The organism is Saccharothrix obliqua (genome assembly GCF_019375475.1).
Taxonomy (GTDB): Bacteria; Actinomycetota; Actinomycetes; order Mycobacteriales; family Pseudonocardiaceae; genus Actinosynnema; species Actinosynnema obliqua.
This window is the reverse complement of record NZ_JAHXGQ010000022.1, coordinates 1-41,798: the sequence shown is the minus strand read 5'-3', so window position 1 is coordinate 41,798 and position 41,798 is coordinate 1. Positions and strand designations below refer to the sequence as shown.

43 protein-coding genes are annotated in these 41,798 nt (G+C 70.3%); 21 read left to right on the top strand and 22 right to left on the bottom strand.

The window, feature by feature from the left end; genetic code table 11:
* The first annotated feature begins 87 nt into the window (after positions 1–87).
* The 6 genes from KZQ38_RS35325 to KZQ38_RS35300 all read left to right on the top strand — a co-directional run bounded on the left by KZQ38_RS35325 (position 88) and on the right by KZQ38_RS35300 (position 2,786).
* Positions 88–360: a lyase family protein gene (locus KZQ38_RS35325; RefSeq protein WP_219448389.1), complete on the top strand. Its 273-nt coding sequence runs from the start codon at positions 88–90 to the stop codon at positions 358–360.
* Positions 361–463: 103 nt separating this feature from the next.
* Positions 464–799: a hypothetical protein gene (locus KZQ38_RS35320; RefSeq protein ID WP_219448388.1), complete on the top strand. Its 336-nt coding sequence runs from the start codon at positions 464–466 to the stop codon at positions 797–799.
* Positions 765–1,199 (top strand): RRQRL motif-containing zinc-binding protein, encoded by a 435-nt coding sequence (locus KZQ38_RS35315; RefSeq protein WP_219448387.1) that lies wholly within the window; start codon positions 765–767, stop codon positions 1,197–1,199. Before KZQ38_RS35320 ends, KZQ38_RS35315 begins: the two co-directional genes overlap by 35 nt.
* A 122-nt stretch (positions 1,200–1,321) precedes the next feature.
* Entirely contained in the window at positions 1,322–1,612 is a 291-nt protein-coding gene (locus KZQ38_RS35310; RefSeq protein WP_219448386.1) for a hypothetical protein, read from the top strand.
* A 359-nt stretch (positions 1,613–1,971) separates the two neighbouring features.
* A complete protein-coding gene (locus KZQ38_RS35305) occupies positions 1,972–2,307 on the top strand; it encodes a hypothetical protein (protein WP_219448385.1) in 336 nt (111 codons plus the stop codon).
* 56 nt (positions 2,308–2,363) lie between these two features.
* Positions 2,364–2,786, top strand: coding sequence for a DUF6292 family protein (locus KZQ38_RS35300; RefSeq protein WP_219448384.1), 423 nt, complete (start codon positions 2,364–2,366; stop codon positions 2,784–2,786).
* Positions 2,787–2,856: 70 nt separating this feature from the next.
* On the opposite strand, the gene KZQ38_RS35295 is transcribed toward KZQ38_RS35300, so the two are convergent.
* Positions 2,857–3,501, bottom strand: coding sequence for a hypothetical protein (locus tag KZQ38_RS35295; RefSeq protein WP_219448383.1), 645 nt, complete (start codon positions 3,499–3,501; stop codon positions 2,857–2,859).
* 289 nt (positions 3,502–3,790) lie between these two features.
* Between KZQ38_RS35295 and mobF the strand changes: the two genes are divergently transcribed.
* Together mobF and KZQ38_RS35285 are read left to right on the top strand one after the other, a co-directional pair.
* Positions 3,791–8,278, top strand: a complete 4,488-nt coding sequence (mobF, locus tag KZQ38_RS35290) for a MobF family relaxase (RefSeq protein ID WP_219448382.1) — start codon at positions 3,791–3,793, stop codon at positions 8,276–8,278.
* A 123-nt stretch (positions 8,279–8,401) separates the two neighbouring features.
* On the top strand, positions 8,402–8,872 hold the full coding sequence (locus KZQ38_RS35285) for a hypothetical protein (RefSeq protein ID WP_219448381.1): 471 nt from the start codon (positions 8,402–8,404) through the stop codon (positions 8,870–8,872).
* A gap of 221 nt (positions 8,873–9,093) precedes the next feature.
* Here the strand turns inward: KZQ38_RS35285 and KZQ38_RS35280 are convergent, their stop codons facing one another.
* From KZQ38_RS35280 to KZQ38_RS35270, 3 genes are all read right to left on the bottom strand, one after another.
* Positions 9,094–9,519, bottom strand: coding sequence for a hypothetical protein (locus KZQ38_RS35280; protein ID WP_219448380.1), 426 nt, complete (start codon positions 9,517–9,519; stop codon positions 9,094–9,096).
* On the bottom strand, positions 9,516–10,421 hold the full coding sequence (locus tag KZQ38_RS35275; protein ID WP_219448379.1) for a ParA family protein: 906 nt from the start codon (positions 10,419–10,421) through the stop codon (positions 9,516–9,518). Before KZQ38_RS35275 ends, KZQ38_RS35280 begins: the two co-directional genes overlap by 4 nt.
* A gap of 85 nt (positions 10,422–10,506) precedes the next feature.
* Positions 10,507–10,827, bottom strand: a complete 321-nt coding sequence (locus KZQ38_RS35270) for a hypothetical protein (protein ID WP_219448378.1) — start codon at positions 10,825–10,827, stop codon at positions 10,507–10,509.
* A 308-nt stretch (positions 10,828–11,135) separates the two neighbouring features.
* Between KZQ38_RS35270 and KZQ38_RS35265 the strand changes: the two genes are divergently transcribed.
* Positions 11,136–11,750, top strand: a complete 615-nt coding sequence (locus tag KZQ38_RS35265; RefSeq protein WP_219448377.1) for an ATP-binding protein — start codon at positions 11,136–11,138, stop codon at positions 11,748–11,750.
* 452 nt (positions 11,751–12,202) lie between these two features.
* On the opposite strand, the gene KZQ38_RS35260 is transcribed toward KZQ38_RS35265, so the two are convergent.
* From KZQ38_RS35260 to KZQ38_RS35250, 3 genes are all read right to left on the bottom strand, one after another.
* Positions 12,203–12,961 carry a hypothetical protein gene (locus tag KZQ38_RS35260; RefSeq protein WP_219448376.1) on the bottom strand — a complete coding sequence of 253 codons (759 nt, stop codon included), beginning with the start codon at positions 12,959–12,961 and terminating at the stop codon, positions 12,203–12,205.
* A 207-nt stretch (positions 12,962–13,168) separates the two neighbouring features.
* On the bottom strand, positions 13,169–13,330 hold the full coding sequence (locus KZQ38_RS35255; protein ID WP_219448375.1) for a hypothetical protein: 162 nt from the start codon (positions 13,328–13,330) through the stop codon (positions 13,169–13,171).
* Between the two features lie 427 nt (positions 13,331–13,757).
* Positions 13,758–14,687, bottom strand: coding sequence for a tyrosine-type recombinase/integrase (locus tag KZQ38_RS35250; protein WP_219448374.1), 930 nt, complete (start codon positions 14,685–14,687; stop codon positions 13,758–13,760).
* A gap of 254 nt (positions 14,688–14,941) precedes the next feature.
* Here KZQ38_RS35250 and KZQ38_RS35245 point away from each other — a divergent pair, with 254 nt between their 5' ends.
* Together KZQ38_RS35245 and KZQ38_RS35240 are read left to right on the top strand one after the other, a co-directional pair.
* Positions 14,942–15,664 carry a hypothetical protein gene (locus tag KZQ38_RS35245; protein ID WP_219448373.1) on the top strand — a complete coding sequence of 241 codons (723 nt, stop codon included), beginning with the start codon at positions 14,942–14,944 and terminating at the stop codon, positions 15,662–15,664.
* 412 nt (positions 15,665–16,076) lie between these two features.
* Positions 16,077–17,258 (top strand): AAA family ATPase, encoded by a 1,182-nt coding sequence (locus KZQ38_RS35240; protein ID WP_219448372.1) that lies wholly within the window; start codon positions 16,077–16,079, stop codon positions 17,256–17,258.
* On the opposite strand, the gene KZQ38_RS35235 is transcribed toward KZQ38_RS35240, so the two are convergent.
* The gene (locus tag KZQ38_RS35235; RefSeq protein ID WP_219448371.1) at positions 17,259–17,480 is read right to left on the bottom strand and encodes a hypothetical protein; all 222 of its coding nucleotides are present in this window, start codon (positions 17,478–17,480) and stop codon (positions 17,259–17,261) included.
* 49 nt (positions 17,481–17,529) lie between these two features.
* On the opposite strand from KZQ38_RS35235, the gene KZQ38_RS35230 reads away from it, so the two are divergent.
* Together KZQ38_RS35230 and KZQ38_RS35225 are read left to right on the top strand one after the other, a co-directional pair.
* Positions 17,530–18,936: a VWA domain-containing protein gene (locus KZQ38_RS35230; RefSeq protein WP_219448370.1), complete on the top strand. Its 1,407-nt coding sequence runs from the start codon at positions 17,530–17,532 to the stop codon at positions 18,934–18,936.
* A gap of 145 nt (positions 18,937–19,081) precedes the next feature.
* Positions 19,082–20,146, top strand: coding sequence for a DUF6744 family protein (locus tag KZQ38_RS35225; protein WP_219448369.1), 1,065 nt, complete (start codon positions 19,082–19,084; stop codon positions 20,144–20,146).
* Between the two features lie 274 nt (positions 20,147–20,420).
* Here KZQ38_RS35225 and KZQ38_RS35220 read toward each other — a convergent pair whose 3' ends face one another.
* Both KZQ38_RS35220 and KZQ38_RS35215 read right to left on the bottom strand, forming a co-directional pair.
* The gene (locus KZQ38_RS35220) at positions 20,421–20,702 is read right to left on the bottom strand and encodes a hypothetical protein (protein WP_219448368.1); all 282 of its coding nucleotides are present in this window, start codon (positions 20,700–20,702) and stop codon (positions 20,421–20,423) included.
* A 22-nt stretch (positions 20,703–20,724) separates the two neighbouring features.
* Positions 20,725–21,102, bottom strand: coding sequence for a DUF6247 family protein (locus KZQ38_RS35215; RefSeq protein WP_219448367.1), 378 nt, complete (start codon positions 21,100–21,102; stop codon positions 20,725–20,727).
* A 134-nt stretch (positions 21,103–21,236) separates the two neighbouring features.
* Here KZQ38_RS35215 and KZQ38_RS36815 point away from each other — a divergent pair, with 134 nt between their 5' ends.
* On the top strand, positions 21,237–21,359 hold the full coding sequence (locus KZQ38_RS36815; RefSeq protein ID WP_257902960.1) for a hypothetical protein: 123 nt from the start codon (positions 21,237–21,239) through the stop codon (positions 21,357–21,359).
* Positions 21,360–21,602: 243 nt separating this feature from the next.
* Here KZQ38_RS36815 and KZQ38_RS35210 read toward each other — a convergent pair whose 3' ends face one another.
* The 10 genes from KZQ38_RS35210 to KZQ38_RS35165 form a co-directional block, all read right to left on the bottom strand.
* Complete coding sequence (locus KZQ38_RS35210; protein ID WP_219448366.1) at positions 21,603–22,058, bottom strand: hypothetical protein; 456 nt, start codon at positions 22,056–22,058, stop codon at positions 21,603–21,605.
* A 232-nt stretch (positions 22,059–22,290) separates the two neighbouring features.
* On the bottom strand, positions 22,291–23,445 hold the full coding sequence (locus KZQ38_RS35205; protein ID WP_219448365.1) for a helix-turn-helix domain-containing protein: 1,155 nt from the start codon (positions 23,443–23,445) through the stop codon (positions 22,291–22,293).
* A gap of 626 nt (positions 23,446–24,071) precedes the next feature.
* Complete coding sequence (locus KZQ38_RS35200; protein WP_219448364.1) at positions 24,072–25,295, bottom strand: hypothetical protein; 1,224 nt, start codon at positions 25,293–25,295, stop codon at positions 24,072–24,074.
* Between the two features lie 106 nt (positions 25,296–25,401).
* Positions 25,402–28,032 carry a hypothetical protein gene (locus KZQ38_RS35195; protein ID WP_219448363.1) on the bottom strand — a complete coding sequence of 877 codons (2,631 nt, stop codon included), beginning with the start codon at positions 28,030–28,032 and terminating at the stop codon, positions 25,402–25,404.
* Positions 28,033–28,114: 82 nt separating this feature from the next.
* Positions 28,115–29,386, bottom strand: a complete 1,272-nt coding sequence (locus KZQ38_RS35190) for a hypothetical protein (RefSeq protein WP_219448362.1) — start codon at positions 29,384–29,386, stop codon at positions 28,115–28,117.
* 44 nt (positions 29,387–29,430) lie between these two features.
* Positions 29,431–29,757 (bottom strand): hypothetical protein, encoded by a 327-nt coding sequence (locus tag KZQ38_RS35185; protein WP_219448361.1) that lies wholly within the window; start codon positions 29,755–29,757, stop codon positions 29,431–29,433.
* 27 nt (positions 29,758–29,784) lie between these two features.
* The gene (locus tag KZQ38_RS35180) at positions 29,785–30,858 is read right to left on the bottom strand and encodes a hypothetical protein (RefSeq protein ID WP_219448360.1); all 1,074 of its coding nucleotides are present in this window, start codon (positions 30,856–30,858) and stop codon (positions 29,785–29,787) included.
* Entirely contained in the window at positions 30,855–31,061 is a 207-nt protein-coding gene (locus KZQ38_RS35175; protein ID WP_219448359.1) for a hypothetical protein, read from the bottom strand. The genes KZQ38_RS35180 and KZQ38_RS35175 overlap by 4 nt, the downstream gene beginning before the upstream one ends.
* Entirely contained in the window at positions 31,058–31,300 is a 243-nt protein-coding gene (locus KZQ38_RS35170; protein ID WP_219448358.1) for a hypothetical protein, read from the bottom strand. Before KZQ38_RS35170 ends, KZQ38_RS35175 begins: the two co-directional genes overlap by 4 nt.
* 41 nt (positions 31,301–31,341) lie before the next feature.
* On the bottom strand, positions 31,342–31,638 hold the full coding sequence (locus tag KZQ38_RS35165; RefSeq protein WP_219448357.1) for a hypothetical protein: 297 nt from the start codon (positions 31,636–31,638) through the stop codon (positions 31,342–31,344).
* Between the two features lie 286 nt (positions 31,639–31,924).
* Between KZQ38_RS35165 and KZQ38_RS35160 the strand changes: the two genes are divergently transcribed.
* From KZQ38_RS35160 to KZQ38_RS35140, 5 genes are all read left to right on the top strand, one after another.
* A complete protein-coding gene (locus tag KZQ38_RS35160) occupies positions 31,925–32,707 on the top strand; it encodes a GntR family transcriptional regulator (protein WP_219448356.1) in 783 nt (260 codons plus the stop codon).
* Complete coding sequence (locus tag KZQ38_RS35155) at positions 32,704–33,552, top strand: GNAT family N-acetyltransferase (RefSeq protein ID WP_219448355.1); 849 nt, start codon at positions 32,704–32,706, stop codon at positions 33,550–33,552. The genes KZQ38_RS35160 and KZQ38_RS35155 overlap by 4 nt, the downstream gene beginning before the upstream one ends.
* 195 nt (positions 33,553–33,747) lie before the next feature.
* Positions 33,748–34,137 carry a hypothetical protein gene (locus KZQ38_RS35150; protein ID WP_219448354.1) on the top strand — a complete coding sequence of 130 codons (390 nt, stop codon included), beginning with the start codon at positions 33,748–33,750 and terminating at the stop codon, positions 34,135–34,137.
* Positions 34,138–34,515: 378 nt separating this feature from the next.
* Entirely contained in the window at positions 34,516–36,306 is a 1,791-nt protein-coding gene (locus KZQ38_RS35145) for a helix-turn-helix domain-containing protein (RefSeq protein WP_219448353.1), read from the top strand.
* Positions 36,307–36,417: 111 nt separating this feature from the next.
* Positions 36,418–37,392 carry a hypothetical protein gene (locus tag KZQ38_RS35140; RefSeq protein WP_219448352.1) on the top strand — a complete coding sequence of 325 codons (975 nt, stop codon included), beginning with the start codon at positions 36,418–36,420 and terminating at the stop codon, positions 37,390–37,392.
* An 18-nt stretch (positions 37,393–37,410) separates the two neighbouring features.
* Here KZQ38_RS35140 and KZQ38_RS35135 read toward each other — a convergent pair whose 3' ends face one another.
* Positions 37,411–37,752: a hypothetical protein gene (locus KZQ38_RS35135; protein ID WP_219448351.1), complete on the bottom strand. Its 342-nt coding sequence runs from the start codon at positions 37,750–37,752 to the stop codon at positions 37,411–37,413.
* A 725-nt stretch (positions 37,753–38,477) separates the two neighbouring features.
* Between KZQ38_RS35135 and KZQ38_RS35130 the strand changes: the two genes are divergently transcribed.
* Together KZQ38_RS35130 and KZQ38_RS35125 are read left to right on the top strand one after the other, a co-directional pair.
* A complete protein-coding gene (locus tag KZQ38_RS35130) occupies positions 38,478–38,645 on the top strand; it encodes a hypothetical protein (RefSeq protein ID WP_219448350.1) in 168 nt (55 codons plus the stop codon).
* A 401-nt stretch (positions 38,646–39,046) separates the two neighbouring features.
* Positions 39,047–39,706, top strand: coding sequence for a hypothetical protein (locus tag KZQ38_RS35125; RefSeq protein WP_219448349.1), 660 nt, complete (start codon positions 39,047–39,049; stop codon positions 39,704–39,706).
* 323 nt (positions 39,707–40,029) lie between these two features.
* Here KZQ38_RS35125 and KZQ38_RS35120 read toward each other — a convergent pair whose 3' ends face one another.
* On the bottom strand, positions 40,030–41,277 hold the full coding sequence (locus KZQ38_RS35120) for a coiled-coil domain-containing protein (protein WP_219448348.1): 1,248 nt from the start codon (positions 41,275–41,277) through the stop codon (positions 40,030–40,032).
* Positions 41,278–41,798: the final 521 nt, after the last annotated feature.

Below are 41,798 nucleotides of genomic sequence, written 5' to 3'. Positions count from 1 at the left end.
AGGTTCACCGTAAAGGGCTATGGTGACTCAAACTCACCACATGTCAGCATGGTGACACCGCAAGCGAGGACACCGAGGGGTGAACGAATGCGCAGGCAGCAACTGCACGAGTACGTGACCGATCTGGTCCGCCAGACCTGGAGCGGCGTGGACGCCGACGTCGCGGAGGCCGTGGCCGACGACGAGGCGTTCGGCGCGCTGGCGTACCGGCTCAACGAGGCCGGCGGCGGCGAGGCGGCCGGGATCACCGAGGCGTGGAACGAGCTGATCGACTCGCTGTCCGACAACGACCTGGACTGGCTGGCCGACCGCTCCGAGAACCCCGCGGCCTGGCTCTGCAACCGCCTCTCGCCCGCCTGATCAGGGCCGATGATCCCCAGGCGGGGCGTGGACGACCTTCCACAGCACGACCCGCGCCCCGCCTGGTTCCACCACCCCACCTCACGATGGAGCGGAGCCAGCAGTGTCCCACCAGCTCGCCGTGTCCGACGCCCAGCGCGTCCACCTGGCCGTCGCCGAAGCCGACGCCGCCAAACTCACCCGCGCCCTGCGGTCGCGGCGCACCCGGCCGTTCACCACCGCCCAGTGGCTGGCCGTCGCGTCGCTGGCGGCCGCCGTCGCCGACCAGCTCGACCGGGTCGCCGACCTGGCCGCCCGCGAGAACGACCGCCGGATCTGGTCGACCAGCGCCCGGCTGGTCCGCGACACCGGCGTCCGCTTCGAGCTGTGGGCCTCCCTCGCCGACTCCGACCAGGCCGACGGCCATGCCACGCCGAGCCCCGCGCGCGAAGTGGCGTGAGGTCGAGCTGTGGAACGGCCGGTGGGTGCTGTGCCGGGGACTGCGCGACGGCCTGCCCGTGTTCGGCTGGGGCGACGCCCCGGCCGGGCTGGTCACCCGCTCCCAGCTCGCCGAGCAACGACTGCGCCGTCGCCGCGGCCAGGACCCCGTGGCCCTGCTGGTCTTCCGCAAGCGCGGCTGCGGCGAACAGGTCGCCGAGCTGTTCCGCGTCGACCAGGCCGTGCCGTCCCGCACCCGGACACCGGCCCTGCTCGCCAGCGTCGCGGCCATGAACAAGGCCCACCGGACCTGCCGCCGCTGCGGCCACGAGTTCGACCGCTACCTGCCCACCAGCACCTGGAAGTGCTGGCCGTGCATGGAGGCCACCGGCGACTTCGGCACCCCCGACCACGCCGCCTGACCGCGCTGATCAGGCACGACACCCGCGCGACTGACCGTGCCGGACGGGCATCGGCCATCCCCCACGCCGGTGCCCCTCACGGGGCGCACCAGCCCGCACCACGACCCGGAAGGAAGCACCAGGTGGACACCACCCACAACGCGACCGAGGCCGCCCAGGCCGTCGACGCCCGGCAGGACGCCATCGCGCGCGCCCAAGCCCTCCTCGGCGCCGACGCGCCGTTCGCGCAGATCCTGCGCACCGCCGAGTTCCTGCTCAACGGCCCCGTCGCCCTCGACCCCGACCGTCTCGAACACGCCGCCCGCTCGCTGGCCAGGTCGCGCGGCATGGCCTGGCCGGTCACCGAACCCAAGGCTCACAACGAGCTGCTCGGCGCGGCCCTCAACGCGGTCACCGCCTACCACCGGGGCTGACGCTCCCCCTCGTCCCGGAACAGGGGTGCTCCGGGACGTCGGGGTCCGCCAGGACCGACCCGTACACAAAGCCGGCCAGCGGCTCCGGCAAAGAACCCGCTGGCCGGCGAACTCCCGAAGGAGCGCAAGCCCATGTCTACCACCGCCATGCTCTCCACCGCACTGCCCGCCAACAACACCGGCGACGACAGCGACATCGAGGCCCTGGCCGAGTCCGTCGGCGTCCTGCGCCGCTGACCGGGCCACCGCCGCCGCGCCCGCCCCTCCCCGGCGGACGCGGCCCGCCCCTCAGAGACAAAAACGGCCGTTTTAGCAGCCGTCCGCCGACGGCGCGGCCGTAACCAGGGCAGGAGCTGACGATGGACACCACACCCGAACCCGCCACCACGTCCGAAGCCACGGCGCACGGCGTCGTCGTCGAGCTGGCCGCCGCAGCCGCGGCCGCCGCCATCGCCTCGGACCCGACCCTGCTGCCCACCTCGTTCACCAACGACGAGCTGGCCACCCTGCTCGCCGCCATCGAGGCCTTCGGCACCGCCGCGGCGAACGTGCTCAACCACCTCGTCCACTACCCGCTGCCCGGTGCCCACCCGGAGAGGGCCGCGCGGTCGATCGGCCTGGCCCGTGACACGGCACGCTGGATGGTCAACGACGCCCACCAGGCCGCCCTCGGGCTGGACGGCAAGACGCTGTGATCAGGCACGACCCGCTCCCCCACGTCCGACACGACCCCGGAGAGGACCACCGCTCGATGAGCGAGGACGACGACTTCTACACCGCCCACGAGCCCTACATGCAGGCCGTGGCCGACGCGATCGTGGCCGAGAACATCGCCGTGGCCGACGTCGTGGTCAACGCCGACGACCCGCGCAACGGCTGGATCGTGGTCGGCCTCGGCGAGGCCGAGCTGGCCGAGACCGACGAGCAGGTCACCTTCCTGCTCTGGCACGAGGAGCGCGGCTGGCAGCGCGCGGTCGGCTTCTACGGCGAGCAGCTCGACCAGGTCCGCGACAGCCTGTTCGAGGTGCTGCCCACCCCGGTCGCCGTCGCCGCCTGGTGCCGGCGGGTGCTCACCGGCTCGGCCGAGGAGGACCCGTGGTCCTCGCCTTCGGCGGTCTTCCGCGACGCCGACGGCGACGACCGGTTCGAGCGGCAGTTGCGCGCCTACGGGTGACTGGCCGCGTCCTGATCAGCACGTTCCCGTCCCGCGGCCCCGGCAGCTTCCCGCCGGGGCCGCGTCGCGTTCACCGCCGCCGCAGCAGCATCTCGGCCAGGCGCTGTCCGAGGCCGACGCCTACTCCGGCCAGCACCGCCGTCAACACCAGCCGGGCGTCGCCGCCGCGCACGATCCGACCCACCGGCGGCACGGCCGGTCCGTTTCCCACGCTCGTGTCGGGCAGGCCCGCGCCGCCCTCCTCGACCGCCTCGCCCGCCACGGCGGCACCGCCGGTCGGCCGGGGAACCCGGCACACCCGGTGTGCCGCCTGCTCGAGTCGCGCGGCGACCGGCTGGCCCTCCCATGCCACGAGTTCCAGCCGGCCCAGCTCGGCCAGCTCGGCGAAGCGTCGGTCGGCCGAAGCCAGCACGAAGGCCCGGCACCCGAGCGAGGCGTGCACACGGCGGGCGTGCGCGAGCAGCACCTCCTCCGCCGCGTCCGGCGCCGGTGCCACCCGCAGCGCGGCCACGCCCAATTCGGCCAGCGTCGAGGCCGTCGGATCGTCGGCCAGGTCCGCCCCGCCGTACCCGGCGACCGCGTGGTGCACCGGCCCGGCCGCGGCCAGCAGCGCCTCGACGCGGGCGAGCGGAACGCGCCGTCGCGGCCGCACCGCGCCGACGCTGTTCTCCAAGTCGATCAACAGGACACGGGGCTCGACGTCTGCGTCAGTCACGCCAGCGAGCCTGACGCAGACCTCCCGAGCAACGACACCCGAAGCAACCAGTACGCTGCTGCCCGTAGGCGCATACGCCCTGATCAGCGTGACACGCGCACCTTCATCGAGATCATTCTCAATGACTGACCTACCTGTCAGGCATCTCCCCCTCCGGGGAGATGTGGGCGGGGCCTGCGGGCGTTTGCGGATGCATCCGCCGTTTGCGGCGACATAGCCTGTTCCGGTGAACGCAGGGGCGTTCACCGGACCTCCGGGGGGAGGCCGCGCAGGAGGTCCAGGGGGACCGGTGGCGTACGTGACGCCGCTCTACAGCGGCACCGACGCCCAGATCGACTACAGGCTCGGTCTGGTGCAGGCGGGCTGCGTGTCGGACACGCAGTTCGCCTACCACGCCGACGCGCGCGAACGCCCGCTGCGCTGGGTCGGCCAGGGCCTGACCGCGTTCGGTCTCGTGGACCAGGGCGTCGTCGCCGGCGCGGAACTCACCCCTGATCAGTACGACATGGCGCGTGCTCTGGTGCGCGGGTTCCACCCCGGAACCGGCGAGCAACTCGTCGTCGGCAAGGTCGCCGTGCCGCCTGCGGCGAAGGTCTCCAGCAGCGCCCTGGTGGACGCCGTGACCGCCGAAGCGCAGCGGCTGGGCGTGGCCCCGGAGGAGCTGTTCGAGGGCAAGAAGGCCCGCGCCGCCTACGCCACCGCGGCCCGCGAAGTCGCCCGCCGCCCGGCCCGCGCCGCGCTCAAGGTGACCGACGCCGAGCGCCTGGCGCGAACCGCCGGACTCGATCCGGAGCAGGTCTGGGCGCCGGAGAAACTGGCCGCCGCGCGTGACGCGCTCTACGAGCAGCGGCCCGTCCTGGACGACGACGGCAACCCCACGTTCACCCGCGCCGGGCACCCGGTGACCCAGCGGGTCGAGCGCCGCGACAGCGTCCGCATCCACGCCTTCGACGTCGGCATCGGCGTGCCGAAATGGGCCAGCGTCTTCCTCGCGTTCGCCCCCGACGCCCTGGTCGACCGGGTCGAAGACGCCTACGCCACCGCCACCGACACCACGTACCGGTGGCTGGAGGGACGCACCGGCTACGTTCGGATCGGCACCGAGGGACGCGGTCAGCAGGCGCGGTTCGCGCCCTCCTCGGGCATGGCCGGCTGGGTCATGACCCACCGCGCCGCCCGGCCCGTCGGCGACGCCGAGGTGGGCGACCCGCACTGGCACGTGCACATCACCGTGGCCAACCTGGCCCAAGGCCCGGACGGCAAGTGGCGCGGCATCGCCGCCGGCGGACGCGACCTCATGCGCCACACCCACGCCATCGACGCGGTCACCCAGGCCCAGATCCGGCACGAACTCCACGCCGCCTACGGCGTGGAGTTCACCCGCTCCGAACGCACCGGACAGTGGGCGCTGGCCCACGTCCCCGACGCGGTGATCAGCCAGTTCTCCAAGCGCCACGACCAAGTCATGGCCGCGTTGAAGAAGCTCGGCTACGACGGCAACACCGGCGTCTCCGCCGCCGAAGCCCGGTGGCGCACCCGAGCCTCCCGCTCGTCCAAGACCGAGGTCACCGCCGCCTCCGACACGACGCTGCGCGAGCACTGGCGGGCCGAAGCGGTGGCCGCCGACCTCGACCCGGACGAGTGGATGCCGCGCGTGCTGGCCGCCTACAACGCCGGGCACACCCGCGTCGCCCCGGACGTCAACGCCTCGGCGAAGGCCCGGCTCGGCATCGACGTCGACGAGCTGGTCGACGCGCTCACCCACCCCGAGACCGGTCTCACCGCGCACCAGCGCCGGTTCGACCACCTGGAGGCCCTGGTCGCCGTCGCCGAGGCCCTGCCCCATGGCGCCGCGATCAGCGAGGTCGAACAGCTCACCGCCGTGGTGTTGGCCCACCCGGCGTTCCTGGCCATCGACGGACCGACCGCGCTGCAGGGCCAGAAGCTCGCCGGTGCCGAGCGGATGCGCAGCGGCCAGGCGTTCACCACCGCCGACGTCCCCGCCCTCGAACGCGACATCATCACCGCCGTCCAGGCGTCGCGGCCGGAGCAGAACAAGGCCGTCGTCGCCGCCGACACCGCGGCGGTGGCCGCCTCGGTCGCCGAGGCCGGCCAGGGCTTCCCGCTGTCGGCCGAGCAGCACCAGGTGCTGCGCCAGGTGATCACCAACGGCCGCCAGTTCGAGGCGATCGAAGGCCCGCCCGGCACCGGCAAGACCACGCTGATGCGAGCCGCCCGGCTGGCCTGGGAAGCCCAGGGCTACACCGTCGCCGGTGCCGCGACGGCCGCCGTCGCGGCGCAGAACCTGGCCGCCGAGTCCGGCATCCAGGCGCGCACCGTGGCCCAGTGGCGCTGGCGCATCGGCCACCGGAGCGGCCTGGACGGCGTCGACGTCCTGGTGCTGGACGAGGCCAACCTGACCAGCGACCGCGACCGCGCCGCCCTCTACGCCGAAGCCCTGCGCACCGGCACCAAGGTCGTCGAGGTCGGCGACCCGCGCCAGCTCCGGGGCGTCGGCGTCGGCTCGATGTTCGGCTACCTGCACGCCACGCTCACCGGGCCGCGGCTGACCGAGAACCGCCGCCAGCAGCAGGAGGACGAACGCCGCGCGCTGGCCGCGTTCCGCAACGGCGACCACCTCGACGCCCTGCGCACCTGGGAACGCCTCGGCGGCGTGGTGGCCACCGAGACCGCCGACGAGGCCGTGGCGGCGATGGTCAGCCGGTGGATGGCCGCCCGCGCCGGTGCCCCGGACCCGCACACCGAAGCCCGCGGCGTGCTCATGCTCGCCGCCACCAACGAGCAGGTGTCCCGGCTCAACACCACCGCCCAGGCCGTGCGCCTGGCCGAAGGCGAACTCGCCGGCCCCGGTGTCACCTACGACGTCGGCGACGACCGCAGGGCCACCTTCCACGTCGGCGACCAGGTCCTGATCAGGCGTAACGACCGCACCGGTGAGCAGGTCGACGGCGACGGCGTCCTCAACGGCTACCGCGGCGTGGTCACCACCCTGCACGACGGCAGCGGCGAACGCCCCGAAGGCGTCGAGGTCGCCTGGTACCCGCCGGGCGCGTCGCTGGGCGGCGAGCCCAGCAGCGCCGTGCTCACCCCCGCCTACATCGCCGACGGCGGCCTCGACCTCGGCTACGCCCTGACCGCCCACAAGGCCGAGGGCCTGACCGTCTCCGCGTCCTGGGACCGCCCCGACAGCACCCGGAACCTGGGCACCGTGCTCACCTACGGACCTGGTCAGGGCGCCCCCGGCCTCTACGTCGGCCTCTCGCGCGACCGCGGCCAGGCGCTGCTGTTCGCCGCCCGCCAGGACCTCGAGGGCCCACGCGAAGACGCCCTCTACGGCCCGCCCCGCGACCACGCCGAACTCACCGACCGTGTCCTGGCCGCGCTGGCCGAGCGCGCCACAGCCACCGCCGAGACCGCCAACGACCGCCCCGTCATGGTCGACCTGGGCCAGACCCCGCCGCTGGACCAACTGCCCGACCAGCCCGCCGCCGCCCCCGTCGCCAGCCACGTCCCGGCCGTCGACCCCGGCCCGGAGCAGGCCGACGAACACCGGCAGAACCTGGACCCCTCCCCCGCCGTCGTGGCCGAGCGGACGACCCGCTGGCGGCGCGAGCAGGACGCTGATCAGGGCGAACCCGCCGCCGAGCAGCCAGCCGAGCGTGTCCCCGCAGCTGCCGAGACGCCGCCCGCACTGGACGACGAGCAGCGCCGAGGCTGGCGCGACCTCAACCTGCGGATCGCGCTCGCACCCGACGTCGACGCCCGCGACGAGGTGCTGGCCGAACGCGCCGCGTTCCTCGAACGCCTCGGTCCCGAACGTGCCCAGATCCTGCGCCAGGAAGCCCAAGACGCCCGCGAGAAGGCCCAGGCCCGCGCCGCCGCCCGCGAGGAGGAGTTCGGCGAGGCATGGTGGGCCCGCCCACTCGGCGGACTGACCGACACGCAACTCGTCGAGGCGCTGGCCCAAGCCGCCGCCGACCGCGCCGAACACCTGTCCACCGCCGAACGTGCGCAAGCCCAGCTCGCCGAACTCGAACCCGACGTCGCCGCCGGACGCGGCCCCCGCGTGGTCGCCCTCGACGAGCGGATCGCCGAACTTCGTCGCCGGCTCGACCTGCATACCCGCGCCGACGACGCCGCCAAGGCCCGCGCCACCGCCCGCGGCGAAGCCGAACACCTCGCCCGCCAGGCCCGCCGCACCGAGACCGAGGCCGAGCGGGTGCCCTGGTACCGGCCCGGCCGCCGCAACCAGATCCTCCGCGACGCCTCCGACCTGCACACCCAAGCCCGCAAAGCCCAGGCCCGCGCCGCCGAGCACGCCCGCGCGCTGCGCGAGCTGCTGCCCCAGTTCGGCGACGAGCGGCCCAACCCGTTCCTCGCCCGCGCCGCCCTCCAGCGCGCCGAGGCCGGCTACGCCGCCGACCGCGCCCGCGCCGAGCAGAACGACCGCGCCGACGTCGACGGGCTGCGCCGGCGGATCACCACCAACCGAGCCGCAGCCGCGGACCTCGACATCCGCCGCGACGACCTGGTCACCGAGCAGCGCGTCCGCGAAGCCATGCCACCCGCACAGCGCAGCGCCGAGAACTCCCTGCGGCTCCAGGCCACCGCCGCCGCGCTCCGGGAACGCCTCGCCCAGCAGCGCGCCGCCGAACAACGCGCCACCCGGACCCGCTCCACCACGCCCAGGCACGATCCCTACTACGACCCCGGCCCGGACCAGACGCTCCATCGCGGCATGGGGCTGGGCCGGTAACGTTCGCCCTGATCAAGCCGCTACAGCTCTGCGAACACTCGCAGGCTTGGTAGCCCTGCTACGCTCCCACCTCGAATCAAAAACGCCCGTTTTTGTTACTACGTTTCTGATACCGCCCACCCGGTGAAGGAGAGGCTCGCCATGATGCTCCCGTTGGACGACACCGTGATCAGCGAACTGCTGCGACGCATCGCCGCGGTCGCCGTGACCGACTCGAAGGCGGCCGACGACCTGTTATGGGAGTGGATCGGCCGCACGCCCACCCCGGACGGCGAGGAACGGATGAAGCGGCTGGCCAAGCTCGCCCCGCGTCTGGTGGCCGAGGAGGTCACCCGCGACGGATGGGGCGGGGAGTCCGGGATGTGGGCGCTGGACCGGCCCACCGGCAAGGAGCTGTCCCCGGACGAGTCGGTCGCCGCCCAGGCCGTCGTCCGGCACCTCAACGGCGAGGCCGGAACAGCCGACGAGATCATCGACGCCCACGTCGGCCCGCATGGGATCCAAGGGCTGTGGGGCGTGGGAACGGCGGCCTTGCGGCTGTTGGCCGCCGAGCTGCGCGACCAGCGCGCCGACGAGCAGAGCGACCGCACGTAATAAAGCGGCGGGCGAGGCGTGAGAGGGAAGTCGAGGCGGCCGCAGACCTATCGGAAGATTCTGCCGACTGGCCGTCGGCAGTATATCCGCCGAGTCGGTCCGCACCGGTGGGTGAGTACGCACGCCAGTCCCTCTAAGCCCTGATCAGCGCTTCGGAAACTGCGAAGGCTCGCAGTGTTCGTACCTCTGCGAACGCTGCGAGCCTTGCGACCCATGAGAGGTCAGTTCGACGACGGCGGCAACCCGAACTTCTTGCGGACGCGATCGACGTTGTTCAGGCCCACGCGGATCAGGGCACCCAGGATCTCGGACTTGTCCTGGCGGCCGCGCAGGTCGTGGTAGATCTCGTCGCACGTCTCCGACAGGTCCTCGGCGACGTCGTGCGGCAGGTACCAGGAACGGGTCGTGCCATTGGCGCGACGACTGGACTTCGGCTTCGCCGGCTTCTCCGCCACCGGTGCCGCCGCAGGCTCGGAGACCGGCGCGGCCGCGGGCTCCGGAGCCGGCTTCTCGACGGGCTTCTCCTGCTCGGGGGACGGAGCCGGAGTTGCCGCCGCTCCCCCGGTCAGCGACCCGACCTGCGGAGCCAGAGCACTGGTGGCCGCCGGCATCCGGGGTGCCGGCCGGTTGCCCGTACGCCTGCTCATGCTGCGACTCGTCCCTTCTCCATCACCTCGACCACCTGGCCGAACTCCTTGACGTTGTCCCTGATCCGCCAGTTGGGCTGCGACCGCAACGGGTAGCCCAAGCTGCCGACCTCGGCGATCGGCGCCCGTTCGTGGAACACCGGGCCGATGAGCTGCCCGGCGAAGGTGTCCTTGGCGAAGGGCAGGTAGTCGCGCTCCTGGCTCTTCTTCCGGTGCGGGTCGAACCGGTTGATCACCACCCCGGCCGTGCGCAGGAACGGCCGCTCCCAGTCGCGGGCGCCCGCCGTGACCAGGTCGCGCATCCTCACCGCGCCGCTGATCGGGTCGTAGTCCGGGTACAGCGGGATGATCACGCCCCCGGCCTCCTCCTCGTCCTCGACGTCGGAGATGGCGTCCAGGCCCATGTGGGTCAGCGGCCCGATCGACGGCGGCAGGTCCATCAGGAAGAAGTCGTACTCGTCGAGCACGCCCCCGCTGAGCGCGACGGCCAGGCGCTGGCGGGCGTGGCGTGCCATCGCGCTGCCCGGCTCGTGACCGGCGGCCTCGCCCAGGCGCAGCTCGTAGTCGAAGCGCGCGGGCAGCAGGTCGATCCGCTGAGCCAGTTCGTAGACCTCATTGGGCATGTCGTCGAGCTGGTCCCAGGCACACGGCAGGATCGCGTCGGCCGCGCAGCCGGGCCGCGCCGCCAGCACGACCTCGTTGATGGTCGGCCGCTGGAGCAGCGCCTCCTCGTTGTGCCCGAGCATCCGCGACACGTTGCCCTGGGGATCGCCGTCCCCGACGAGCACACGGTGCCCGCGGGCGGCCAGTTCCTCGGCCAGGCGGCAGATCAGCGTGGACTTGCCGACGCCGCCCTTGTTGTTCGCTGCGGCATACCGCCGGCAGCGTCGGTTAGATGCCATGCGCGAAACCATAGCGCCCATACCCACTGGTACAAGTGTGCGAACAGTGCGAGTCGTCGCACCCACGCGAGAGCTGCGAACGCTGCTAGGCGACCTCGATGGGCAGCGCGAGCTGATTACCCAGCGGCTTCACCGCGGCCGTGGACCGTCCCCCTGGTGCCGCCCGCAGGCACCGCAGGCAGGTCACCGCTGCCTTCGTCGGCCGCAAGTCCTCAATGGCCCACCCCGCCACGCCGACGTGACAGGCCGGAGCTGGCAGCTCCACCCCCGCCATCCAGCGCGACATCGCCACCGCGTGCACCACACGCGATCGGCGGATTGAGAGGTTGTGGTCGCGGAATCGCGCCGCCGCCTGCATGGCCACGGCGGACAGCAGACCGGTCAACGGGTCCACGGCAGCGGTCATGGCGCTCATCGTGACACGCACATCCGACGATTCGCACCCCTGCGAAGCCTGCGAACGCTGCGACGTCTACAGCCTGCGATCGACTGCTTTGTCGAACTGTCCTATCCCTTCAGAGCAGCCTGAAAGCAGACTGGGCCTGGTCGCCCCCGGCCTGCGACAGTGTTCGCAGAGATGCGAGCACTGCGAACACTGCTAGCGTCCGCAGAGCTGCTAGTTTTCGCCCACTCCTGAACTGTGGCGATGTTCAGTCGGGCGTACATGGCGACCTGCGGCCAGCGCCCGCGTCCTGTGATAAATGGTTTATCACCGTGCTGCCGTTCGAGGATGTGCTCCGAAGTTGCGTCGCCGGCTTGGAGGTCAGGACCATGTGCGGCGGTCGGATCCCGGCGTCAACCTGGAACGACGGATCAGGGCTTGCATTCGCTGCGATTGCGCGGGTTCCTCCGGTGGTGATCATGCTCGTCGGCATCTCCGGAAGCGGCAAAACGACCTTGGTCACCAAGCTCACCCACGGTCGCCCGGACCTGACAGTCGTCTCCTACGACGCCTGCCAGCACCTACTCGACGGTACCGACCCGGCCCGCGCAGGCCGTGCCCCGGATATTACCGACCGTGCGGTCGCACTGGCGCACGCACGGCTGCGGGAGCGGTGTGCCGCAGGGCTGTCCACAGTGGTCGACGGCACCCACCGACAGGAACGTCGCCGCCGCTCGCTGGTCGCTGCGGCCCTGGGCGTGCCCGTCCTCGCCCTGGTGCTGCGCGTCAGTCCCGCCGTCGCGATCGCCCGACAGCGGAGCCGGGCCCGCTGGATACCGGACGACCACGTGCTGATTCATCACGCGCAGATCAGCGCGGCTCTGCCCCGGCTGCACACCGAGGGCTACGCCGCGGTGCTCGTCACCGAGGAAACCGGACGCCCATGAGTCGATCCGGTTTCGTCGGAGTCGCGGGCGTCTGCGTCGGTCTGCGGAACGCAGAGGGGACGAACCGATGTCACGTCGGGTCCTGGGTATGTTCACGCGAGTGCGGTCTGCGACGGGGACGCCTCAGGTCGTTCTGTTGGGCCCGGGGACCACCTGTCGGTTCGCCGCGCGGTCGCGCACCCGCTCGCCGTCGGGCTTGGGCTGGTGCTCGCGGCGCAGCCCGCGCAGCACGGCCTCGGCGTCGCCGATCCACTCCCGAGGTTGATCCGACCGGGGATCGACGTGACCGGAAGCAGCACGGCCTGCCGACCAGTGTGGGGAGAGGCGGAGCAAGCGGTCCGCCGCCTGGAACTACTCGGCGTAGTAATTTCCTCCGAAAGCGGCCAGCGCCGTGCGCGCCCGGAACAACAATTCCGTACGTTCCGTGCCGCCTGAGGTCAAGTGCAGTCGGGCTATGATGCGGCCGTCCGGACTGGGTTCTCCCCGCTGCTCCAAGGCGCTGATCTGCGACGCTTCGGGGTCGGACTTCGTGCGCCTGAACTTTCGGACTTCGTGCGCCTGAACTTCACGATCAGGACGTGGAAGGCACCATTGGTCGAGGATACGAGTCGAACACGTTCCATCAGTGGCCAGGGAATCATGAACGAAAAGTCGCTGATGCGTATGCGGCGCTTGTCGACGATGGTCAGGCCCTCCTTGTTGATGATGAGAAGATCCTTACCGTCCGTGCCGTTGAACCACCCCATAACGGCCCCTAGCGCGGTCATAGCCGCTAAAAGCCACATAGTTGTCGGGGACTTCAAAGTATCGCTATCCCAAATTTGGAACACGGTGGCCGGTGCGGCGATCGCGAGGAAGCAGACGGTCGCACCTTGACCCGCCTCGGACAGCCGGTTCTCGGCTCTAATGCGTGGTGTGGTCAGCTCCACGAGCACCGATCCCGAGTTCCCTGCCGCCGTGTCCGTACCGGTGTCGGGGCGGTGTATTCGTCCTGAATCACCCGTCCCTGTCTCCCAGTTCGGCCGCGTCGTCGAACCACCGGTGGTACGGGATTGGGTGGTCAAGGCTATGACGAGGGACGGAACCGCGATGATGAAGGAGCCGGCACCGGCTATCCAGGAGAGCGTCTCCAGGTTTCCTACGGACAACAGAATGATCGCCATTGCCGCGCACGCCGCAGCGGCCGAGATCCCCACCCACGCTTTCCTCATGGAGGCACTCTGCCGTATGTCCGGGGACTGTGTCCCGGGTGGCCACCGTCGGCGTTGGGGATGTCGTCGGTCGCCTTCGCCTACCTGGTGGTCACCCGCGCGGGACCGGGCCGTTCTTGTGCGATCCGTTCGCAGGGCTCGCAGTTCTACGAACGCTGCGAGGAAGCAGGGCTTTGATCAGGGCGTATCTGTCTCTATGCCAGTCGGTCAGGAGGCGGTGTCAGCGAGCCGAGCGTCCAGCACGATCGGCGGAACCGGCTTGCCCGGCCCGCTGACCGTGTCCACGGCGTCCACCGTCCTGGCCAGTTCGTCGTAGACCCGACGTCCGAGCGCCCGGTCGACCTTCCCTCGATCAGGTGCTGAGTGCACAGCAGCAGCGTCATGACGTGCTGACCTGACAGGCAAACCTCCACCATGCCATCCGGCTTCTTGGTCATCGGTGCCCCAGCGCGTGGCCAGGTGACGTACCGAGAGCCGACGCTCTTCAGCACGGCCCACGTGTCGCTGTGTGCGACGAGGGCGACCGCGCCGATCCCGGCCGCGGTCTCCAGCCGCCGTTGCTGATCCTGTTCACGCTGCGCTCGGGCCTTCTGCTCAGCCATCCTGGTGCGGGCCTGGGCATCGCGTTCCTCGATCTCCACGGGCGTGAGCTCCCGTCGCCGGAACAGTCCCATCGTGAAATCCCTCCGTATCCACTTGATTCCGAAGAGTAACTATCGCCGTCGGTCCAACAGCCGGGAACAGCGGGTCCGACAAGACCGATGCGTTCGCAGGACTGCGAGAGATGCGAACGCTGCTAGCGTTCGCGACGCTGTTGCTCTTCCCACCTCTGAACTGCGGCGATGGTGGGCCGGGCGTAACGGGCGAGCGTGCGGATGTCGCGGTGGCCCGACTTGGTCATCAGCATGGGGGCGTTCATGCCGTCCTCGGCACCGTGAGTCAGGGCTGAATGGCGCAGGTCGTGCAGCGTCCAGCCGCCTGACGCGGCCTTGAACAGCTCCTCGGCGCGGCGGTAGCTCAACCGGCCTCGGCCGGTGGCCTCGTCCAGGTCCCGGAGGTCGACCATCCCGCGGGCGGCGCCCTTGGCCGCCCGGTCGGTGAGGAACACCGGCCCCTGGGTTCGCCCGGCGATCAGCCGGCCCAGCAGCCGGGCGGTCCGGGTGTGCCAGGCGATCACGTCGGGGGCGTCGTCGGGCTGGTCGCCCTTGCGGCGCACCTTCGAGCGTCGGTTGCGCAGGTCCAAGTCCTCGATGTTGAGCGCCAGGACCTCCGAGGACCGGGCCGCGCTGTCGTAGAGCAGCGACCACAGCGTCCGGTCCCGCAGCGGGATCGAGGTGTCGTGCAGCAGGCCGGAGATGTCCTCGCGCCCGCGCGCCCGGTCGGCGGGCCGGGGCGGCTTGCGCAGTGCCAGGCCCTCGGCGAGGTCGACCACGAGCAACTCGGCGTCGCGCCAGTGCGCCACAGCCGAGCGCAGCGCCGACACGTGCTTGTTCCACGTGCTGGCCGCCGCGCCCTTCCACCGCTCCTCGAACCGGGCGCGCACCGCGGCCGCGCCTGCGGCGGTGTCCAGCTCGGCGAAGGGCCGCCCAGCGCGGTCACCCAGCAACACCCGCAGCGTGACCCGGTACGTGGCCGCCGTCGACCCGGTGCGCGTGTCCAGGAACTCGGCCACCGCCTCTTTGACCGTCGCCGTCGTCCGGACCGGAAGCTCGTGCACGGTGCCCACGCCGGACCCCTCCGTCCTCTATCGCACAGAAACAGTCGAATCGCTGCGGCCACCCGCCGGGCCTGCGCAGAGGGCCGCCCTGGTCGCCGGACGGGTGTCGAAACTCCGGAATCGCCCTATCGCGCAGAATACAAGTTTCTCTGCGATAGGGATCGCAGGGGTGCGAGCGCTGCGAGTTGTGCGAACGTTGCGAGAGAACGCGTCACCGTATCGGGCTATGGTGACTCCGATTCTCCAACTGAAAGCATGGTGACATGGCCTCCAGTCTGATTCCCTACCCGATCGAACCGGCAGACAACCCGGTGACCGCCGTCCCCGACGAGGACGACGAGCCGCACCGGGCGGCGGTCGCCCAGGCCCTGCGTGCCTGGGTGGACGCCAAGACCACGCCCCTGGGCAACGTCGGCCCCATGCGGATGGTCCAGCACGTCCGATGGATCACGATGCTGGTCGACGACCTGCTGACGGTCGAACAGCGGCGAGCGATCCTGTTCGCTCTGGGCGGAGGGCAGTCGCTGGCCCAGGTCGGCGAGGAGCTGGGCGTGTCCCGGTGGGCCATCGGCAAGCGCTGGCCGGACCTGGTCGAGCAGGCCCGGCCGCTGCGGTGGCTCTCGACCAACCAGTCGATCTGGCAACCGGCCCTGGAGCGGCTGCTGGAGCAGGAGGAGCCGCGCGTCGACCAACTCGCCGAGCAGCAGCGCGAGGCCGTCCGCCGCCTGCGCGAAGTCATCGACGAGTACCGCCGGCGGAGCTGGGACTGGTGGGTGCTGGTCGACACGCCCGAGCTGGCGAGGAGCGTCGTCTCCCACCCGCCGCCGCCGGAGGAGTTCGAGCACCACCTGGCCCACGACTGGGTCCATGCCCTGCTGGCCGACTACGACCGCACCCGCACTGGCGAGAAGGCCAAGCCGCGGGCCGAGGTCACGCGCGAGGCCATCTACGCCGCCACCAAGCAACGCCTGGGCCACGCCGACTGACGGGCCCTACGTACGCGAAGCCCGCGAGCCCTGCGAACACTCGCATGTCTCGCATGTGCTGATCAGGCCAAACAGTCCAGACCAGAAAGAAGTCGCCATGTCCGACGAGGAGCAGCACGACCTCTCCGAGGCCGCCGCCAGGTTCGGCACCCGGGATGGCCGCCAAGGGGCCTGTCGGCGGACCAGATCGACAGGGAGAACCGGACCCCGCACCCGTAAGCCCGAGCTTTCGCTGCGCTCCGACGATCAGCGCCCCGTTGCGCTGTATCTCTGCGAACGTTCGCACATCTTGACCAGTGGTTAAAGGTCCCCCGAATGTTTACCCGTTAGCAGGAGTGCGAACGTTCGCAGCTCTGCTAACGTCTGCGGCAACAACAAAAACGGCCGTTTTTGGCAGAAGAGGAGTCGCCCGATGGACACGGCAGAGCGCCTGCGGACGATCGTGGGGGAGTTGGGTGAGCAGTTCTACGAGCGCGAGGAAGTCATCCGCGCCCTGGTGGTCGCCGTGCTGGCCGGACAGCACGCCCTGGTCCTCGGGCCGCCCGGAACGGCGAAGTCGCAGCTCGCCCGCGAGCTGACGTCCCGGATCAGCGACGCGCGCTACTGGGAGGTGCTGCTGTCGAAGTTCACCGACCCGAAGAAGCTGTTCGGGCCCGTGGACGTCGGCGCCCTGTCGCGCGGGGAGTACCGGCAGGTGTTCGAGGGCCGGGCCACCCAGTGCGAGATCGCGTTCGTCGACGAAATCTTCAAGTGCTCCTCGGCCGCGCTCAACGAGATGCTGGCGTTCCTCAACGAGCGGACCTACCACCCGGAGGCCGGGGGCGAGCCGATCGAGTGCCCGCTGATCAGCGCGATCACCGCATCCAACGAGCTGCCCAGCGGCGAGGACCTGGCGGCGATCTACGACCGGCTGCTGGTGCGGGTCGAGGTCGGCTACCTGGCCGATCCCTCCAACTTCGCGGCCCTGATCCGTTCCGCCGTCGACACGAAGGCCCCGACCACGCGGACCACCGTGACGCTGGAGGAACTGCGCCAGGCCGTCGAGGTCGACGTGCCCGCGGTCGGGGTTCCGGACGCGGTGGTCGACTCGATCAGCACGCTGCGCGTGGCGCTGCGCCGCGCCGAGCTGGTCACCAGCGACCGCCGGTGGCGGCAGGCCGTGCGGCTGTTGCAGGCGTCGGCGTGGCTGGACGGCCGCGACGAGGTGGCCGACACCGACCTGGCCATCCTCACCACCGTGCTGTGGGACTCTCCCGCCCAGCGGCCGACCGTCGAGCGCGAGGTGCTGACCCTGGTGTCCCCGGACGCCAAGGAGGCGCTGGACCTGGAGGACGCGGTGGGCGAACTGGAGGCGGAGCTGGACGCCAAGGCCGGCCAGTCCCGCGAGAAGCTCAACGAGTGGGCGATCAAGGAGGCCAACAAGAAGCTCGCCCGCGCCGGCAAGCGCCTGGCCACGATGCGCGAGGAGGCCGTGGCCGCCAGCCGGTCGACCGCGACCGTGGACCGGGTGATCGCCCGCCAGAAGGCCGTGCACGCCCGCGTGCTCGTCGAAGCCTTGGGCGTGGACGCCAGCATGGTCGCCGGACAGGTCTGATCAGGCACGACAGCGGAAGGAGGGACAACGATGGGTGCGGTGAGCAAGCTCAAGGACCTGGCCCGGCGGGCTGGCCGGTGGCTTGGCCTGGCCGAGACGCCGGCCGCGCCGAAGGAGGTCGGCGCCGTGGCCGCCGACCGGTTCGACCAGATGAGCTGGCGGGAGATCCACGACCAGGCCGCGCCGCTGCGCGAACTGGCCGACGAGCTGGCCGAGCGCCACGACCACACCACCGACCTGCTGCGACCACACCACCGACCTGCTGCGCGACGTGTGGCTGGCCGCCTACAAGGCAGCCCCGCAGGTCCACGAGCGCGACCGGATGGACCCCGCACACCTGGTCAACCACCAGGTCGTGACCTCGCTGCTGGGCTCCCCGGAGTGGGAGGAACTGCGCCGGGAGACCGTCGGCGACCCGGTCGCCGCGGCGATGGCCGTGCTCGCCCAGGCCGACGCGCTGCGCCGGATCCTCGAGCGCACCCAGGACGCCCAGGACGCCGCCGACGCCCAGGCCAAGGCCGAGCAGGAGGCCGCCGACACCGCCGCGGCGGTGGCCGCCGCCCTGGACCGGGCCGCCGACGCCGCCGACGAGGGCACCGTCCCCGTCGAGGCCGCCGACGCCGTCGAGCAGGCCATCGCCGCCGCCGAGACCGCCGACCAGACCGCCGTCGACGCCGCCGGGAGCGCCGAGCAGGCGTTGGCCGCCGCCGCGCCCGGCGTGCGGGCGCTGGCCCGCGCCGCCGCAGCCGACGCGGCCGAGCAGGCCCGCGAGGAAGCCGCGCTCATGGCCGCCTGGGGCGTGGGGCCTGGCCAACTGGAGCGCATGGACTTCGACGAGCGTGCCGCTCTGGCCCAGCGGCTGCGCGACGGCCGTCTCGGGGAGTTCGCCGCGCTGGTCGGCCGGTTCCGGCAGATGGCCACCGCCCAGCGCGCTCGCCGCGTCGAGCACGTCCCGGGCGAGTACGTCGGGATCACCCTCGGCGACGACCTGTCACGGGTGATTCCCTCGGAGATCGCCCAACTCGGCGTGCCCGAGCTGCGGGCGGTGTTCGCCGCCAAGTACGCCGAGGCCGGGCTGATGCTCTACGACACCCGCGGCGAGGAGAACACAGGCCAGGGCGCCATTGTGGCCTGCGTCGACTGCTCCTGGTCGATGACCATCCGCGGCCGCGACGGCATCAGCGGCGAAGCGTGGGCCAAGGCCGCCGCCCTGGCCCTGCTCGACCAGGCCCGCAACGCCAACCCGCGCCGGGACTTCGTGGCCGTGCTGTTCGCCAGCGCCAACGAACTGCACGTCATCCGCTTCCCCGCCGGCCGACCCGTCGCCATCACCGACCTGATCGACCTGGGAGAGCACTTCTTCGCTGGCGGCACCTACTTCCAGACGCCGCTGTCGACCGCCGTCGAGATCCTGGAAGCCGAGTTCAACGCCGACGGCAAGGCCAAGGGCGACATCGTCCTGATCACCGACGGCGAATGCGAGGTCGACGAGAACTGGATGCGTGCCTGGAACGACGCCAAGGCCCGCCTGGACTTCCGCACCTTCGGCATCGCCGTGCGGGCGCCCCGGTCGGCCACCGAGCCCGGCGGTGTCCTCGACGCCCTGTGCGACAACCTGCGGGCCGTCGACGACCTCACCCAGCCCGACGACACCGCCGACCTGTTCCGCACGATCTAGCCGGAACTGCGAGGGGTGCGAGCAGTCGCATTCCTCGCAGTGTTCTCAGCTCTCGCGCTTTTCTATCAGCTCATACTCGCGTAACCAGCTTCGAGCCACTACCCTGTTAATGACAAAAACGGCCGTTTTTGTAGAAGGGATCACGATGGGGCAGCCCGGAACCGATCTTCAGACCGGCGATGCCGGGTTCGACGCCTACACCGCGGCACTGGAGTCGGGGGAGACCCCGCTGCTGGGCCACCTCGTCCTGTACTCGGTGTTCGACGGCAAGGTCAGCCACAACAACCTGAAGACCTGGTTCGCCGAGTTGGGGCTGGACGAGGACTTCCTGCCCGGCGAGCTGAGGCCCATCGACGCCTTCGAGAAGGTCACCGGGCCGGACGGGGTGCGCCTGACCTACGCCCTGGACGACCCGGCCGCGGACTGGCGCACCATCCAGCGCCGCAACATGCTCAGCACGAAGGCCACGCTGATGATCCGCCACGTCCGCCGCGACGGCGAGAAGATCGTCCGCCACGTCGTGCGCGAGGTCCGGGACGAGGAGCAGACCCAACTCGACTACGACCCGCACATGGCCGACCTGGTGTTCCTCCGCGACAACGAACGCGACGAGGCCGGCGCGGGCGACCTGCGGATCGTCCCGGACCAGACGTCCATCACCGCGCTCCCTGAGGGCGAGCAGCTCCGGGTCAGGGAGCTGCTGGGTGAGGTGGAGAACCTCTATCGCCACCGCTGTGCCTTCATGACCGGCGACAAGCTGCGCACCGTGGTCCGCAACTACATCGAGCACCTCAACCCGATCCGCGTGCGGCCCACCGGGGGCGTCTACTTCGTGCACCGCCAGCACGCCGACACCCTGGGCGCGCTGCGGGCGCTGGTCAGCCGGTTCGGGGCCAAGAGCAGCCTGACCCGCGTCCCCCTGCCCGACCAGGAAGAGATGCGCGAGATGGTGATCAGCGCATTCACGAGCCGGGCGTCCGACGACCTGAACAAGCTCGCCCACGAGATCGCCGAGGCCCAGGCCACCGGCGCCAACTCCACCGTGATCCAGAAGCTCTACGGGCGCTTCCAGGACCTCCAGGCCGCCACCGCCGAGCACTCCAGCCTGCTGTCGACCAGCCTCGACGACACCGACGCGGCCCTGACGCTCGTCAAGGCGCAGTTGGGCGGCCTGCTGGCCAGTGGCGGCGAAGACGACGAGGAGGACTAGGACCGGGAGAGCCGCGAACGCTCGCAGGGCTCGCGGGGATGCGAACTCTGCGAGCGTTCGTGCATCCTGATCAGGGGAAAGTTGTGATCATCCGTCCGTATGGGCACTTCCGTCGAGGGTGCATACGGGGGATCACATTGGGGGTCTTTCTAGACCGCCACCCCGTGCACACCGGGAACTGGCGGGCCGAGGTCGGTGCAGGGGATCCACTGGTATCCCAGACTCATGTGCAGGAACACCAGAGACACACCTGTGCATCGGCGCGGGCGGCCCGTCAGCCCCGGTCGGGGCCTGGGGATTCGAATGACACCCACGTCACCACCAGCACGTCGACCCGGTCCTGGTCGCTCAGCAGCAGGTAGGTGATCAGGCCCTTGCCCTCGTCGAAGACCAGTTGCCGGACCGCGCCGTCGGGGTTGGCCGGGTTGAGCGGATCGCCGCGCTCGGGCACGAGGGTCAGCACCTCGAAGGCCCGAACCAGCGCAGCGAGGGCGTCGACAGGCAGGGCGCGGATCTGCTCGCGCGCGGCGGGGTCGATGTCGAGCGCGTACGCCACGAGGAGTCAGACCACCGGTTGGTCAGACGCCGAGTTCGGCGCGAAGGTCGGTCCAGGACACGCTGCCGGGTCGGGACTCGCCGGTCCGCGCGACCTCGGCGGCGGCCGTGAAGGCGCGCCGCTGCGCGTCGGGATCCTGCCGGGTCAGCCAGGCCACCCGGCGCCACACCCTCAGCACGTGGTGGAGCTGGTCCAGGCGCAGTGTCTGCCTGGCCGCGGTCAGCGCCGCGTCGTACGCGGCGTCGAACTCGCCTTGCTGCTCGGGCAGCAGGGCCGCGCGGATCGCCTCCGGTGAGCCGAACGCCGCAGCGGCGTCCCGGTCGGCCGTCCACTCCGGAGCAGGCTCGACGCCGTCCGGCGTGCGGCCGGGCTCGGGCAGGGGAGCGGCGGGAGAGGCCATGTCGACACGATAGCGCCGTCGGCAGCCTCCGGCGGGCCAGCGGCAACGGGAAGCGGAACGAGAGCCACTGTTCGCAATCCTCGCAGTCGTGCGAACCCTGCGAACACGAGCAGGATCTCCACCAGGTCGACCAGGTGCCCGTCCTCGCGCAGCTCGCCGACGTGTCGACCGAACACCGCGCCACGGCCGTGCGCACGGCCAGCGCGTGGTCGCGCCGCCACCTGTCGGACCGCTTCATGGGCGCGTTTTCTGCCTGACGCCGTTGATAGGCTCCCCGCGCACGGCGTCGGCTTCGCGTTCCAGGCCGGTCTCCTGATCCACTGCGGCGTCACCCCCATCCCGGATCCGGTTGGGGGCGACAGGGCTCCAACCGGAACCCGCTCCAGCCAGGGAAGGGCAGGAAGACCAACCGTTGGATCAAGAAGACGACACCGAGGGTTCGCCGCCGCGGTGGTCACCGACAGGTGACCTGGTCTGTGATCGGATCGTTGATCCGCGGTTCATCCGGTTGGCTGACTTGGCGGTTCCTGGCCCCCGCGGGGCTGGTTGCGGTCGATGGCCCGAGCAGGTACGTCGGGCTTGATCGAGCGGTCGGTCCCGGCCGGGGGTTCCGGACGGATCGCCGCGGCGATGCGCAGCACCGGTTCGCCGGGCCAGTCGTCGCGGTCGTTGATCCGGCGGGCGTTGAGGTAGCCGAGGATGTCCTCGAGCGTTTCGCCGTGAACGGCGGCGTGGTCGACGCGTTCCATGATCGTGTGCACCACGCGGGCCGGAAGGTCCACCTCGACGGCGAGGGCGCGGGCCTGCTCCCAGCGTGCGGCGCTGCGCCGGGTCAGCGAGTCGATCAGGCCCTGCGTCGCGGTGCGCCCGGCCGTGACGAACCCGTCCATCGTGCCGGGACCGTAGGTGAAAACCGGGTAGCCAGCACCGGTGAAGGCGTCGAGCGCGCGGTGCAACGGGTACTCGCCGGTCACCGCCCACCCCGCCCGACCTGCAACGTCAGCCACACCACAACGCCCACTACCGCCAAGCCCAGGGCGGCGACCACCATCCACTCCATGCCGCGACGTTAGGAAAGGCCAGGTCAGGTCCGGTCCCACAGGATGTGGGACTACCTGAACGGATGACGTGGTCAGGGCATGGAGGCGACCAGGGTGACCATTCCGACCACAGCGGTGATGGTGCCGGTCAGTTCTCGGTGACGCCGAGGGCTCGGGCCAGGTCACGCAGCCGCGGGTTGCGGTCGCGCAGCCGTAGCTCGGCCAGCACCTGGCGGGGCAGGTGCTGGTGGGCCATCCAGTCCGGGGCCATCGCGTGCACCGTGAGCAGGGTGTCGCGGGCGTGGGTCAGGTCGCCGAGTTGGGTGCGGGCGAGCGCGACGTCGGTGAGGTGGCGGGCGCGGGCGGCCAGCGGCAGCGCCGCCGCGCGCGGCATGGCGCGCGCGGCGATGACGGCCTGGTCGTAGTCCTCGGTGACCACGGCGACGTCCACGGTCTGCATGACCACCTGGGACGGGCCGAATGGGCTTTCGTAGTCGGTGCGGTCCCCGTCGAGCGCAGCCACGCGTCCGGCCTCGTCGAGCAGTTCGGCGGCCGCGGCGGCCCTGCCCCCACGGGCGGTGGCGGTCGCGGCGCTGATGAGCAGCGATCCGTACACCGAGCGGCGCTGCGGCGAGGCGGCACCGGTGCCGCCTTCGGGTTCGAGAGCCTTGGCGGTGCGCAGCGCGAGCCCCGTGGCCTCGGTGTAGCGGCCCTGCGCCAACATCTGCCACGACAGCGAGCCGCGCAACACCGCGTCCAGCAAATCGTCGGTGCCGTGCCCGGCGGCGTCGAGGGCCTGGCGGACGGCCAGGTACGCCCCGGCCGGGTGGCCCAGGTGCACCAGGACGCACGCGGTGACCCACAGCCCGCGCGCCCGCAACTCGTGCATCGCGGCCGCGCCGGTGGACGGGGCGGCGTGCCCGGCGGCGGCCAGCTGCGCCAGGGCGGCTGGCAGTATCCCTATCAGCGGTTCGTAGCGCCCCGACCAGTACAGGCCCCAGGCGTAGTCGACCGCGCGCCGGACTGCGTCGACGTCGGCCAGGTCCTCGTCCTGACCCTCGTCGACGACCTCGCCCAGCAGGTCGTCGACCGGCGTGAGCGCACGCAGCACCTCCTGCACGCCGGTGTGCGCAGTCGAGGGCAGGCTGCGCCGCCGCCCCAGCAGATCGCCTGGGTCGCGGTCGAGCGCATCGGCGATCTTGACCAGACTGCCGATCGAGGAGGTCATCCGGTCGTTCTGCTCCAAGGCTTGGACCAACTTCACGCTCACCCCAGCCGCCTCGGCGAGCTCGCGCTGGGTCATGAGGTCCCCGCGCGCCGCCCGGATCCGGTCGCCGATCGTCTCCACCAGGATCACCACCGCGAGTAGGAACCGTGTTCATCCAGCGTAGGCCCTTGCGCGTACGTACCCGACCGCCAATCCGGCATGGTGCGGGACCTGGGGGTCTTGCCGTGCGACGGTGCCCCGCCCGTCAGATTGGCGGGCGGCGCACTGTCGTGGTCAACCGGTGAAGCCCTCTGCCCAGTCGGAGCTGTTGTTGACTGTGGGTGATCATCGGGGCCGGGTGTGTTCTGGTCCGCTCTTCCAGTGTTGCAAGTGGTTGCAGGTGCGTGACAGGTGACGGGCCTTCAGCCGCGAAACAGGGGTAGCGGGCCGCTGACGTGGGGAGGGGGGCCTTTTCCGCTGTGGCAGGTGCGTGACCTGCCACGACTTGCCACACCTGCCACGAACTCGGCTTTTCGCAGATCAACAGCGTTGGTTGTCATGCCACCGGACTTGTCACGGCCGCGTGGCAGGTGGCAGGTGTGGCAGGTGCTCCGTGGCAGATCAGGACCCGGTCGTGGCAGGTGGTGACAAGAGCGGAGGGCGGCCCGCAACGTCGGCGGGCCGCCCTCTGTTGTGACGTTGTGTGATGGGCGTGGTCGGGATCAGGTCGTCGCGTCGCACGCCTCGATCAGCCACTCGAGCCGCTGGCGCACCAGGTCGTAGGTGCCGACCCCGCGGACGGGAGGAATCCTGTCCAGTGCGGGCTTGGCGTCTTCCAGGCGTTCCATCACCTGCTCCAGATGACTCCGGCTGAATGGCGAGACCAGAGCATCCGGTCGCCTGTGCCCGCCCACGTCATCCTTGGCCAGCCAGGCTTTCATGAACGGTGAGTCGAAGTCGACCAGCCCGTCTCGTACCTGCTGAATGGCGCCGATGAACGACGCGTCGTGGTCGATCGGGTGAACCACCCCGTCATCGCCGACGATCCAGTTGCTGGAGTTGCGGTCGATGTTGAGCGCCAGGTAGTCGATCAAGCCGATCTCCTTGGCCCCGGGCGCCCGCATCCACGGCTCCAGGTTCGCGCGGTACTCGTCATCGGCCTTCGACCACCGCGCCAGCCACTCAGGGTCCTCGACCTGCTCGTCGGTGGCCGCATCGTCATCCAGCAGGGCGACATCCTCCGGCGACATGGTGGCGTAGGCCAGTTCCGCGCCGGTCTTACCCTCGAAGTACGTCATGAGCACGGTGTCGTCGTCGACACGCCGCACCTCGAGGTCGGTGATCCCCACCGCGTTGGCCACCGCCGCCGCGGCGACCTCACGGTCTGCTCGAATCCTGTCGTCGGGATCAGGGTGGAAGGTCTTGCGGATCGCCACGCGCCCGTACGCGTCCTGGACAAGATCCACTACGGCGCGTTTACCAGGGGAAAGGGCTTTGATCACCGTCAGCTCACCGCAGGGCAGCCCCGAGGGTGTGGCACTACTCACCGGCGCCTCCTCGGCAGCGGAGGCGGGCGCAATCTTGCTGGGGGTACTGCCTGCGAGGTCATTTTTGCTGATGTCCCACTTGTCCTCGCCGGGCTTGGGCTCGTTGATCCGGCGTAGCTCCTCAGCGTGGGCGCGGCGGAAGATGGTGCCGACCTCGCGGATGCGCTCAGCCTGGCGGGCCTGGGTAGCGGCGAAGTCGTGCAGGGCGTCGGCGAACTCGCCCGCGACGAGGATCTTCTCGTTGATCCTGCGGGCGGAGGTGATCCACATCGCGGCCTGCTGTTCGGCTGCGCCGGGGGCATTGTCGACCCAGTCGATCAGGGCACGGGCGTTGTGGACGTCGAGGTTGCTGGTCGCCGTGGCCAGCGCCTCGGTGTAGTCAACGAACGGGTTCGGCATGGTGGTCGTCTCCCGAGTCCAGGGGAGTGCTACAGGGGGCCTGACGTGCAGAGGGCGGCTCACCGGCACTCGGCGAGCCGCCCTCCGGGAGGTCGTGCTGGGGGAATCAGCTGGCGGGGGTGCGGTCGACGCCCGCGGCCACGTCCGAGGCCGCCTTGCGCAGCGCGCCGACCTGGTACTGCGAGCCCTCGCGGCCCCGCTGGGCCTCCAGGAACCACGGCGCGGCGCCCAGCTCGCGGCCCAGGCGGATGGCCGCGCTCCTGCGCCGCATCTCGTCTTCCTCGGCCGTGGCCCGCCCGATGAGCACGGTCAGCTCGCCGGTGCCGACCATGTCCTCGTCGGCGCGGCCCTCCAGGGCGGCCAGGATCGACGCCATCGGCTCGGCGGTCGCCTCGCCCGGCCGGGGCTGGGGCAGCACCTCGCCGGTCAGGTACGCCTTGATGCGGCCCATCAACGCCTCGCGGGTCCAGCCCACGGTGCCGTCCTGGGTGGTGGTCTCCAGCTTCCACGGGTTGCCCGCCAGCTCGGCGGCGAGCTCACGGCCAGCAGCCGCCCAGTCGCCGTCCTGGTCCACCCGGTCGATGACGAAGGCCAGCCGGTCGGCCGGGATGAACGCGGGGGCGTTCTCGGCGCGGATGACCTCGAACACCTTGGTCATGGTCTCGCCCAGCGAGCCCCACTTGCGGAACTGCTCGATCGCGTTGTCCATCTTCTGGTCGGCCGTGCTGCGCATCTTCCGGATCTCCTCGTTCGTCGGTGCTGCGGTGGTGCCGGTGCTTTCGTCATCGGCGTTCTCGACGGCCTGCTGTACGTCGTGGCCGTCCTGGTCCTGCTCGCCCGCGGCGGGCGCGAGCGCGGTCTGCATGAGCGCGGTGAACGTCTCGTCGACGCCACCGGCGTTGATGAACCCCAGCGAAGGCCAGTCGAAGCCCTGGGCCTTCATCACCTCGAACAGCTCGGGCAGGTCCTTGGGGTTCCAGCGGTCGGCGTAGGCCTGGCCCAGCTCGGCTTGCAACCAGGCGGGCAGCCGGGGCTGGTTGGCGGTGTTGCGGGCGGCGATGGGGGCGATCTGGTCGACGCCGTCGAGCATGTAGGCCTTGGCCGGGATGACGCGCGGTTCGTCCGTGCTGGGCTGCACGAGAATGGTGTGGTTGCGCAGCTTGGTGGTGTCCACGCTCATCCCGACCAGGGTTGCCTGGCCGTCGTGGGCGCTGAAGGTCTTGGCCGCGATGCGCTGGGTGATGTTGCGCTTGGCGAAACTGCCGTGCGCGCCGAGTGCGTCCATCAGGCCGTACTGGGTGATCAGGTACAGGCTCACGCCTGCCGAGCGGGCGGCGCGAGTGATGGCGTTGACAAGCTGGGAGCCGTTCATCTCCTTGCCGTCGAACGTCTTGATCGTCACCGTGCTGTTGTCGATCAGCAGGTCCGAGGCCTCTTCGAGGAAGACGGTGATCGCCGGGTCCTCGGCGGTCGGCTGGTGCTTCGACTGCGGGCCCAAGCGCTTGTTGCGCAGCTTGATGACCTTGTAGGCGTCGGCGAGCAACAGCAGGACCCGCTTGGGGGCCTCGCCCGCCACCCGGTCGATCACCGGGCGGTTGGTCATCCCGCTGAACCACGGGTAGAGCCATGGGTAGATCAGCGGGATCAGCTTGTCGCTGGCGGCGACCCAGGCCAGGTTGTCCAGGCAGTGGGTGGTGTCGGCCAGCACGTTGTTGGTGAACACGCTCTTGCCGCCGCCGGTGCTGCCCACCATCACCGTGTGTACCCCGAACATCCCGATCTCGACGTCGGTGCCGTCCTGGTAGATGGCGGGCCGGATCGGGTTGCGGATGGTGCCCACCGGACGGTCCAGCGGATAGGGGATCGAGGTGGCGAAGTAGTTGGTGGTGGCCACGTGCAGCAGGAACTCCGAGGCGCTGTCGGTCTCCTCGGGCCGGATCTGCTCCGCCGACAGCCGCAGGCCCAGCCGATGGGAGGCGGTGTTGGCGATCTTCTCGCGGGCCTCCTTGAGGTCGCTGAACCTGATGCCCTCGGTGGGGTGGTTGCCCAGCCGTAGCGTGTATCCGGCCTTGGTGGTGACCTTTTCGCGCACCGTGAGCCCCGGCAGCTTGGCGTCGGCGAGGATCTGCTCCCACTCGTTGAAGGCGCGCTGCTGCTCGACCTGCTCGACCACGGCGGCAACCTCGGCCTGGCGCTCGACGCGGAGCTGCTCGACCTCGGCCTTGCGCACCGGCGCCTGGGTCTTGATCAGCGCGTACGCGCCGCCGAACAGGATCGCGCCGAGCACCAGGGCGCCCAGGGCGAGCAGGTTGGTCGGCCGCACGTTCGCGGCGAACACCAGCCAGGCGGTCGCGGCCACGCCGGCGGTGACGGTGAGGATCAGGGCGTTGCGCCGCTGCGCCTGGCCGTAGAGCCGGACCGGGTAGCCGCGGCGGGCGGCGACCACGCCCAGCGCGGTGCCCACCGCGCCGACCACGGCCAGCGTCCAGGTGGGCAGCCCGGCCCAGATCGGCACGGCGGCCAGCACGTACAGCCACACGGCGGCCTGGACCGGGTGGAACCAGCGCTGGTCGGGGTTGAACGCCCTCAGCAGCGCCCAGATCGTCGGCCGGTCCGCGTGGGGCACGGCGGGGGCGTCGGGACGGTGAGAACGCCGCGCCCGCCGCGCCGCGACCGGGCGAACAGGCTCGGCGGACTCCGTCTCGGCGACGGGCCGGGTGGTGGTCGGCGTGCTCATGGTCCTGCTCTCCTCACGGTGGGTCTCGAGGTGCCGGTGCGCCCGTCCGGCCTGATCAGGGGCCGGACGGGCACCACCGCAGCTACGGGCGGTTCTTGCTGATGTCCCACTTGTCCTCGCCGGGCTTGGGCTCGTTGATCCGGCGCAGCTCCTCGGCGTGGGCGCGGCGGAACGTGGTGCCCACCTCCCGGATGCGCTCGGCCTGGCGGGCCTGCGTGGCGGCGAAGTCGTGCAGCGCCTCGGCGAACTCGCCCGCGACGAGGATCTGCTCCTGGATCTTGTGGGCGTGCCCGTTCCACATCGCGGCCTGCGTCTCGGCCGCGCCGGGCGCGTTGTCGACCCAGTCGATCAGCGCGCGGGCGTTCTCGATGTCGAGGTTGCTGGTCGCGGTGGCCAGCGCCTCGTTGTGGCTGTCGAAGGGGTTCGGCATGGTGATTCCTTCCCAACTCGTGCTTGCTGCTGCCTCCGGCTCCCTGGCGGAGCCGAAGTTGTCGGTGCTCGTCGCGTCGACCGGCACCCGACGCCATCCGGCGTCCTTGTTGCCCCGGACACGGGTCTTCTCCCAGCCGCGCGGGTCGCGGTCGCAGACCAGCACCTTGTCCTTGCGGGGGCGGCGCTTGAGCAGACCCGGACCGCGCTTGCCGCCACGGCCGCCGCCGGACCCGCCGCCAGTCCCGCCGGTCGACCCGCCCTTGGGCTTGCGCCGACCGAACAGGCCGCCGCCCTTCTTCCCACCGGTCGGCCCGGTGCCGCCGGGACGTCGGCCGGTTCCGGCCGGACGACCGGTGCCACGGCGACGCCCCGCAGGGCCAGCGCCCGTGCCGCGGCCCTTGCCGAGCAGCCCGCGGCCCGCCGGCCTGGTCGACGACCTGCCGTTCGGCCTGGTTCCCCGGCCGAGCACACCGCGCTTCGGCCCGGCGCCCTGGCGGCCGCCGAGCAGACCCCGGCGACCAGCCGCGTTGGCCTCGGCACCACGCCGAGGAGCGCCACCGGCGATCCGCCGGTTCGCGCCCAGCAGGCCCCGGCCGCCCTTACGCTCACCGCCCGCGCCGCCGCGCCGACCGGCCCGGCCGCCTGCCGCCGACCGGGACGGCGTCCCGGTCGGACGACGCAGGCCCAGCCGCTCGGCGGTGCGCGGCGCGAACCGCCGCACCGCCGCCGCGCCGACTGCGGTGCCGGCGGCGACCGCACCGGCCACGACCAGCCCGGTGGGCCCGAACTGCAGGCCCACCGTGGTCGCGGTCGCCGCGGTGCCCGACCCGGCGGCCAGCAGCGACGCCCGTGACGCCACCAGCCCGCCGCTCGAGTTCTCCTCCGCAGGCCCGGCCTGGGGCCGCTCGTCCACCTGGGTCACCGGTCACCACCTCCTTCCAGCGGGTTCACTCGTTGATCGGGCTGCTACTGCCAGCGCGGCTGACCCTGGGGCGGGTAACCGCCCTGCCCGTTGCGGTGCACGACCTGTACCGCGCCGTGCGGCTGGTACTGCTGGACCAGCGTCTTCTCGTGGTGCAGCACGCGGGCGTAGGCGCCGAGGACGGTGTCCATCGCCAGCCGGGCCTGCGTGAGCGCCTCCTCGACGTCCTCGCGGGTGTCGCCGGTGATCGGGGACGCGCCGTCGACGATCTGCGGCAGCAGGTCGTCCAGGTCGGACAGCATCCGGTCGATCCGCGCGCCCTCCGGGGCCCAGAAGTTGACGGCCTCCTCGGCCGTGGTCAGCTTGCTCACAGTTCGTTCCTCCTGTGTTTGTGCTGATCAGAGAAGTTCAGTGCGGCCGGTGAGGCAGCGGTGGACCCGCTGGGCGAGGCGGGTGCCCGGCCCGGTCTTCTTGGCGTTGCCCCACGCTTCGAGACGGCCGCCGTCAGCGACCCAGGCCCGCAGCTCGCGCTCGACCTGGACGCGGGTCGGGTTGACCGGCAGCCGCTTGGCGACCATCCAGCCGCGCACCAGCTCCAGGGCCTCGACCAGCTCGGGATCGGCCACCGGGCCGCCGTGGTCCAGGTCGGCGAACCCTGCCCAGATCCGGGGCAGCGTGTTGACGATCAGCACGGCGAGGATCGGCCAGACGCCGTGCGCGACCAGGGCGACGGGGTCGAACGGTTCCAGCTCCACGCCGATCAACGGCAGGTAGTTCCAGGTATTGAGGGTGAAGGTGGTGGCCAGCAGCGCCTTCTCTGCGCGCCGGATCCACGGGTCTTCCACGACCTCGCCGCGCGTGGCCATGAACGCCTGGTAGGCGAACAGGCTCAGCAGCAGGATCGCGATGGCCGGCTCGACCGTCCACGCGAACAACCACCGGCCGCTGCCCGGCTCGGCGTCGCCGGCGACCGTGTCCTGCACGTTCGCCGTGGACACCGACAGCGCCAGCACCAGGCCGAACCCGGCGGTCAGGGTGATGTTGCGCCGCCACCGCGCCGCCGTGAGCGCCTGCCGCGCGGGGTGACGCTGCTGCTTGTGCAGCCGCTCCGCGTCGGCGGACTTCATCCGCTCCCGTATCGCCCGCGGCGACTCCGCCTCGACCCACACCGAGTCGCCTTGCATCATGCGCAGGTCATGCCGTTCGGCCTGCTCCGCCCGAAGCCGGCGCACCCGTCGGGTCGGCTTGGTCGCGCCGGGCTCGGCGGCTCGGGGCGTGCGCCGGAACCAGCGTCGCCCGGACCGCTCGACCCGATCGGTCGGCACTGCGTCCGGTGCCGTGTCGGCCGCCACCGGGGTCGGGGCGGTGTTCTCCCTGAGCAGCGCCTCGTCATGGCTGCCCTGCTGCTGCGGCAACCCCGTCACGGCGGGCGCAGTCGCCGGAAGAACGCCGTTAATGGTGCCGTTGCTCATGTCGGCTCGTTCTCCTCGGCGTCGGCCTGCCCGATGTACGGGGAGCCGGAACCGCACTCCTGGCGGCATCGCTGGGCGATCTGGGCCCCGAGGTCGCGCAGCGACTCCATCGATGCCACGGACGCCCGGCTGCGCAGCCGGGCGTCGCTGGCAGCCGCCAGCAACTCCATCTCCTGCATGTGGGAGCACCCGGTCGTGGTCATGTCCGTTCCCTCCCGGATGCCTCGCCCTGGGTGTCCTGATCAGCGCGATGCGTGGACTTGGTCGACGGCTGTCCGCACAGCCCCAGCACGGCCCCGGCGAACGACGCGCCCGCCACGGCCAGCAGCACCGGCGACGGGGTGCCGTAGCCCAGCCCCAACACCGCCAGAACGCCTCCCATCAGCAGCAGCCCCAGCACGATCAGCGCGATCCGGCGGGCCTGCTGACGCTCCGAGGGCACAGGGAACTCCTGTGCCGCACGGCTGCGCGAGTGCCGCGGGCTCATGCGGACACCGCCTGAGCAGCGGTTTTGCTGGGAGTGGATCCCTGTAGGAACTCGGTCACCGTTCGGTTGATCAGTCGTCGTGCCAGTCGAACGGCCAGCCTGTCGCGGCGGCCACCGGCGGCGGCGATCCCGGCCTCCAGCAACAGCAGCGACTCCAAGCGCCGGTCCAGCGCCGCGTCGAGCTGCCCGCTGTGCACCGAGCCCATCTGCTGCAAGCGAAGGTGCAACGTGAGGGCTTCGAGGTCCTCGAACGTCGGTTCGACCCACGGCAAGGACTCCGCGGGCGAGTCCATCGGGTGTGGCTTTGTGCTGATCACACGACGTGCACGTCGTACTCCTTGACCTGCGATAATTCGTTCCACGGCCGATCTCTCTCCAAGGTGGCGGTCGTACTGAGGCCCCATCGGTTGCCCCCGATGGGGCCTCTTGCGTTGTGATGTATCCCGTGTAGCTTGTGCATACACAACAACAGCAAGCGGCCAGGTTGTCAAGCGCGAAGGGAGGTGCTTGTGTATGCACAAGGCTCGAAGAGGTGATCACGAGGGGAACCAGGTGGCTCGGCACGCATACGAGGTGGTCATGGAGACGCTGCGCGAGCGCATCGCGAACGGCGTCTACCCGCCGGGAACCGCCCTACCCCCCCAAGTCGATCTCGCCGACGAGTTCCAGGTCAGTCAGATCACGATTCGTCGCGCTATCAGCGAGCTGACTACGCAGGGCCTGCTCTACACCGGCTATCTCGACGGCAAGCGTGGCACCATCGTGCGCTCCACCAGCCGGTTCACTCACTACGCCACCGACGCGCTAAGGCCCGATCGCCCGATTCAAGGCCGCGACACCTTCGAAGAATCCGCGATCCGCAACGGGCGCACGCCGAGCAAGCGGTTCCACATGAAGATCGAAATCGCGCCACCGGACGTCGCCGACCGCCTAGGCGTCGCGCACGACGAACTCGTGGTCCATCGCACCCTGCACCAGCTCGTCGACGGTGAGCCCTTCAGCCGTGAGACCAGCTACTTCTCCCTCGACTTGGCCAAGGAAACCGGCATCGACTCCCCCCACGACATCGCCGAAGGCACCATGCGGCGCCTGCGTGACCGGGGTGTCATCGAGGTCTCCATCAGCGACGAGATCGCTTATGAGAGCGCCGGCCCCGAGGACGCGGCTGACCTGTCGGTCACCGTCGGCTCGCCTCTGCTCGTGCAAACCCGCACCGCGGCGACGACTGAGCGCGTGACGCGCGTCGTGCGCGTCGTGCGCCTCGGTGAGCGCGTTCGAATCGTGTGGGAGCAGGGCGACGAAGCCGGTCTCGTCGTCATCCGGAACACTCAAGCGCAGAACACGAAGGGCGAGGTCAAGTGAGCTTCGACATTCGGCCCGCCATCCCGGCAGACCTGGACGCCATCGTGTCCATGCGCCAGGAACGCATCACCTGGCTTGCCGGTCGAGGATCCGACCAGTGGCAGGTCGGACTGACCGTCGAAGGCTTCGCTGACCGCGTGCGCGCGAGCATCGCCGCTGGCCAGACCTACGTGGCTGTCGACGAGCAGGGTGAGCTCTCGGGAACCATCGCCGTCGACACCTGGACTAACCCCGGCCTGTGGAACGAACAGGAACTCGCCGAGTCGGTCATCGTGCACCGCATGATCACCTGGCCGCGAGCGACGGGTACCGGTGTTGGAGCCCTCCTGCTCGAACACGCCAACAAGATCGCATTGCGCGAGGGACGTGCCTGGATTCGACTGGACGCCTGGACCAGCAACACCGACCTGCACACCTACTACGAGCGCGCCGGGTTCCAGCACGTGCGTACGGTCGAAGGTCACAGGAGCAAGTCGACCGCCCTGTTCGAGCGGCAAGCCAGAGTCACCCTCCCCTCAACCCCGAACCATCCGGTTGACCTTGGCTTGGCCTTCTTCGGCGTAGGAACTCACCAGCGCACCTACGAGATCGAGGATCTTGCCGTCGACTACGCACCGGGCCAAGGAGTAGGAAGCACTCTCCAAGTTGTCCCTGGCCTTCCGTGGCGGCTTTGGGCAGACGGCGACTCCTGGTTCGCTGCGGCCGCGGGCACAGGCCTGTCGAAGACGGCCCACGTGCTCGGCGGCGGTCCGTTGAGCTGGTTGAACCCGGCCTGCGTCTACAGCGTCACGGCGGACATGCCGGACCACAGCGTCGTGATCACCCTGGACTCCCCCAACGCCTAGCTGACGTCGTTCCGATAGCAATTACCTGTGTTATAGAACGCCGTCAATTCGGTGTTCTACATATGACAACAGGCGGTCCTGTTTCACTAGACGAAAGCTGCCTGAGCTGCGTAGATGGCCTGCTCGGTTACGCAATGTATAGGGGATCGAAAGAACCGGCGTGTCGCTGGCTACCTGCCACAGGGACGGTGTTAGATGTTCGGCATGAGCACGAAGCGGCCGCTCGGTCGGCCCAGCAAGGGCGACCGGGCCTCCGCCCGCACGAGGCTTCCCCAGCCGGTGCGGGCGGACGTCGACGTGCTCGTGTCTGCTCACCCTGGCCTACTCGGCGAGGTCGTCGCCGCGTTGGCTGTGGCAGGACTCCGGCACGTCAACGAGGCTGTGTTCGCGTCTTTCCCCTCGCAGAACACGGTGACCACCTGGACGCGGCTTCCCCGGCCGGTCCGGAACGTGGTGGACGAGTTGGTGGCCAGCACTCGGCATTCGATCGGCGAGGTGATCGCCGCCTTGGTCGCGGTCGGCCTGCGTCACGTCGACGAAGCGCCGCTGCCCCCACAAGTTCGGCAGGGGGCTCTCATGACCTAGCAACGAGAAAGGCGACCCCGTCCCCACGGAGTCGCCTTGAAGCCCGCACCGGCTAGTTGGACTTCCCCATCCAACTCTGCCGATGAGGAGAGGACAGGTCCCCACCTGCATCTCTCCTGTATGTCCCGGTGATCAAGCCGGGTTGTTTGCCCCTCGCCAGGAGCACTCACGAGAACGGAGGTCCCGTTTCGTATGCCCAGGATAAGCCCTGGGCCAGTCCCGCACCAGCAGGCATCACCCGGTGTGTCGTTCGACGGCCCATGCGTGACGTGTCACGTGCAGCCCGGTCGCAAGCGTGCGACCAGGCTTTTTGCTGTGGTCTGCGGTCCGTGCTGGGCCGCTCACGGTGGCAAGCCGTCGGCCGAGGAGATCGGGCCGGTGCCGCGCGATACCGCGCCCTTGCGGTATCCGTCGGGCCAGAAGCACTGGCGGCAGTCGCTGAAGCGGGCCGAGTGGGTGCAGGACATCCGCGTCGACGGCCGCGACAACCTCCTGGACATCGCCCGCGTCCTGGCCCTGCACGCCGATTGGGACACCCTGGAGACCTGGCCGGGCTGGGACACGCTGATGGTCAAGACGGGCTTGTCGGAGACCACCATCCAGCGCTGGTTGCAGGAGCTGCGGGTGCGCGGGTGGCTGGAGGTCATCGAGACCGGCTCGACGCCGATGACCAGGCCGATGGTGCTGACGCTGCCCAACGGCCACGCCCTGTCCCGCGACGAGGGCAACCGGCGGGCCGTCTACGCCCTGCGCATCCCGCTCTCGCCCGACGAGGCGCTGCGCTGGGCTGCGGAGTCCATCGCCGCGCAGGCCGCCCAGGAGGCCGCGGAGCAGGCCGAGAAGAACGCCGCCGAGCTGCGCGCCCGCGTCGTGGCCAAGGTGCGCGGGCTGTTCCTCAAAGCCGGCTCGACCGAGTTCGACTGCGAACGCGACGCCCTGACGGAAAAGGCGCGACAGCTCATCACCGCCCACGAGTTGACCCCGGTCGAGCTGACCGACGTCGACGTCGCCCGGCAGCAGCGGTGGGAGCAGGAGATGCGAACCCGGCAGGCCCGTGAGGCCGAGATCCTCTACGACCGCATCATGAACGACCCCGGCTTCCGGGAGACGCATGAACGTCGGGTGCGCGTTGACAGGGAGGCGGCCGCTGACCTGCACGAACACGCTTCATATGGGGACAAAAAGGGGTGGCCTACTAGTCTTTTTTCCGTAGGAAAAAAGACTTGGGTAGGTGGTTACGCGCGCGAGGCTCGCGTTGTGGATGACTGTGGCGCACCCGTCACCGACCACTGGGGGGGAAACGACCAAACGAGCGCCCTTCGGGCGCCTGGCTTTGACGAAGAAGCGTCTCGGGTTTGGGCGACCAAGGTCCCGACCAGCGGGTTCGAGATGCTTGTTGCGGCCGCCTGGCTTCGCTGGAGGCTGCCGATCTTCGGCCGGTTGACCCGGAAAGCCGTGCGGGCCGCGATCAGGCCGTTCTGGACCGCTGGGTGGTCCAACCTCGACGTGGTGCACGCGATGGACCACCGCCCGGCCGCGTTCGGCCTGGCCGGCGGCACGCCGATCGGGCGCGGCGACGCCGACGCCACCGACTCCCAGTCCGCCTGGTGGTTCATCAAGGCCCGGCTCGGCATCTGGCGCGCCGACGGCCGCCCCCGGCCCGGCTTCTACCAGGGCCGACAACGCAACCGCGCCGTGCGCCAGGCCGTCGCCGAGCACCACGGCCGCGCGGCCGCCAAGCTGCTCAACGACCACGACGCCGAACTCACCGTCGCCCACATCGTCGCCCACGGCCGCCGTGTCGCCCGCGAACTCGGTTCCCCCGCGGTACCGCACCCGAGGCGACCGCGCCTCACCACCACAGCCACCGCACCCGACGCAGAAGTTCGCGCAGCGGCGGCCAAGCAGCTCGAACGGGCACTGGCAGCCAAGCGTGCCCGCGACGCCAAACGCGTCCACGACGAGCTGCAGAGGAAGTTCGGCCAGCAGCTCGACGCCGCCCGATCCGAACTGGCCGCACGCACCGCACCGGTGCCGGTACCCCTCACCCCTGCACCGAACGGCGACGGACTCAGCACCTACGACCGTGCCTTGCACGTCACCGGCGTGTACCGCCGCACGACCGGCAGCAAGAACCCGACAGCCGGCAAGCGACGCAGGTCGAAATAGCCGACCGGACAGACCCGCCCGATTCCGGCTTCCCTCTCCGAGCCGGACTACAGTGGCCCCCAACCACAACCCTGTGATCAGGGCCGACGCAACCGGAATGACGGAGGTCCGATGGAGGAGGCGCTACCCCCCGAGCGCTCCGTCGCGGCGAAGATCATCACCGCCGAGCTCCTCAAACTCCTCGAGCCCTACCCCGCATTCCGCGGCCGCCTCCAACCCTGGATGTACAAGATCCGCGAGTGGCCGGGCAAAGTCGTCCCGGAAAGCCCTGAGCAGGTCCAGGCCGCCGTGCTCACCCTGATCAGCCGCACCCTGTGGCCCCACAGCGAACTCCGCACACTGATCGCCGTACTGACCCCGCTCTACCAGCACGGTTGGTGCAACGACGCGATCGTGCGGGCCATGGACCTCAACCCCGACGGCAGCAAGGCGCTGCCATGGCACGCAGGAACCGGCGACGGCAAACACCGCGGCGAGCTGGAGAGCTTCATCGACAAGCGGCTACGGGTCTGGCGTCGGGCCGACCCGGACAGCCTGGCCAGCAACAAACGACACGTCCCCCCCAGCCCCGTCCTCAGCGGCAAACCCTTCCACGAGTGGGCGGGCGCCATGCACCGTGTCTACGGCGACGGCCAACGCGACACCCCGACGAATCCCATGACCCCCGAGCAGATCACAGCCGCCTACGACCGCAACCACCGCCGCTACGGCACACCCGTCGCCCGTGCCCGTGCCCGCGAAGCCCGCATCAACGAGGTCTCCAACCAGCTCTCCGGACTCGGCGGCACCATCGCCGACGACCCCACCCGCGATGAACACCAGTACCTGGACTCGTTCGACAGCCTCAGGCTCCTGGCCGATCCCGCCGTTCACCGCGCGCTCTGCGAGTTCGCCGCCGCCGAACCACGGAGTCACCATCACCTCACGGCGCTACGCGGAGCCGTCCGCAACGCCCGCCTCTACCGGACGGCCCGCGGCCGACTTTCGGTCGGCGCCGCCGCCGAACTCGCCGCCGCCGTCACCCGGGCCGACGGCACCCCCGTCCCGCAGCAGACCCTGCGTTACCTCCTCGACAACGCCCGCTGACCGAACCGGATTCAGGTCCTAGTCATCCAGATCCGACCCCACGGCCGGCAGCGCACCCAGCGGACCCGCTGACCATCGCCGCGCCACCACGTCCGAGTTCTCCGGACCCAAGGGAGCCGTGTAGTCCGCTGGCAACGCCCGCGGACGTACCCCCCGACGACGCGGATCGTCGATCATCCGCAGCACCCGCACATCGCTGCGCTCCGCCGTCTGCCTCGTGCCGTCCTTCAGCACCAGCACGACGATCTCCCGCGCCTCGCAGTCGGAGTTGCCGCAGTACACCTCCACACGCCCCGTGTCCCCCGGCTGATCGGACATCGACACGATCGCGCTGATCTCCCCGCAGAAGTAGCACAACACCGGCGAACCATCACCCAGCCGGCGAACCCACGGCTGCGTACCCGCGTCCCAGACGCCTCTCTCCCACACCACGGCCGCGACCCTAGCCCCCCGCAAGCCTGCTTAGCAGGCTCCCGCCACCGGCGAACCATTGTCCTCTACAGCCCTCTACAGCCTCCGCGTGGAGATAGTCGTAGGTTGAGCCACCGTGGCCTACTTCGACCTCTCACAAGGCTTCTCAGGCGAAAAAATCGACTTATGATCATAATTGAATGGTTCTGTTTCGTTTCGACGTATCAAAGTTATGAAAAACATATCACTGAAACTAATCGGCGAGTTTGATCGGTGGTCGCCCGCACGGGCTGCTGGGCCTGTCCCAAGGTCGCCGTAGTATTGGCTGAATTTGGGCCGGATATACCCCTGACCTGCGGGGATGAGGCGCTACCTGGTGGCGGGAGAGGGCACGACTCGACGCACTCCGGCCGGCGTCGGCCCGCCTCCCATCTGGCCACGTGCAGCGCTGATCGTGGGTTGAGGTTCGTCCTCTGGGTACGTCGGCTCTCGGAGCACCGGGCCCGGCCCGCACCGGCTGGCCACCACCGACCCGGCCGGCCTCTGCCCGGAGGCCGGGCACGCCTGGGCTACGACCGCGCCCGCATCCTGCTCGGCCACTACGCCGACGGACTCCAACTCCACCAGCTCCGACGCCACACCTCGGCGAGGCGAACACCGCCGCGAACGTCATCATGGCCAAGACCGGCCACAAGTCCCTGCGCAGCATCCAGCGCTACGTCAAACCCGGCCTCGCCGCCGTCCACCAGGCACCGAAGCCCTGTCCTCACCCCGGCGCGGCTGACGACGGCACGGCGCAACCCACCGCGCACAAGTCGGTGACCAGCACCAACCCCGGCTAGACGTTGTTTTCTGCACGCCTGCTACCGGAAGGCCTCCACAGGCTAGGCCGGATGTGCCACCATTTCGCCGTGCGCAGTCAACTGATGACGGTGGGTAGCCGCAGCCTCCGTTGTCGGACCATCGAGCCGTATCGGGGCCGCCGATCATGAGCGACGAGAACAGCAGCGATACGCCACCGGCGTCGCCCGGACCCAGACACGAGGCGTCGGGGCGGAAGCCCCTCCACGATGAGGGTGGATTCTTCGGCAAGGAACTGGTGCCCAGAGGTGAAGGGCCCTCGGGCATCGTGCAGGCCCGCAGAGACGGCGGGTCGACCGCAGTGAAACAGTGGAAGGCGGGCGGAGACCGTCCCGACCAGACTCCGTCCCGGTCGGTTGGAGTCCCGCCTAGGGTGGTGGCCGTGCTCCTGGTCGTGGCCGTCGCCGTGACGGCGTCGGTCGTCTGGTGGTTCACCCGGCAACCGACGAAGGATCTCGCCGAGACACGTCCTTCCGGCGACCGGTCGGCGACCACGAGCCCGTCCTCGACACCTTCCTCCGGACCCACGAACGCATCACCCTCCGGCTCCGGATCGCCGTCACTCACCAGTTCCGCGGCTGTCGGATCCTTGCCCACCAGCGCGCCGAAGGCCCAGCCCGTTGCGGCGATGACCTTCGATTTGACGGTTCCTACGCCGGGTTGTGGGGCGAGCGCGGGGGTCGACGTGCACCTCGATGATCTCCCGCGCAGCGTTCCCGGCGAGAAGGAGAGTCCCCAGGCAGATCTGGAGTACGACGACTGCGGAGGAAACATCTACCCCGGTTCGGCAGGCTCGGTCGGCCTCTTCACGGCCGGTACCACTCCCACAAAACAGGAGTGCGAGGCGGCGGCGCTGCGCAATTCGATCGGTAGCGAGCGGTCCATCCACACGATGAAGGTGGGTGACGTCCTCTGCGTGGTGACCGACGAGAAGCGCGTCGCCGCAGCCGTCATCGCGGCACTGGGCGCACCGTGGGGACCTCCAGAGGACAAACCCCAGCCGACGATCAGCTTGCAAGTGACCAGATGGGAGGCGGGCTGACACTGGAGTGCCGGCGCGTCGGTGGGCGAACGCAGCATTCCGCCTAGCGCTGGCCTTCGTTCCGATGTTCCCGAACCCCGGACTCGCCCTCGGCGACCACCGGCCGCACGTCAAGGGCAAGATCCGCGAGTACCTGCCACTGTAGGGGCCCTCGCAGGACGTGCTGCCCTAGCGAAGGCAGGGTGCGTATCGGCTACAAAAACGCCCGTTTTTGTAGCCGATACGCACCTGGACGCGCAGCAGCCCCACGCCCGAGGACGGCCGGGATTGGGGGCCGCTGCCAGTGTTGTGCCTGATCAGAGGATCGGATGGAGCCGTACAGGTCAGTCCGTGGGCTGGTGCTCGCCAGCCGTGACGGGCGACCTGCGGTCGCGTTCGGCTTGCACGGCGTCCAGCTCGCGTTGCACGGCGTCCAGCTCACGGTGGGCCGTGGCGGCCGCGTCGGCGGCCTCGGCGAGCTTGGCCTGCAACTCCGTCTTCTCGGCGCGGTCGCGTTCGGCCGCTTCCTCGAGGGTCTGGGTCCGGCCGCGGGCGGCACCGAGCTGGTCGCGCAGCTCGTCGACGTGCGCCTGCAACGTGGCGTTGCCCTGTTGTACCTGATCACGTGCTTCTTCGACCGCCTTGATCCGGGCGCGGAGGGTGGTCAGCTCCTCGCGGTGCCGCTCGGCCTGCTCCTCCAGCTCGGCCACGCGGGCCTGCGTCCGGCCGGCCTGGTCGCTGGCGGTGTCGCGGTCGCGCTCGGCGGTCTCGGCGCGGGCGGTCTCGGCGCCGAGCTTCTCTCGCAGCCCGTCCAGCTCCTGGCGCAGCGTGGTCATGGCCGCGTCGTGCTCCTGGGCGGCGCGCGTGGCGCCCTCCTCGGCGGCCCGGCGCTGCTGGTCGAGCTGTTCCTCCAGGCGGGCGACGTCGGCGAGCCACCGCTCCTGCAACTCGTCGAACGCGGTCTTCTGTGCCTTGGCCTCGGCTTCCAGCCGTGCGTTATTCCTGGTCAGCTTCTTGTTGGCGTCGGTGAGCTCGTTGGCGCGCGTGGCCAGCTCGTCGAAGCGCTCGATGTAGGCGCGCAGGTTCGCCTTGGCCTCGTCCCGCTGCCCCTCGGCGGCACCCTTGGCGGTCTCGGCCTCGATGACCTTGCGCCAGGCCGCCGTCGTCGACTCCTCCAACTCCCGCTCGGCGTCGCGGACCCGGCGCTCGGCCACGGCCAGTGCCTCGCGGTCGGCCTTGGCCTGGCGCAGCGCGTCGGCGCGCCGATCCTCCGCGGCCTTCTGCGCGGCCTCGGCGGCCTGAGCCCGGCCGATGGCCTCGCTCATCGCCTCCTCGGCGTCGCGGACCCGCGCCAGCGCGGCGGTGTCGACGTCGGCGGCACTGATCAGCACTCGGTCGATGCGGTCGCGCAGCTCGGCCAGGGCCGGAGCGCTGGCCAGACGCTCCGTGGCGGCCTGGTACGCGGCCAGCGGCACGTCCAGGCCGGCGGCCCGCTCGGCCCGCTGCTCGGCCTGCCCCATCTGCTTGCAGGTCTTGCCGTCCTCCCACCGGCGGTCCTCGCAGTATTCCGGTTTGCGGCCGGGGCGCGTCACGACCGGCAGCGGCCGCCGACACCGGCTGTACCGGCAGTGACGCACAGTCTGATCCTGTCCAGTGCTTCCTGCGGTCTCTGGGGCCTCAATTGGGTCCGTCATGACGGCCAGTCTAGCGACTGTTTCGTTTCGACGTAACACGTATCGTTTCGTCATTTTGAGTGAATGCAACTCGGACCGGCGAGCGGTGTGCGGTGGCCGCCGCCATGCACCCCGTTCGGGACGCCCTCCTCGCCGGGCGACCGGAGGCACGGGAGCCCCCTCATGCTGCTGCCCCGCCGTGGCGGAGACGCGGTTGCCGGGTGGGTTCCTCCGGCAGCTCCCTTCCCGCGGTGGCGCCCCCGGCTCGCAGCGTTCGCGGCGGTCGCAGTCCTATCGGGGCTGCGACGCCTGCGAACGAGGTGGTTGAACTACGGCTGATTCCAGTGTTCAACCTGATCAGGTGCCTGACCTCTCGCAGGGCTGCTAATGCTGCGAGGTCTGCTAACGCTGCGAACACAGCACACGGCATATGGGGAAGT

Coding starts and splice junctions, on each gene's coding strand:
- KZQ38_RS35325 (WP_219448389.1), top strand. CDS start 88: ATGCGCAGGCAGCAACTGCACGAGTACGTGACCGATCTGGTCCGCCAG.
- KZQ38_RS35315 (WP_219448387.1), top strand. CDS start 765: ATGCCACGCCGAGCCCCGCGCGCGAAGTGGCGTGAGGTCGAGCTGTGG.
- KZQ38_RS35305 (WP_219448385.1), top strand. CDS start 1,972: ATGGACACCACACCCGAACCCGCCACCACGTCCGAAGCCACGGCGCAC.
- KZQ38_RS35300 (WP_219448384.1), top strand. CDS start 2,364: ATGAGCGAGGACGACGACTTCTACACCGCCCACGAGCCCTACATGCAG.
- KZQ38_RS35280 (WP_219448380.1), bottom strand. CDS start 9,519: ATGAGCAGGCGTACGGGCAACCGGCCGGCACCCCGGATGCCGGCGGCC.
- KZQ38_RS35275 (WP_219448379.1), bottom strand. CDS start 10,421: ATGGCATCTAACCGACGCTGCCGGCGGTATGCCGCAGCGAACAACAAG.
- KZQ38_RS35270 (WP_219448378.1), bottom strand. CDS start 10,827: ATGACCGCTGCCGTGGACCCGTTGACCGGTCTGCTGTCCGCCGTGGCC.
- KZQ38_RS35260 (WP_219448376.1), bottom strand. CDS start 12,961: ATGAGGAAAGCGTGGGTGGGGATCTCGGCCGCTGCGGCGTGCGCGGCA.
- KZQ38_RS35245 (WP_219448373.1), top strand. CDS start 14,942: ATGGCCTCCAGTCTGATTCCCTACCCGATCGAACCGGCAGACAACCCG.
- KZQ38_RS35240 (WP_219448372.1), top strand. CDS start 16,077: ATGGACACGGCAGAGCGCCTGCGGACGATCGTGGGGGAGTTGGGTGAG.
- KZQ38_RS35225 (WP_219448369.1), top strand. CDS start 19,082: ATGGGGCAGCCCGGAACCGATCTTCAGACCGGCGATGCCGGGTTCGAC.
- KZQ38_RS35215 (WP_219448367.1), bottom strand. CDS start 21,102: ATGGCCTCTCCCGCCGCTCCCCTGCCCGAGCCCGGCCGCACGCCGGAC.
- KZQ38_RS35205 (WP_219448365.1), bottom strand. CDS start 23,445: ATGACCCAGCGCGAGCTCGCCGAGGCGGCTGGGGTGAGCGTGAAGTTG.
- KZQ38_RS35200 (WP_219448364.1), bottom strand. CDS start 25,295: ATGCCGAACCCGTTCGTTGACTACACCGAGGCGCTGGCCACGGCGACC.
- KZQ38_RS35195 (WP_219448363.1), bottom strand. CDS start 28,032: ATGAGCACGCCGACCACCACCCGGCCCGTCGCCGAGACGGAGTCCGCC.
- KZQ38_RS35180 (WP_219448360.1), bottom strand. CDS start 30,858: ATGAGCAACGGCACCATTAACGGCGTTCTTCCGGCGACTGCGCCCGCC.
- KZQ38_RS35175 (WP_219448359.1), bottom strand. CDS start 31,061: ATGACCACGACCGGGTGCTCCCACATGCAGGAGATGGAGTTGCTGGCG.
- KZQ38_RS35165 (WP_219448357.1), bottom strand. CDS start 31,638: ATGGACTCGCCCGCGGAGTCCTTGCCGTGGGTCGAACCGACGTTCGAG.
- KZQ38_RS35160 (WP_219448356.1), top strand. CDS start 31,925: ATGGAGACGCTGCGCGAGCGCATCGCGAACGGCGTCTACCCGCCGGGA.
- KZQ38_RS35150 (WP_219448354.1), top strand. CDS start 33,748: ATGTTCGGCATGAGCACGAAGCGGCCGCTCGGTCGGCCCAGCAAGGGC.
- KZQ38_RS35140 (WP_219448352.1), top strand. CDS start 36,418: ATGGAGGAGGCGCTACCCCCCGAGCGCTCCGTCGCGGCGAAGATCATC.
- KZQ38_RS35130 (WP_219448350.1), top strand. CDS start 38,478: ATGGCCAAGACCGGCCACAAGTCCCTGCGCAGCATCCAGCGCTACGTC.